At 66.0% G+C, this 54,927-nt stretch carries 56 protein-coding genes (1 of these 56 only partly in view); 38 read left to right on the top strand and 18 right to left on the bottom strand.

The annotated features are described in order from the left end of the window. The 6 genes from paaH to paaZ form a co-directional block, all read left to right on the top strand. Window positions 1-32 carry the 3' portion of a 3-hydroxyacyl-CoA dehydrogenase PaaH gene (paaH, locus tag AC1DOQ_RS15875; protein ID WP_477366010.1) on the top strand. Its footprint begins 1,549 nt before the window's first position, so only the last 32 of its 1,581 coding nucleotides appear in the window; its start codon lies beyond the left edge, outside the window; its stop codon occupies window positions 30-32. After that, on the top strand, window positions 22-477 hold the full coding sequence (paaI, locus tag AC1DOQ_RS15870) for a hydroxyphenylacetyl-CoA thioesterase PaaI (RefSeq protein WP_477366007.1): 456 nt from the start codon (window positions 22-24) through the stop codon (window positions 475-477). Before paaH ends, paaI begins: the two co-directional genes overlap by 11 nt. Before the next feature lie 18 nt (window positions 478-495). Continuing rightward, complete coding sequence (gene paaK, locus AC1DOQ_RS15865) at window positions 496-1,806, top strand: phenylacetate--CoA ligase PaaK (RefSeq protein ID WP_477366004.1); 1,311 nt, start codon at window positions 496-498, stop codon at window positions 1,804-1,806. A 17-nt stretch (window positions 1,807-1,823) separates the two neighbouring features. Then, window positions 1,824-3,029 carry a 3-oxoadipyl-CoA thiolase gene (gene pcaF, locus AC1DOQ_RS15860; protein WP_477366001.1) on the top strand — a complete coding sequence of 402 codons (1,206 nt, stop codon included), beginning with the start codon at window positions 1,824-1,826 and terminating at the stop codon, window positions 3,027-3,029. Between the two features lies 1 nt (window position 3,030). Continuing rightward, entirely contained in the window at window positions 3,031-3,621 is a 591-nt protein-coding gene (gene paaY / locus AC1DOQ_RS15855; RefSeq protein ID WP_477365998.1) for a phenylacetic acid degradation protein PaaY, read from the top strand. Between the two features lie 164 nt (window positions 3,622-3,785). Beyond that, entirely contained in the window at window positions 3,786-5,834 is a 2,049-nt protein-coding gene (paaZ, locus tag AC1DOQ_RS15850; RefSeq protein ID WP_477365995.1) for a phenylacetic acid degradation bifunctional protein PaaZ, read from the top strand. Window positions 5,835-5,938: 104 nt separating this feature from the next. Here paaZ and AC1DOQ_RS15845 read toward each other — a convergent pair whose 3' ends face one another. Continuing rightward, on the bottom strand, window positions 5,939-7,987 hold the full coding sequence (locus tag AC1DOQ_RS15845; protein WP_477365992.1) for a UvrD-helicase domain-containing protein: 2,049 nt from the start codon (window positions 7,985-7,987) through the stop codon (window positions 5,939-5,941). A 68-nt stretch (window positions 7,988-8,055) separates the two neighbouring features. Between AC1DOQ_RS15845 and AC1DOQ_RS15840 the strand changes: the two genes are divergently transcribed. Next, the gene (locus AC1DOQ_RS15840) at window positions 8,056-8,649 is read left to right on the top strand and encodes a cupin domain-containing protein (RefSeq protein ID WP_477365989.1); all 594 of its coding nucleotides are present in this window, start codon (window positions 8,056-8,058) and stop codon (window positions 8,647-8,649) included. On the opposite strand, the gene AC1DOQ_RS15835 is transcribed toward AC1DOQ_RS15840, so the two are convergent. The 3 genes from AC1DOQ_RS15835 to argH form a co-directional block, all read right to left on the bottom strand. After that, complete coding sequence (locus AC1DOQ_RS15835; RefSeq protein WP_477365986.1) at window positions 8,638-9,315, bottom strand: HAD-IA family hydrolase; 678 nt, start codon at window positions 9,313-9,315, stop codon at window positions 8,638-8,640. The two genes, AC1DOQ_RS15840 and AC1DOQ_RS15835, sit on opposite strands and share 12 nt — an antisense overlap. Before the next feature lie 11 nt (window positions 9,316-9,326). Continuing rightward, the gene (locus tag AC1DOQ_RS15830) at window positions 9,327-9,569 is read right to left on the bottom strand and encodes a hypothetical protein (protein WP_477365983.1); all 243 of its coding nucleotides are present in this window, start codon (window positions 9,567-9,569) and stop codon (window positions 9,327-9,329) included. Between the two features lie 70 nt (window positions 9,570-9,639). Beyond that, a complete protein-coding gene (gene argH, locus AC1DOQ_RS15825; protein WP_477365980.1) occupies window positions 9,640-11,037 on the bottom strand; it encodes an argininosuccinate lyase in 1,398 nt (465 codons plus the stop codon). 149 nt (window positions 11,038-11,186) lie between these two features. Between argH and AC1DOQ_RS15820 the strand changes: the two genes are divergently transcribed. The 10 genes from AC1DOQ_RS15820 (at window position 11,187) to AC1DOQ_RS15775 (ending at window position 20,658) form a co-directional block, all read left to right on the top strand. Beyond that, window positions 11,187-11,798, top strand: coding sequence for a hypothetical protein (locus tag AC1DOQ_RS15820; RefSeq protein WP_477365977.1), 612 nt, complete (start codon window positions 11,187-11,189; stop codon window positions 11,796-11,798). A gap of 96 nt (window positions 11,799-11,894) precedes the next feature. Continuing rightward, the gene (locus AC1DOQ_RS15815; protein WP_477365974.1) at window positions 11,895-12,338 is read left to right on the top strand and encodes a GNAT family N-acetyltransferase; all 444 of its coding nucleotides are present in this window, start codon (window positions 11,895-11,897) and stop codon (window positions 12,336-12,338) included. Between the two features lie 75 nt (window positions 12,339-12,413). Continuing rightward, window positions 12,414-13,658 (top strand): cyanophycinase, encoded by a 1,245-nt coding sequence (locus tag AC1DOQ_RS15810; RefSeq protein WP_477365971.1) that lies wholly within the window; start codon window positions 12,414-12,416, stop codon window positions 13,656-13,658. Window positions 13,659-14,045: 387 nt separating this feature from the next. Further along, window positions 14,046-15,470, top strand: a complete 1,425-nt coding sequence (locus AC1DOQ_RS15805; protein WP_477365968.1) for an IgA Peptidase M64 — start codon at window positions 14,046-14,048, stop codon at window positions 15,468-15,470. Between the two features lie 98 nt (window positions 15,471-15,568). Next, window positions 15,569-16,156: a hypothetical protein gene (locus AC1DOQ_RS15800; RefSeq protein ID WP_477365966.1), complete on the top strand. Its 588-nt coding sequence runs from the start codon at window positions 15,569-15,571 to the stop codon at window positions 16,154-16,156. Window positions 16,157-16,309: 153 nt separating this feature from the next. After that, the gene (locus AC1DOQ_RS15795; RefSeq protein ID WP_477365963.1) at window positions 16,310-16,936 is read left to right on the top strand and encodes a hypothetical protein; all 627 of its coding nucleotides are present in this window, start codon (window positions 16,310-16,312) and stop codon (window positions 16,934-16,936) included. 607 nt (window positions 16,937-17,543) lie between these two features. Further along, entirely contained in the window at window positions 17,544-18,482 is a 939-nt protein-coding gene (locus AC1DOQ_RS15790) for a hypothetical protein (protein ID WP_477365960.1), read from the top strand. Window positions 18,483-18,580: 98 nt separating this feature from the next. Then, complete coding sequence (locus AC1DOQ_RS15785; protein WP_477365957.1) at window positions 18,581-19,102, top strand: nuclear transport factor 2 family protein; 522 nt, start codon at window positions 18,581-18,583, stop codon at window positions 19,100-19,102. A gap of 4 nt (window positions 19,103-19,106) precedes the next feature. Beyond that, window positions 19,107-19,886, top strand: a complete 780-nt coding sequence (locus AC1DOQ_RS15780; RefSeq protein ID WP_477365954.1) for a hypothetical protein — start codon at window positions 19,107-19,109, stop codon at window positions 19,884-19,886. 13 nt (window positions 19,887-19,899) lie between these two features. Continuing rightward, on the top strand, window positions 19,900-20,658 hold the full coding sequence (locus tag AC1DOQ_RS15775; protein WP_477365951.1) for a DsbC family protein: 759 nt from the start codon (window positions 19,900-19,902) through the stop codon (window positions 20,656-20,658). A 60-nt stretch (window positions 20,659-20,718) separates the two neighbouring features. Here the strand turns inward: AC1DOQ_RS15775 and parC are convergent, their stop codons facing one another. After that, window positions 20,719-23,061, bottom strand: a complete 2,343-nt coding sequence (parC, locus tag AC1DOQ_RS15770) for a DNA topoisomerase IV subunit A (RefSeq protein ID WP_477365948.1) — start codon at window positions 23,059-23,061, stop codon at window positions 20,719-20,721. A gap of 93 nt (window positions 23,062-23,154) precedes the next feature. Further along, window positions 23,155-25,155 carry a DNA topoisomerase IV subunit B gene (locus AC1DOQ_RS15765; RefSeq protein WP_477365945.1) on the bottom strand — a complete coding sequence of 667 codons (2,001 nt, stop codon included), beginning with the start codon at window positions 25,153-25,155 and terminating at the stop codon, window positions 23,155-23,157. A 240-nt stretch (window positions 25,156-25,395) separates the two neighbouring features. On the opposite strand from AC1DOQ_RS15765, the gene AC1DOQ_RS15760 reads away from it, so the two are divergent. Together AC1DOQ_RS15760 and AC1DOQ_RS15755 are read left to right on the top strand one after the other, a co-directional pair. After that, window positions 25,396-26,349, top strand: coding sequence for a gamma-glutamyl-gamma-aminobutyrate hydrolase family protein (locus tag AC1DOQ_RS15760; RefSeq protein WP_477365942.1), 954 nt, complete (start codon window positions 25,396-25,398; stop codon window positions 26,347-26,349). 89 nt (window positions 26,350-26,438) lie between these two features. Beyond that, a complete protein-coding gene (locus tag AC1DOQ_RS15755) occupies window positions 26,439-26,810 on the top strand; it encodes a hypothetical protein (RefSeq protein WP_477365939.1) in 372 nt (123 codons plus the stop codon). A 12-nt stretch (window positions 26,811-26,822) separates the two neighbouring features. Here AC1DOQ_RS15755 and AC1DOQ_RS15750 read toward each other — a convergent pair whose 3' ends face one another. Then, window positions 26,823-27,500 carry an ArsR/SmtB family transcription factor gene (locus AC1DOQ_RS15750; RefSeq protein ID WP_477365936.1) on the bottom strand — a complete coding sequence of 226 codons (678 nt, stop codon included), beginning with the start codon at window positions 27,498-27,500 and terminating at the stop codon, window positions 26,823-26,825. Window positions 27,501-27,573: 73 nt separating this feature from the next. Here AC1DOQ_RS15750 and AC1DOQ_RS15745 point away from each other — a divergent pair, with 73 nt between their 5' ends. Continuing rightward, on the top strand, window positions 27,574-27,903 hold the full coding sequence (locus tag AC1DOQ_RS15745; protein WP_477365933.1) for an NIPSNAP family protein: 330 nt from the start codon (window positions 27,574-27,576) through the stop codon (window positions 27,901-27,903). Then, complete coding sequence (locus AC1DOQ_RS15740) at window positions 27,900-28,229, top strand: antibiotic biosynthesis monooxygenase family protein (RefSeq protein ID WP_477365930.1); 330 nt, start codon at window positions 27,900-27,902, stop codon at window positions 28,227-28,229. The genes AC1DOQ_RS15745 and AC1DOQ_RS15740 overlap by 4 nt, the downstream gene beginning before the upstream one ends. On the opposite strand, the gene AC1DOQ_RS15735 is transcribed toward AC1DOQ_RS15740, so the two are convergent. Both AC1DOQ_RS15735 and AC1DOQ_RS15730 read right to left on the bottom strand, forming a co-directional pair. Next, a complete protein-coding gene (locus tag AC1DOQ_RS15735; RefSeq protein WP_477365927.1) occupies window positions 28,222-28,614 on the bottom strand; it encodes a VOC family protein in 393 nt (130 codons plus the stop codon). The genes AC1DOQ_RS15740 and AC1DOQ_RS15735 overlap by 8 nt on opposite strands. A gap of 51 nt (window positions 28,615-28,665) precedes the next feature. Continuing rightward, window positions 28,666-29,112 (bottom strand): SRPBCC family protein, encoded by a 447-nt coding sequence (locus AC1DOQ_RS15730; protein ID WP_477365924.1) that lies wholly within the window; start codon window positions 29,110-29,112, stop codon window positions 28,666-28,668. Between the two features lie 89 nt (window positions 29,113-29,201). On the opposite strand from AC1DOQ_RS15730, the gene AC1DOQ_RS15725 reads away from it, so the two are divergent. Both AC1DOQ_RS15725 and AC1DOQ_RS15720 read left to right on the top strand, forming a co-directional pair. Next, window positions 29,202-29,561, top strand: a complete 360-nt coding sequence (locus AC1DOQ_RS15725; RefSeq protein ID WP_477365921.1) for a hypothetical protein — start codon at window positions 29,202-29,204, stop codon at window positions 29,559-29,561. 9 nt (window positions 29,562-29,570) lie between these two features. Then, complete coding sequence (locus AC1DOQ_RS15720) at window positions 29,571-30,164, top strand: lysostaphin resistance A-like protein (RefSeq protein ID WP_477365918.1); 594 nt, start codon at window positions 29,571-29,573, stop codon at window positions 30,162-30,164. Window positions 30,165-30,237: 73 nt separating this feature from the next. On the opposite strand, the gene AC1DOQ_RS15715 is transcribed toward AC1DOQ_RS15720, so the two are convergent. The 3 genes from AC1DOQ_RS15715 to AC1DOQ_RS15705 are packed head-to-tail and all read right to left on the bottom strand — an operon-like array spanning window position 30,238 to window position 32,835. Then, window positions 30,238-31,407, bottom strand: a complete 1,170-nt coding sequence (locus AC1DOQ_RS15715) for a vWA domain-containing protein (protein WP_477365915.1) — start codon at window positions 31,405-31,407, stop codon at window positions 30,238-30,240. Further along, window positions 31,397-31,984: a GNAT family N-acetyltransferase gene (locus AC1DOQ_RS15710; RefSeq protein ID WP_477365912.1), complete on the bottom strand. Its 588-nt coding sequence runs from the start codon at window positions 31,982-31,984 to the stop codon at window positions 31,397-31,399. Before AC1DOQ_RS15710 ends, AC1DOQ_RS15715 begins: the two co-directional genes overlap by 11 nt. Next, entirely contained in the window at window positions 31,981-32,835 is an 855-nt protein-coding gene (locus AC1DOQ_RS15705) for an AAA family ATPase (RefSeq protein ID WP_477365909.1), read from the bottom strand. Before AC1DOQ_RS15705 ends, AC1DOQ_RS15710 begins: the two co-directional genes overlap by 4 nt. Before the next feature lie 176 nt (window positions 32,836-33,011). Between AC1DOQ_RS15705 and AC1DOQ_RS15700 the strand changes: the two genes are divergently transcribed. The 3 genes from AC1DOQ_RS15700 (at window position 33,012) to AC1DOQ_RS15690 (ending at window position 35,334) form a co-directional block, all read left to right on the top strand. Continuing rightward, window positions 33,012-33,362: a c-type cytochrome gene (locus AC1DOQ_RS15700; protein WP_477365906.1), complete on the top strand. Its 351-nt coding sequence runs from the start codon at window positions 33,012-33,014 to the stop codon at window positions 33,360-33,362. A gap of 12 nt (window positions 33,363-33,374) precedes the next feature. Then, entirely contained in the window at window positions 33,375-33,728 is a 354-nt protein-coding gene (locus AC1DOQ_RS15695) for a c-type cytochrome (protein WP_477250827.1), read from the top strand. A 100-nt stretch (window positions 33,729-33,828) separates the two neighbouring features. Further along, the gene (locus AC1DOQ_RS15690) at window positions 33,829-35,334 is read left to right on the top strand and encodes a SulP family inorganic anion transporter (RefSeq protein WP_477365903.1); all 1,506 of its coding nucleotides are present in this window, start codon (window positions 33,829-33,831) and stop codon (window positions 35,332-35,334) included. Here the strand turns inward: AC1DOQ_RS15690 and AC1DOQ_RS15685 are convergent, their stop codons facing one another. The 3 genes from AC1DOQ_RS15685 to AC1DOQ_RS15675 all read right to left on the bottom strand — a co-directional run bounded on the left by AC1DOQ_RS15685 (window position 35,335) and on the right by AC1DOQ_RS15675 (window position 38,242). After that, window positions 35,335-35,760, bottom strand: a complete 426-nt coding sequence (locus tag AC1DOQ_RS15685) for a DUF1841 family protein (protein ID WP_477365900.1) — start codon at window positions 35,758-35,760, stop codon at window positions 35,335-35,337. Between the two features lie 65 nt (window positions 35,761-35,825). Next, on the bottom strand, window positions 35,826-37,388 hold the full coding sequence (locus AC1DOQ_RS15680) for a retroviral-like aspartic protease family protein (protein ID WP_477365897.1): 1,563 nt from the start codon (window positions 37,386-37,388) through the stop codon (window positions 35,826-35,828). Window positions 37,389-37,531: 143 nt separating this feature from the next. Next, window positions 37,532-38,242 (bottom strand): RNA pyrophosphohydrolase, encoded by a 711-nt coding sequence (locus tag AC1DOQ_RS15675; protein ID WP_477365894.1) that lies wholly within the window; start codon window positions 38,240-38,242, stop codon window positions 37,532-37,534. 209 nt (window positions 38,243-38,451) lie between these two features. Here AC1DOQ_RS15675 and AC1DOQ_RS15670 point away from each other — a divergent pair, with 209 nt between their 5' ends. Continuing rightward, window positions 38,452-40,176 carry a proline--tRNA ligase gene (locus tag AC1DOQ_RS15670; protein ID WP_477365891.1) on the top strand — a complete coding sequence of 575 codons (1,725 nt, stop codon included), beginning with the start codon at window positions 38,452-38,454 and terminating at the stop codon, window positions 40,174-40,176. Next, the gene (locus AC1DOQ_RS15665; RefSeq protein ID WP_477365888.1) at window positions 40,176-40,832 is read left to right on the top strand and encodes a lytic transglycosylase domain-containing protein; all 657 of its coding nucleotides are present in this window, start codon (window positions 40,176-40,178) and stop codon (window positions 40,830-40,832) included. The genes AC1DOQ_RS15670 and AC1DOQ_RS15665 overlap by 1 nt, the downstream gene beginning before the upstream one ends. 89 nt (window positions 40,833-40,921) lie before the next feature. On the opposite strand, the gene AC1DOQ_RS15660 is transcribed toward AC1DOQ_RS15665, so the two are convergent. Then, on the bottom strand, window positions 40,922-41,812 hold the full coding sequence (locus AC1DOQ_RS15660) for a LysR substrate-binding domain-containing protein (RefSeq protein WP_477366285.1): 891 nt from the start codon (window positions 41,810-41,812) through the stop codon (window positions 40,922-40,924). Window positions 41,813-41,903: 91 nt separating this feature from the next. Here AC1DOQ_RS15660 and AC1DOQ_RS15655 point away from each other — a divergent pair, with 91 nt between their 5' ends. Genes AC1DOQ_RS15655 through AC1DOQ_RS15645 form a run of 3 tightly spaced genes read left to right on the top strand, consistent with a single transcriptional unit; the run spans window position 41,904 to window position 45,562 of the window. Continuing rightward, window positions 41,904-42,677, top strand: a complete 774-nt coding sequence (locus AC1DOQ_RS15655) for a sulfite exporter TauE/SafE family protein (protein WP_477365885.1) — start codon at window positions 41,904-41,906, stop codon at window positions 42,675-42,677. Between the two features lie 34 nt (window positions 42,678-42,711). Next, window positions 42,712-44,160, top strand: coding sequence for an alkaline phosphatase (locus AC1DOQ_RS15650; RefSeq protein ID WP_477365882.1), 1,449 nt, complete (start codon window positions 42,712-42,714; stop codon window positions 44,158-44,160). A gap of 19 nt (window positions 44,161-44,179) precedes the next feature. Further along, window positions 44,180-45,562, top strand: coding sequence for an alkaline phosphatase (locus AC1DOQ_RS15645; RefSeq protein WP_477365879.1), 1,383 nt, complete (start codon window positions 44,180-44,182; stop codon window positions 45,560-45,562). 198 nt (window positions 45,563-45,760) lie between these two features. On the opposite strand, the gene AC1DOQ_RS15640 is transcribed toward AC1DOQ_RS15645, so the two are convergent. Both AC1DOQ_RS15640 and ffh read right to left on the bottom strand, forming a co-directional pair. Next, window positions 45,761-46,153: an SWIB/MDM2 domain-containing protein gene (locus AC1DOQ_RS15640; RefSeq protein ID WP_477365876.1), complete on the bottom strand. Its 393-nt coding sequence runs from the start codon at window positions 46,151-46,153 to the stop codon at window positions 45,761-45,763. Window positions 46,154-46,396: 243 nt separating this feature from the next. Then, complete coding sequence (gene ffh / locus AC1DOQ_RS15635; RefSeq protein ID WP_441934645.1) at window positions 46,397-47,761, bottom strand: signal recognition particle protein; 1,365 nt, start codon at window positions 47,759-47,761, stop codon at window positions 46,397-46,399. 266 nt (window positions 47,762-48,027) lie between these two features. Between ffh and AC1DOQ_RS15630 the strand changes: the two genes are divergently transcribed. From AC1DOQ_RS15630 to AC1DOQ_RS15600, 7 genes are all read left to right on the top strand, one after another. Beyond that, a complete protein-coding gene (locus AC1DOQ_RS15630) occupies window positions 48,028-49,002 on the top strand; it encodes an ABC transporter substrate-binding protein (RefSeq protein ID WP_477365873.1) in 975 nt (324 codons plus the stop codon). Between the two features lie 105 nt (window positions 49,003-49,107). Beyond that, entirely contained in the window at window positions 49,108-49,944 is an 837-nt protein-coding gene (locus tag AC1DOQ_RS15625; protein WP_477365870.1) for an ABC transporter permease, read from the top strand. A 74-nt stretch (window positions 49,945-50,018) separates the two neighbouring features. Next, window positions 50,019-50,753 carry an ABC transporter ATP-binding protein gene (locus tag AC1DOQ_RS15620; RefSeq protein WP_477366282.1) on the top strand — a complete coding sequence of 245 codons (735 nt, stop codon included), beginning with the start codon at window positions 50,019-50,021 and terminating at the stop codon, window positions 50,751-50,753. A gap of 178 nt (window positions 50,754-50,931) precedes the next feature. Then, window positions 50,932-51,741, top strand: coding sequence for a cytochrome C assembly family protein (locus AC1DOQ_RS15615; RefSeq protein ID WP_477365867.1), 810 nt, complete (start codon window positions 50,932-50,934; stop codon window positions 51,739-51,741). Continuing rightward, the gene (locus AC1DOQ_RS15610; protein WP_477365864.1) at window positions 51,738-52,028 is read left to right on the top strand and encodes a PP0621 family protein; all 291 of its coding nucleotides are present in this window, start codon (window positions 51,738-51,740) and stop codon (window positions 52,026-52,028) included. Before AC1DOQ_RS15615 ends, AC1DOQ_RS15610 begins: the two co-directional genes overlap by 4 nt. A 5-nt stretch (window positions 52,029-52,033) precedes the next feature. Further along, a complete protein-coding gene (locus AC1DOQ_RS15605) occupies window positions 52,034-53,677 on the top strand; it encodes a sensor histidine kinase (protein ID WP_477365861.1) in 1,644 nt (547 codons plus the stop codon). A 3-nt stretch (window positions 53,678-53,680) separates the two neighbouring features. Continuing rightward, window positions 53,681-54,927: sigma-54-dependent transcriptional regulator (locus AC1DOQ_RS15600; RefSeq protein ID WP_477365858.1), on the top strand; the 1,247-nt coding region annotated here is incomplete at its 3' end.

Here is a 54,927-nt window from a genome sequence, read left to right as displayed (position 1 = left end):
ATCCGGAAGGAGCGAGATTCCATGCAGTTTGATACCCGTGAACGTGCGCAGCAGCTGGCCGAACTGGCCGGCAAGACCATGTTCGAACGCGACCCGGCCAGCCAGCGCCTCGGCATGACCCTGGACCAGATCCGCCCGGGCTATGCGCGCATGAGCATGCGCGTACGCGAGGACATGCTGAACGGCCACGGCACCTGCCATGGCGGCTATATCTTCATGCTGGCCGACAGCGCCTTCGCCTTCGCCTGCAACTCGCACAACTTCAACACGGTCGGCGCCGGCTGCAGCATCGATTACCTGTCGCCGGGACGCGAAGGCGACCTGCTGACGGCCGAGGCGGTCGAACAGGCACTGTCCGGCAAGACCGGTGTCTACGACATCGTGGTCACCAACCAGGAGGGGCGCAAGGTCGCGCTCTTCCGCGGCAAATCCCACCGTGTGAACGGCATGGTGGCGGAAACGGGCAATACCCAGTAATCAAGCAAGGAGAGTCAGATGGTGCAGCGTATTCCTCAACCCGGCGATCTCGAACCCATCGAGCGCGCCAGCCGCGACGAGCTGCAGGCTGTGCAGCTCGAGCGCCTGAAACAGACGCTGCGGCACGCCTACGAGAACGTGGCGCACTACCGCCGCGCCTTCGATGAAAAGGGCGTGCACCCGGACGACCTCAAGACGCTCGCCGACCTGGCGAAATTCCCCTTCACCGACAAGAAGACGCTGCGCGACAACTACCCCTTCGGCCTGTTCGCGGTGCCGCGGGAACAGGTGGTGCGCGTGCATGCCTCGTCCGGCACCACCGGCAAACCGACCGTGGTCGGCTACACCAGGCGCGACATCGATACCTGGGCCGACCTGGTGGCGCGCTCGATCCGCGCGGCCGGCGGCCGTCCGGGCGACATGGTCCACGTCGCCTACGGCTACGGCCTGTTCACCGGCGGCCTCGGTGCCCATTACGGTGCCGAGCGCCTTGGCTGCACCGTGGTGCCGATGTCGGGCGGCCAGACCGAGAAACAGGTCCAGCTGATCCAGGACTTCAAGCCCTCCATCATCATGGTCACGCCCTCGTACATGCTGAACATCGTCGAGGAATTCAAGCGTCAGGGCATCGATCCGGCCACGTCCTCGCTGCAGGTCGGCATCTTCGGCGCCGAGCCCTGGACCGACGCCATGCGCCGCGAGATCGAGCAGGGCGCCGGCATCGACGCGGTCGACATCTACGGCCTGTCCGAAGTAATGGGCCCGGGCGTGGCCAGCGAATGCATCGAGAGCAAGGACGGCCCGGTGATCTGGGAGGATCACTTCTACCCCGAGATCATCGACCCGGACACCGGCGAAGTGCTGCCCGACGGCGCCGAGGGCGAGCTGGTGTTCACCTCGCTGTCGAAAGAGGCCCTGCCCATCATCCGCTACCGCACCCGCGACCTTACGCGCCTGCTGGCGCCGACCTCGCGTTCGATGCGCAGGATGGGAAGAATCACGGGCCGCTCGGACGATATGCTGATCATCCGCGGCGTGAACGTCTTCCCCAGCCAGGTCGAGGAGCAGGTCCTGAAGATGCCGGCGCTGGCCCCCCACTACCAGCTGGTGGTGAGCAAGGACGGCCACCTCGACAAGCTGGAAGTGCGCTGCGAGCTGCGCCCGGGTGAGTTCGCGGAAGACCAGGTGCAGGCCCTGGCCCAGGAGCTGAAGCACCGCATCAAGACCTATATCGGCGTGACCACCAGCGTGAACCTGCTTCCCAGCCAGGGCATCGAACGTTCGATGACGGGCAAGGCGCGGCGCGTGGTCGACCAGCGCAACAAATAATCCGAGGAGATTCTTTCATGACTGATGCATTCATCGTCGACGCCATCCGCACCCCCTTCGGCCGCTTCGGCGGCGCGCTGGCAAACGTGCGTGCCGACGACCTGGCCGCGCTGCCGATCGCGGCGCTGATCGACCGCAATCCGACCGTCGACTGGAGCAAGGTCGACGACGTCTATTACGGCTGCGCCAACCAGGCCGGCGAGGACAACCGCAACGTGGCGCGCATGGCGGCCCTGCTGGCCGGCCTGCCGCCCTCGGTTCCGGGAACGACCATCAACCGCCTGTGCGGCTCCAGCCTGGATGCGGTCGGCATGGCCGCACGTGCGATCCGCACCGGCGAAGCGCATTTGATCATCGCCGGCGGCGTCGAGAGCATGACCCGCGCGCCCTTCGTGATGGGCAAGGCGGACAGCGCCTTCTCGCGCACGGCGAAGATCGAGGACACCACCATCGGCTGGCGCTTCGTGAACCCGAAGATGAAGGCGGAATACGGCATCGACTCGATGCCGGAGACGGCCGAGAACGTGGCGCGCGATTTCAATGTCTCGCGTGCCGACCAGGATGCCTTCGCGCTGCGCAGCCAGCAGAAGTGGGCAGCGGCGAACGCCGCCGGCGTGTTCAAGGAAGAGATCGTGCCGGTCACGCTGCATGGGAGGAAAGGCGAATCGCGCGTGTTCGACACCGACGAGCATCCGCGCCCGGACGTCAGCCTGGAAGGCCTGGCCAAGCTGAAGGGCGTGGTGACGCCGGACGGCTCGGTCACCGCGGGGAACGCCTCCGGCGTGAACGACGGCGCCTGCGCGCTGCTGCTGGCGTCGAGCGCCGCCATCGAACTGTACAAGCTGACCCCGCGCGCCCGCGTGCTCGGCATGACCAGCGTCGGCCTGGAGCCGCGCATCATGGGCTTCGGCCCGGCGCCGGCGACCAAAAAGCTGCTGCAAATGACCGGCCTGACCATCGAGCAGATGGACGTGATCGAACTGAACGAAGCCTTCGCCTCGCAAGGCCTGGCGGTGCTGCGCGACCTCGGCCTGCGCGACGACGACCCGCGCGTGAACCCGAACGGCGGCGCGATCGCCCTCGGCCACCCGCTGGGTGCGTCCGGCGCGCGCCTGGTGACGGCCGCCGTGAACCAGTTGCACCGCACCGGCGGCCGCTATGCGCTGTGCACGATGTGCATCGGCGTCGGCCAGGGCATCGCCCTCATCGTCGAGCGGGTCTGAGATGCCCATCTACGAAATCGACAGCATCCGCCCGGTGGTCCACCCGAGCGCCTACGTGCACCCGACCGCCGTGCTGATCGGCGACGTGATCGTCGGCCCGCGCTGCTACGTCGGCCCGCTGGCCTCGCTGCGCGGCGACTTCGGCCGCCTGGTCCTGGAAGAGGGCGCCAATCTGCAGGACACCTGCGTGATGCACGGCTTCCCGGAAGACGACACGGTGGTCGAAGTGGACGGCCACATCGGCCACGGCGCCGTGCTGCACGGCTGCCGCGTGGGCCGCAACGCCATGGTCGGCATGAATGCGGTGGTGATGGACAAGGCCGTGGTCGGCGCGGAATCCATCGTCGGCGCGGCGGCCTTCGTGAAAGCCGGCATGGCGATCCCGCCGCGCAGCCTGGTGCTGGGAGCGCCGGCCAAGGTGATCCGCGAAGTGTCGGATGAGGAGATCGCGTGGAAGAGTTATGGGACGCGGCAGTATCACGACCTGGCGCTGCGGTCGATGAAGTCGCTGCGGGAGGTCGAGGCGCTGACCGAGGTCGAGCCGGGCCGTGGGCGGCTGGTGTTCGATGAGCCGCACAAACCGAAAAAATAGCCGCGTGATTGCACGCAAACTTGGATTCCCGCCTGCGCGGGAATGACGCTCCTGAGGCCAGCTACCTCCCGCCCGTCGTCCCCGCGAAGGCGGGGACCCAAGGAAAAGCATCCGAATTCGAAAACACTGACGTTAGACCAAACCGACTGACGGAGACGAAACAAATGACCCCAACCACCCTGCAAAGCTACATCGCCGGCCGCTGGCAAGGCCAGCAAGCCCACCAGCCCCTGCACAGCGCCCTGGACAACCAGCTGATCTACCACACCCACGCGGAAAAGATCGACTTCGACGAAGCCCTGGGTTACGCCCGCAAGCAGGGCGTACGCGAGCTGATGGCGCTCGATTTCCAGAAGCGCGCCCAGCGCCTGAAGGCTCTGGCGCTCCATCTCATGGAACGGAAAGAAGAGCTGTACGAAATCTCGCACCTGACCGGCGCCACCCGCCCGGACAGCTGGGTCGACGTCGAAGGCGGCATCGGCACCCTGTTCGCCTACGCCAGCATGGGCTCGCGCGAGCTGCCGTCGTCGAACGTGTTGCATGAAGGCCCGGCCATGGCGCTGGGCAAGCGCGGCGGCTTTGCCGGCACCCACATCCTGGTGCCACGCGGCGGCGTGGCGGTGCACATCAACGCCTTCAACTTCCCGATCTGGGGGTTGCTCGAGAAATTCGCGCCCAGCTTCCTGGCTGCCATGCCCTGCATCGCCAAGCCGGCCACCGCCACCAGCTACCTGACCCATGCCGTGGTCAAGATGATGATGGAATCGGGCCTGGTGCCGGAAGGCAGCCTGCAGCTGGTGATCGGCTCCACCGGCGACCTGCTGGACCGCTTGACCGGTTTCGATGCCGTCACCTTCACCGGCTCGGCCGACACTGCCGCCAAGCTGCGCGCCAACACGAACCTGATCCGCGAAGCCGTGCCTTTCACGGCCGAAGCCGACTCGCTGAACGCCGCCATCCTGGCGCCGGACGTCGGTCCGGACGACGAGGAGTTCGACCTCTTCGTCAAGGAAGTCGCGCGCGAGATGACCGGCAAGGCCGGCCAGAAGTGCACGGCGATCCGCCGCATCATCGTGCCGGAACAGCACGTCGATGCGCTGGGCGAGCGCCTGCGCGCACGCCTGTCGAAGATCGTGGTCGGCAATCCGAAAGTCGAGGGCGTGCGCATGGGCGCGCTGGCCTCGATGGACCAGCACCGCGACGTCTCGGAACGCGTAGAGATGCTCGCGCGCGGCAACGAAGTCCTGTTCAGCGCCCGCGACGGCTTCAAGCCGGTGGGTGACAACTGCGCCAGTGGCGCCTTCTTCTCGCCGACCCTGATCCTGTGCCGCAACGGTTTGAGCAACGATGCCGTGCACGACGTCGAAGCCTTCGGCCCGGTCAGCACCATGATGAGCTACCGCGACATCGACGAAGCCCTGCACCTGGCCGCGCGCGGCAAGGGCAGCCTGGTGACGACCCTGGTGACCAAGGACCCGGCGATCGCCGCGCACGCGGTGCCGGTGGCGGCTGCCTCGCACGGCCGCGTACACATCCTCGACCGCGTGTCGGCCGTCGATTCGACCGGTCACGGCTCGCCGTTGCCGCAGCTGAAGCACGGCGGCCCGGGCCGCGCCGGCGGTGGCGAAGAACTGGGCGGCATCCGCGCCGTGAAGCACTTCCTGCAGCGCGCCGCGGTGCAGGGTTCGCCGACCATGCTGACGGCGGTAACCGGCGAATACGTGCGCGGCGCCGAGGTCAAGGAAACCGAGGTGCATCCGTTCCGCCGCTGGTTCGAAGACCTGGAAATCGGCCACTCGCTGCTGACCCACCGCCGCACCGTGAGCGAGGCGGACATCGTCAACTTCGGCGGCGTGTCGGGCGACTACTTCTACATGCACTTCGACGAGATCGCGGCCAAGGACACGCAATTCGGCAAGCGCATCGCCCACGGCTACTTCGTGCTGTCGGCGGCGGCCGGCCTGTTCGTGTCGCCGGCGCCGGGTCCGGTACTGGCCAACTACGGCCTCGACAACCTGCGCTTCGTGGCGCCGGTGGCGATCGGCGACACCATCCGCGCCCGCCTCACCTGCAAGCGCAAGGTCGACCGCAACCGCACCGACGAGCAGGGGCGCGGGCAGGGCGTGGTGGCGTGGGATGTGCAGGTGACCAACCAGCATGATGAGCTGGTGGCGAGTTATGACATTCTGACGCTGGTGCAGAAGCGCGGCTGAAAAATCACCGTCGTCCCCGCGCAGGCGGGGACCCAAGTTCTGCGCGCGCTAACGAAACGCATACAAACTTGGATCCCCGCCTGCGCGGGGACGACGTTTACAGGCTAGCTCAAGTAAGCCAGCCGCCTGCCACCCTCATCCGGCTCGAACAAGACCAGCTCCTTCATCACCCGCGTCAAGCCCACATATAAATGCCGCACCTCATTGGTGGCATCCCTGGTCCGCACGAACTCGTCCTGCGCCAGGAAAGGCATCAGCACATAGGGCCACTCGCGCCCCTTGGCCGCCTGGATGGTGGTCACCCGCACCAGGCTGCGGCGCGTGCCGATGCTGTTCGCATTCTTCGACCTGCGCACCAGCGCGACGTCGTTTTCCATCTGCGAGAGCAGGGCCAGGAATTGCGCCGCCGGCACCTGGCCGTGGGTCGAAGCGAAGCGTAGGAAAGCGTCGATCGAGCGGCGGGCGGAGGCGACGCGGTCGCGGCTGACGAAGGCGCGGCTGGTGGCGTCGTGCAGGTCGACCTGGTCGCGCAGCATGGCCAGCAGCTCGTAGGCACTCGCCGTCCCTGCCATCGACGCCATTTTCTCGATCACCGGCCGGATCAGGTTCTTGGACTGGCGCGCCTGCGGGCTGTCGAATTCGGTCTCGCGCAGCAGCGCGCCGTCGAAGAAGCTCTTCAGCACTTCCGGGGTGCGCCTCACCTCGTCCTGCGCATAGCCCAGCACCGAGCGGCGTTCGGCCCATTCCAGCTTCCAGTGCTTGGGATCGCGCGTCAGGTAGAAGTAGCGCGACAGCGCCAGCACCATCTGCACGCAGGTGTCGGCGTGGGCGCGGCCGTGCAGGGCCGAGTAATCGTTGCTGACGTAGTGCAGGATCCCGCGCAGCAGCAGGATCTCGGGCAGCAGCAGGAAGGTCTCGAAGCCGTCGCACTTGTACGGGATCTTCGCTTCCATCAGCGCGGTCTCGATCTCGATGCTCTGGTCGACGTCGCGCAGCACCACCGCGAAGTCGCGGTTGCTCGGCTTCGGGCGCCCCTTCTGCAGGCTTTCCTTGATGGCCTCGGCCACCAGGCGCGCGCAGTCGCCCGGCTGCGAGGGGTCGTAGCGCATGCGGCGCACGAGGGTGTCGCGGTCCGGGCGGCCTTCGCAGCCGTTGTGGGTCAGGCCGTCGGCAAGCCGCGCCGGATCGTTGCCGAAGCGGTAGGACATCCCCAGCGGGAAGCGCCTGGCGTCCGGACGGTAGGCTTCCATGAAGCGCAGGCCGGAAAACACCGGGTCGGCGCCGCGGTCGCGGTTGATGGTCTGGTCCTTGTCGCCGGCCACCACCAGGCGCGCGCCGCGCCGCAGCCGCGCCAGCAGCTCGAACTCCGCCGCGTTCACGTCATGCCATTCGTCGACCAGGTACAGCGACCAGCGGCGCAGTTCCTGGGCCAGCGCCGGCTGGCGCTGCAGCAGGTAGACCAGGTCGGCGACGGCGTCGTTCGGGCCCTGCCAGCGGAATTCCTCGGGGTAGGGGTGGCGCTGTGCCTCGTACTCGCGGATGATGTCCGCGATCGGGTCCGGCTGGCCGGCCAGCTCGCCGTCGCCGCTTTCGTCGTAGTCGGCATCGTCGCGGTCGTCCATGTCGTCGTCGTGGGACTCGGCGTCTTTCGGCGCGAAGGCGCGGGTCTCCAGCGCGGCCTTCAACTGGGCCAGGCGGCGCGCGATGTCGTCCAGGTGCTGGTTGTTCTCGTCGAGGCCGAAATTGAAGTCGCTGCGGATGCCCTGTTCCTCGTAGCGCTGCCAGACGCGCGCGGCGGCGTCGACCAGTTCGCCGCGGATGCCTTCGACGTCCTGGTGCACCACCGGGCGGCCGATGCGGCCCTTCTCGGCCAGGTCTTCGATCAGCTGGCGCGCGAAGTCCTCGACCGTCATCACGAAGATCGCGCTGTCTTCGCCGACTTCCTCCTTCAGCTTTTCATGGAAGCGCAGGCGCGCGCCGCGCGAGAAGCACAGGGCCAGGATCGCGCGTTCGGACAGGCCGCCGTCGCAGGCATGGCGCGCTTCCATCGCCAGCGTGGTGGTCTTGCCGGCACCGGCGACGGCGTCGATCAGCTTGACTTTGTTGGGGGACTGCAGGATGGCAGCCTGCTGGCTGTTTGCTTGCGTGGACATGCGTGTGGTTCCGGCTTTTTGGCTACTATACACTGTCACCTGTCTCTTACCTTCATCAAGGAGCGTCCATGTCGCGGTTAGATCTGAGCAGTATTCCCGTGATGACCGGCACCGGTTATCCCGATCCCTTCGCCGAGGCCGTCAGCGGGCGCAGCCGGCAGGCGCTGGGAGACGCCGGCGGCATCACCCAGTTCGGCGTCAACCTGGTGGAGCTTCAGCCGGGCGCCGCCTCGTCGCAGCGCCACTGGCATTCGCACGAGGACGAATTCGTGATGGTCGTGTCCGGCGAACTGACCCTCATCACCGACGAGGGCGAGACCCTGATGCGCGCCGGCGACTGCGCGGCCTTCCCGGCCGGCCGGCCGAACGGCCACCACCTGGTCAACCGCGGCTGGGGTACGGCGCTGTTCCTGGCGGTCGGCTCGCGCAACAAGGAAGATCGGGCCACCTATCCGGACATCGACCTGCTGTACGACGGCAGCACCGACAGCTATACCCGCCGCGACGGCACGCCGTATCCGAAACGCGACAAGAACGCGCCGCCGGCCACGGCGCCGCTGCCGATCGAGGCCGAGACGCTGGAACCGCGCGTCTACATCGCCGACCACGGCGAGCAGGACGGCGCCGAGCGCGGCCCGGCCGAGCGCGACTCAGGCGGCTGAGGTCACGCCCAGCCGGCCGTCCGGCGTCTTCACGACACGCAGATCCGCATAATCGCGCACCGCCGCCACCCCGGTGTCGAGCGGATGCGCGTGGGTGACGGTGACGACGATGCTGTCCATGCCGGCCGCTTCGGCCGACGTCAGGCCGGCCAGCGTATCCTCGAACACCAGGCAGTCGGCCGGCGCCACGCCCAGCTTGCGCGCGCCCAGCAGGAAGGGATCGGGCGCCGGCTTGCCGCGCTCGACGTCCTCGGCCGCCACCAGCACGCTTGGCGTCGGCAGGCCGGCGGCAAGGATGCGCGCTTCGGCCAGCAGGCGCGGGGCCGAGGTGACGATCGCCCAGCGTTCGCGCGGCAGGCTGTCGAGGAAGGCGGCGGCGCCCTCGATGGCTTCGATGCCGGCCACGTCCTCGATCTCGGCACGGGTGATGAAGGCGGCCTCAGCCACCGGATCGACGCCCGGCAGTTCGAGGCCGCGGATGGTCTCTTCGGTGCGCTTGCCGTGGATGGTCGGCAGGAAGGCCTCGACGTCCAGGCCGTGGCCCCTGGCCCACTGGCCCCAGACCCGCTCGGCGGCCTTGATCGAGGTGAGGATGGTGCCGTCCATGTCGAACAGGAAGGCGGCGTAACTGCGCTGGGGCAGGTCGGTCTCGGATGCTTGGGTCACTGCTTGCTTTCTTAGTAGAGTCGCCCGGAGTTTACCTTGCGTTCGTAACGGTCGTGCACGTGCTGGCTGATGAAGGCGGACAGGCCGCGGCCGGCGATGGCCAGTTCCTGCATTCTGGCGACGTTGGCGGCACCGGCGCTGTCCTCGGTGTAGAGGTAGCGGTCGCCATTCCTGAATTGCACGATGATCTGGCCGGCGTCGATGTCGTAGGCGACCACGCCCGAGTCGCCGCCCAGGTTTTTGTAGCGGTGCATTGCAGTCTCCACGGATGTCTTTTCGTGGAGGATTTTACGTAGGGTGGGCACACGTGCCCACGCGTTACGTTCAATCAGCCAATTGCCCTCGCACGCGTTCGATGGCCTTGCGGACCTGGTTCGGCGCGGTGCCGCCGACGTGGTCGCGCGCGGCCACCGAACCTTCCAGGGTCAGCACGGCGAACACGTCTTGTTCGATCAGCGGCGAGAACTCCTTCAGGCGTTCCAGCGGCATCTCGGACAGGTCGCAGCCGGCCACGTCGCAGGCGCGCACGGCATGCGCCACGGCTTCGTGGGCGTCGCGGAAGGGCAGGCCCTTCTTGACCAGGTAGTCGGCCAGGTCGGTGGCCGTCGCATAGCCCTGCAGGGCGGCGGCGCGCATGTTCTCGGCCTTGACCGTGATGCCGGAAGCCATGTCGGTGAAGATGCGCAGGGTGTCCAGCACGGTGTCGACGGTGTCGAACAGCGGTTCCTTGTCTTCCTGGTTGTCCTTGTTGTAGGCCAGCGGCTGGCCCTTCATCAGGGTCAGCAGGCCCATCAGGTGGCCGTAGACGCGGCCGGTCTTGCCGCGCGCCAGTTCCGGCACGTCCGGATTCTTCTTCTGCGGCATGATCGACGAACCGGTGCAGAAGCGGTCGGCGATGTCGATGAAGCCGATACGCGGGCTCATCCAGGTGACCAGTTCTTCCGACATGCGCGAGATGTGCATCATCAAGACCGAGGCGGCCGCTGTGAACTCGATCGCGAAATCGCGATCAGACACAGCATCGAGCGAGTTGTGGCTGACGTCCTCGAAGCCGAGGGTCTTGGCCACGCGCAGGCGGTCGATCGGGAAGGTGGTGCCCGCCAGGGCGGCGGCACCCAGCGGCAGGCGGTTCACGCGGCGGCGCGTGTCGGCCATGCGCTCGGCGTCACGGCCGAACATCTCGACATAGGCCAGCAGGTGGTGGCCGAAGGTTACCGGCTGCGCCACCTGCAGGTGGGTGAAGCCCGGCATGATGGTGTCGGCATTGCGTTCGGCCAGGTCGGTCAGGGCGCCGCGCAGGCCTTTCAGCAGGGCGAGGATGTCGTCGATGGCGGCGCGCATGTACAGGCGGATGTCGGTCGCCACCTGGTCGTTGCGCGAACGGCCGGTATGCAGGCGCTTGCCGGCGTCGCCGACCAGTTCGGTCAGGCGCTTCTCGATGTTCAGGTGCACGTCCTCCAGGTCGAGCAGCCACTCGAACTGGCCGGCTTCGATTTCGCTGCGGATCTGGGCCATGCCGCGCTCGATGTCGGCGCGGTCCTGTTCGCTGATGATGCCTTGGGCGGCCAGCATCTCGGCGTGGGCCAGCGAGCCCTGGATGTCAAACAGGGCCAGGCGTTTGTCGAAGAATACGGAGGCCGTATAGCGCTTGACGAGATCGGAGACGGGTTCGGAGAAGCGGGCCGACCAGGCTTCCGCTTTTTTGGACAGTTGTGCGGTCATGATGGAGGAGGGGTGTGGGAGTTCCTTGGATCCCTGATTATAAACTGTGCACCGCTTTGCTTCCCCAAACCTTCCCCCAAAGCTGGGGCGATGACTTTAGGAAAGAAATGCGGGATGATGTGCCTGTTGATAACGATAAGGAGACAGGCATGAAGCGTTGGACACTCGTGGCGGTGGCGATCGCGGTCGCGGTCGGCGGCATTTACAGCGCCAGGGCGCAGACGGCGGCGACCCCGGCGGCGCCGGCTGCCCCTGCTGCCCCTGCTACTGCGGCGGCACCGGCCGCGCCGGCGTCGAATTACCAGGCACGCAGCGCCGACGTCGAAAGCGTGGACGGCATCGTCGCCGCACTGTACGACGTGATTTCCGGCCCGGCCGGCAAGCCGCGCGACTGGGACCGCATGCGTTCGCTGTTCGCGCCGGAAGGCCGCCTGATGGCGGTCGGCGCGCGCCCGGACGGCAGCTTCGTCCTGCGCGGCATGGGTGTCGAAGACTATATCGCGCGCAATACCAAGGCCTTTGCCAGCATGGGCTTTTTCGAGAGGGAAGCGGCGCGCACGACCGAGACCTTCGGCCAGATCGTGCACGTGTTCAGTACCTATGAATCGCGCCACGCGGCCGGCGACGCCAAGCCTTTCCAGCGCGGCATCAACAGCATCCAGCTCTACAACGACGGCAAGCGCTGGTGGGTCGTGAACGTGCTGTGGCGTGCCGAGGACGAACGCCTGCCGCTCCCCGAGCGCTACCTCAGTAGTCACTGAACGATGGGGCAGCGCACGATTGGCTGAATCGACCCTGGCGTCCAGAACGGCGCTAGAATTGGTTTTTTTACCAGAGTCACCGATCGACGCCGTCCCATGATTACTACTACCAACGACTCCAGTTTCCAGGTCAGTACCGATCGCACGCGCCTGGACGTGCCGATGATTTATCGCTACCTCAGCGAAAACTCGACCTGGGCCGTGGGCATCTCGCGCAGCGTGGTCGAGAGCTCGATCGAGAATTCGCTGTGCTTCGGCGGCTACCTCGACGGCCGCCAGATCGCCTTCGCCCGGGTGGTCACCGACTATGCGACCTTCGCCAACCTCTGCGACGTCTTCGTGGTTCCCGAGTACCGCGGGCGCGGCTATGCCAAGCAGCTGCTCCGCATCGTGATGGAGCATCCGAGCCTGCAAGGCCTGCGCCGCTTCACGCTCAACACCACGGATTCGCACAGCCTGTATGAGCGCTTCGGTTTCACTGCGCCGCAACGCCCGGAAACCGTGATGGAGCGTTACTCCCCGAACATTTATCTGACCTGAACGGGCTCAACACGGCGCCGGGCCTCTGCAGTCAGGCTTACGATTGTTCCAACGGTCAAGATTGGAAGGGAGTCCATGTTAAGGCTCGCACTGCGTGTCGTCCTCGTCCTGCTGGCCTTCGCCAGCGCCCAGTTCGCTTCAGCCGCCGATGCCGGCGCCGCATCCCACGCCACGCCCCCGAAGGGGTCGCTGGTCATCATCGGCGGCAACCTGCGTCCGGGTAATGCGCCGGTCTGGGAACGCATATTGCAACTGGCCGGCGGCAAGGATGCGCGCATCGCCGTGTTCGCCTCCGCCTCGGGCTATCCCGAAAAATCCGGCAAGTTCCTGGTCGACCGCCTCAACAGCTATGGCGCCAAGGCCTTTTTCGTGCCGGTGGCCGTCAAGCTGGCCGGCAGCGATTACCATGCCGCTGCCGACGATCCCAAGCTGGCCGAGCTGGTGCGTTCCGCGGGTGGCGCCTTCTTCGCCGGCGGCGACCAGATCCGCATCACCAGCGCCCTGCGTCACGAGGACGGCAGCAATACCCGCGTGCTCGATGCCTTGTGGGACATGTACCGGCGCGGCGGCGTGATCGCCGGCACCAGCGCCGGCGCCGCCATCATGAGCAGCACCATGTTCGGCCGCCCGCGCGCCGTGCTGGCCACGCTCAAGCTGGGCATCGAGGATGGCAAGGAAATCACGGATGGGCTGGGCTTCGTCGGCGACGACGTCTTCATCGACCAGCACCTGCTGGTGCGCGGCCGCTTCGCGCGCATGCTGCCGGCCATGCTGGCCAAGGGCTACAAGCTGGGCCTGGGCATCGACGAGGACACCGCCATGGTGGTGTTGCCGAACCGCGACGTCGAAGTGATCGGCTACAAAGGCGCGCTGGTGCTCGACCTGTCCGCCGCCAATGCGCGCGAAGGCGCTTTCAACGTCAGCAACGTCCGCGTCAGCTACCTCGACAATGGCGACCGCTTCAACATCGTCACCCACGAATTCACGCCCTCCGAAGACAAGGCCGACGGCAAGCTCGATCCCTCGCGGCCGTATTACCGCGAGCCCCTGTTCAACGCCGACATCCTCGGCAACTCCACCGTCGTCGACCTGATGAGCAAGCTGATCGACAGCGACCAGCCGGAAGCCATCGGCATCACGCTCGGCAGTCCAAACGGCGTCCAGCCTGACCTCGGCTTCGAGTTCCGCTTCACCCGCGCCGCCGACAGCGTCGGCTACTCGTCGGCATCGACCGATGCCTACTCGATCTATAACCTGCGGCTCGATATTCGGCCGATCCTGATCCGGCGGCCGCTCTACCAGTACGCGTCGCCGCAATAATTGCATAAAAGAAAATATTGGGATGGATTGCTGCTTTGCCATCTATGCCGGATCGAACACAACGAGAAAAAGCGGCAACAACTCCACCAGGCGCGCGACCAGCTGCTGGCCGGGATGCGCGCGAAGACCGGCATGCCGAACTGATGCAACGTTTCAAGAAGGAATGGGCGGAGATGATGCGCCTGGACCTGGACACGCGCACCACCAGCGGCGCACATGGTGGCGGCCTACGACAATCTCGACAACAACCTGGCATCGCTGAACAAGGTGCTGAAAACCGTGGTGGCCGAACACGACAGCGGCCATGCCGGCGCTGAATGACAGGAGGGCATGCCGCAGCGGATGGACAGGTTTACAATTCGATGATTCTCAGCTGCAAGGAAGACCATGTCCCCCGCTTCGAAACGTTTGCTGTCCGCCCTGTTTGCCCTCGTCTGCAGTAGCGCCGCCAGCGCCGCCACTGCCCAGCAACCCGCCACCGTCCGCCTCGACTACATCCACAGCGGCAACGCCCTGTCCGAGCAATACGCCATCGAGCGCGTGCTGATCGAGCCGCTGCCCTGGCCGGGCGACATGTCCCAGCCCTTCGACAACACCAACCGCGGCAACAACCGCCTCGAAGTGGCGGATGCGAAGACCGGCGACCTGCTGTACTCGCGCGACTTTTCCACCGTGTTCGGCGAATGGAAGACGACCGAGGAGGCGAATAAGCTCAGCCGTGGATTCCATGAATCGGTGCGCTTCCCCCAGCCCGACCGGAAGGTCGCCGTGCGCATCCTGAAGCGCGACGAGCGCAACGAGTTTTCGGTGGCCTGGAGCATCGAGGTCGATACGCAGGCCCAGGACGTGGTGCGCAGCCAGCCGCCGGCGCCGGCGAAACCGATTCCGATCAAGGTCAGCGGGCCGTCGCCGCAGAAGGTCGACCTGCTGATCCTGGGCGACGGCTATACCCGGAAGGACATGAAGAAGTTCGAGGACGATGCGCGGCGCCTGTCCAAACATCTGTTCGAGGTGTCGCCGTTCAAGGAACGCGCCGGCGACTTCAACGTCTGGGCGATGGCGGTGCCGACCCAGGAATCGGGCATCACGCGGCCCTCGACCGGCGTGCACCATGCGTCGGCGCTGGGTACGCGCTATGACATCTTCGGCAGCGAGCGCTATGTGCTGACCCTGGACAATCGTGCGCTGCGCGACATCGCCCAGTACGCGCCCTACGAGTTCATCGAGATCCTGGTCAACAACGACACCTATGGCGGCGGCGGCATCTTCGGCCAGTTCAGCACGGCGGCGGCCAGCAACGACTGGGCCAATTACCTGTTCGTACACGAGTTCGGCCACCATTTCGCCGGCCTGGCCGATGAGTACTACACCTCGCCGGTGGCCTACCAGTCGAGCGGCGCGCGCATGGAGCCGTGGGAGCCGAACGCGACCGCCTTGCGCGATCCGGGCAAGCTGAAGTGGAAGAAGCACGTGCAGGCCGGCACGCCGCTGCCGACCCCGTGGCCGAAGGAAGCGTACGAAGCCTATTCGCGCGAGTACCAGAAACGGCGCGCCGCGCTGCGGGCGGCGAACCGTCCGGAATCCGAGATGAGCGCCCTGTTCAGGGAAGACCTGGTGCACACGAAGGAACTGTTCTCGAAAGCGCAGTACCGCAACGCGATCGGCGCTTTCGAGGGGGCGAACTATGAGGCCAGCGGTTATTACCGTCCGGCCATGCAGTGCATCATGTTCGACCGCAGCGAGCAGTTCTGCCCGGTATGCCAGGACGGAATCAGCGAGATCATCGACCTGTACGCGCGCCCATCCAAATAAGCTTTGGCGTGGCATCGTGCCAAATGGTGCGCTGCCGAACAGATGGCGGGGGCGCCGGCTCCTATGCTCGTTGCTTACCTAAAGCAACGGGACTCATCATGAAAACATTCCTCGCCACCATCATCTGCGGCCTGTTGGCGGCATCCGCCCAGGCCCAGGTTCAATCCCAGACGCAAGCCAAACCCCAGCCGCGCGAGCAGGCCGGCAGCAGCGCCAACACGGCGCCGATCGGCCAGGCAGTGTCGGGCCATAACTCGACCGCCGCCGGCGTCTCCGGCACTGGACTGCACACCGACGGCACCGCGACCACCGGCAGCGCCCACGGCGTGACCGGACAGGAAGCGGCGGGCGTCAACAGCGCCGGCCAAGTCACCAGCAAGAGCACGGCGGTAGTCGGCGTCTCGCCGGAGAAGTCCGACAACGTCAACGCCCAGGCGACCAACACCACCGCACCGAACAACAAGGACCCGAACGCGGCGGCCAGCGGCGGACGCGGCAAGGCCGGCACCAAGGCCGAGATGGAAGTCCGCAAGTCGAACACGACCAAGGTCAAGGAGCCGCCGGGCTCGCGCCTGAAGACCAAGCATTCGGCCGAGGCAGGCCGCGAGAAGCGCGCCGAGGTCAAGGAAAAATCGAACCGCAAGGCAGCCAACCGGGCCGCCGGTGGGGACGCCGAAAACCGCTGATATTTTTTGTCACAACTTTAACAACACTTCCTTGGGCTGTGTGCGCTGTCGTACAGAGTCAATACGGCCCGGGGCCTATTCTGGTGGCTCGAATTAATAAAAAGTCATGACGCAACCGCGTCGTCTCACCATATACGGAATAGGAGAAAGACCATGAATAAACTGCTCGCCACCCTGATCGCCGGCCTGTTCGCCACCTCGGTGTACGCTCAGACCCAGTCGCAGAGCACCAGCTCGACCGGCACCCCGACCAACAGCACCGCCACCAGCACCGCTACCGGCATGACCCCGGCCACCGCCAACGGCGTGACCCCGGCACCGGGCACCACCGTGGTCGGCACCACCTCGCCGGCACATGGCGCCAGCGGCATGGGCCAGACGGCTGCCTCGACCGGCGACGCCAAGGCCGACAAGGACATCGCCAAGGCGAACGAGAAGGAATCGAAGGAAATCGCGAAGCAGGACGAGAAGATCTCGAAGGCTACCCACAACGCCAACGAGAAAAAGGCCAAGGCCCAGCACAAGGCTGAGAAGAAGATCGCCGACGCCAACGAGAAAGTGACGAAGGCCAATCCGGAAGACAAGGCCAAGGCATCGGCCAAGGCCGAGAAGAAAATCGCCGAAGCCCACGCCGACGCCCAGGACACCATGATCAAGGCCGACGAAAAGGCCCAGAAGAAGATCGTGGACGCGAATGCCGACAAGGCCAAGGCACAGAACAAGGCTGCCGAGAAGACTGCCAAGGCCGTGGCGGAAGCGCACAAGGACGCCGCCAAATAATCTTCATCCCGCCAGACCCCGTCCGGACGCCAGTCCGGGCGGCGTGACCCTGCGCCGCCGCATCCGCGACGGCGTTCTTTCCTTCATTAAAATTTCACAATTTCCTACGTGCAAGTCAGGCGCCGCACGCGTGCGCGTGAGCGAAATACGCTATATCAATGAGTTACAGCATTGATTTAAATCAGACTTTATTCAATTGTTGTTTTTTGTAACATTGCAAAACCGTAATGTTGCGCTTCTTGCGAGCTCATCACTTGTCTCGTAGACTGGATTTTTAACATTTCAGTCGCCGGTTCAATAGGAGGAGTCGTATCGTGTTGCGTTCCCCAGCTCGGCCTTACCGCATTTCCCTTCCGCTTTCCCGCGCGCGCGCACAGGTTCCGCTGCCGCCGCGCTAGCACCTCCGTCACACACAAGTTTCGCGCATCCGCCTGAGTTACCCAGGCGGGTTTGCAAGGCATTCGAGCGCCAGGCCGGCGCACGTCCGTAGGCCGGCCTGTCGTTTGGATAAACCGTCACGGCCAGGGCCAACAGCCCTGGCTGGCGGGGTTGGAGACCGTCCCAACCGGGACGCCATTATTTCAATAAAGATCGAAACGGAGAAAAAATGCAATTCAGCCGTCAACTCAGCCTGCTCGCGGCAGGCCTGGCATGTGCTTTCGCTGCGCACGCACAAACCGTCAAGGAAACGCCGAATTCCCAGTTCAAGCCGACCGGCAAGGGCTGGGGGGAGCTGGACAACATCGCGACGCAGCGCTCGAGCGGGCAGGCAGGCGGTGCCTCGCGCAGCGCCAGCATTTCCGATCTGACCCTGCACGGCGGCCCGGTAATGGTGGCGCCGACCAATATGTACTACATCTGGTACGGCTCGCAGTGGGATGCGGCATCGCAGAACGTGCTGACCAACCTCGGCCAGCACATCGGCGGTTCGCCCTACTTCAACATCAACACGACCTACTACAACAGCGCGAACGTGCATGTACAGAACAGCGTGACGCTGGCCGGCAGCACCACCAATACCGGCACCTACGGCACCCAGCTGACCGATGCGAACATTGCCTCGATCGTGTCGGATGCGATCACCTCGGGCAAGCTGCCATCCGATTCGAATGGCGTCTACGTCGTGCTGACCGACCACTCGACCACCGCGACCTCGGGCTTCTGCACCCAGTACTGCGGCTGGCATGACCACACCTCGATTGGCGGCAAGGACATCAAGTATGCCTTCGTCGGCAACGCTGAAACCCAGTGCGCCTCGGCCTGCGGCGCGACCAGCCCGAGCCCGAACAATACCCCGGGCGCGGACGGCGCCGCCAGCGTGCTGGCGCACGAGCTGGAGGAAACGGTCACCGATCCGAACCTGAACGCTTGGTACTCGAGCTACGACGGCAAGGAAAACGGCGACAAGTGCGCATGGAACTTCGGCACCACCTCGCTGGCATCGAACGGCGCCAAGTACAACCAGACGTTCGGCACCATGAAGTACCTGATCCAGCAGAACTGGCTGATCGCCAGCCCCCAGAAGTGTGTTCAGCACTATCCCTAAGCGGGGCGGCGCCGGACCTAGTCTGACGCTATCCTGACCATGCAGCGCCCGCCGCGGCATTGGCGGGCGCCGGCTTTTTCATTTTCCTGTCGAGGCATATGAAACGATTCCTGATTCTCCTGGGCCTGCTGGCCACCGTCGGCGGCGCGTTCGCGGCCGGCCAGGTCGCGCCGAACGGGCGCGGCGGGGCGGTGACGCCGACGCGCAACGTCCTCACTTTCACCAGACTCGAAAACGCCTGGCTCGAGGCGCTGCAGCGTCGCGACGCCGAGGCCCTAGGCCGCCTGCTGGCGGACGATTTCGAAATCCGCAGCGCCGCCGCGCCGGGCGTACCGACCGCGCGCGCCGAAGCCATGCGTGAATCGCTGCGCGCGCCCGTGTCCAGGTCGTCGATCGAGCAGATGGCGGTGCACGAGTATGGCGACGTGATGCTGGTCAGCTTCCTGTGGACGGTCGCGGACGGGACCGCGCCACAGTCCTTTTTTGTGGTTGACACCTGGAAACGCAGCGGCAGCGAATGGAAGGCGGCCGTGCGTTACGCCGCACCGGCCGGCGCCGGCACCGCGCTGGTACCGGGAGCGGTCGCGCCCAGCGAGCAGTCACTGCGCAAGAAGATGTGACGCCGTGGCCTTCCTGCTGGACAGTAAACTCGGATTCGGCACCGCCTGCGTGGGCGGCATCTTCATCGGGGTGGCGGCGGCGTTCTGGCTGCAGGGCGGCGACGCGCCTCCCGCCAGTCCGGCGCCCGCCGCCGCATCGGCCTGGGACGGCGCGATCGGCCCCGGCACCCTTGCCGGGCCGGCGCCCGGCCCCGGCAGCATCTCCGGCATGGCGGCGCCAAACGAGCCGTCGCTGGTGGATGCCGGCGGCCGCCTCATCATCGGCCTGCCGCTGCGGCAGCTGATCGATTCCTACGTCGTGAACAGCAAGGGCGGCGGCGCACGCCAGGCAGGCACCGCCGAACTGCGCGCCTACCTGCGCCAACGCCTGAAGCAGCCGGCGCTGGCGCAGGCGGAGAGCCTGGTCGGCGACTACCTGCGCTACCTGGATGCCGAGCAGGGCTTGCGTGCGCAGCTGCGCATCGCGCCGCCCGGCGAGGGCACCCTGGATGCCGCCCAGGTCGGACAGATGGAAGACTGGCTGCGGCAGCGCGCGCAGCTGCGCGAACGGATGCTGGGCACGGCCGTGGCGCAGGCATGGTTTGCGGCCGAGGATGCCGATTGCAACACCGCCCTGGCGGACTGGCGCAGGATGCATGCGCCGGTCGGGTCGGCCGATGTGGATTCGAACGAACTGCAGGCGCGGCGCCTGCACGGCGCCGTGCTGGAACAGCGCCGCGAAGAGGGCGCACGGCTCTGCGCCGCGCAGCTCGTCGCGGGCACGGGCGGCGGCGCCGGAACATGAAAGACGCAATGGAATGAAGACGATGAAAACGATGACGACGATGGCGGGAATCGCGGCGGCGATGGCGCTCGCCGCAGGCGCGGCCAACGCAGCGGCCCGCGCGCACGCCGAAGCGCCGGACGAGGCGCGCGTCCACAAGCTGGTGGAGCCGCGCATGGGCAGCGGCGTGAAGGTGGATGCGGTGGAGAAGACGCCGTATGGCGGCCTGTATGAGATCCGCACCGGCGGCGACATCTTCTATACCGATGCGAACGCGCGCTACATGTTCGTCGGGAAGGTGGTCGACCTGGGGACGCTGCAGGACCTGACGCGTGCGCGCACCGACGAGCTGGCGGCGATCCGTTTTGCCGACCTGCCGCTGGACATGGCGATCAAGACCGTGAAAGGCAATGGCGAGCGGGTGATGGCGGTGTTCGAGGATCCGAACTGTCCCTACTGCCGCAAGCTGCACGAAACGCTGCGCGGCATCGACAACGTGACCGTCTATACCTTCCTGTTGAATATCCTGTCGGAAGACTCGGCGGCCAAGTCGAAGAATATCTGGTGCGCGGCCGACCGCTCGCAGGCCTGGCAGCAGTGGATGCTGGAAACGAAGGCGCCGCCGGCCGCGCCGGCCGGCTGCATCGCGCCCGGGGAACAGGTGCTGGCGCTGGGCCGCAAGCTGCACGTGCAGGGCACGCCGACGATCTATTTTGCCGATGGATCGCGCAGCGGCAGCGGCTTCGACGCGGCGACATTGGAAGCGCGCCTGCGCAAGGGTAGGAAACCGTAAAGGCGGCCGGATGCCATTCTGTTCGTGACGCCCGCCGGGGTACCGACGGGCGTCACTTTTTTATTGGCCGTCGCCGGTCGTACGCATCGACAGGTCTTTCGCCTTCAGCTTGGCCGACAGCGGCTTGCCCTTGCGTGCGCGCTTGCCGAAGTGCGGCTCCAGGGCGACCCCGAACAGCTCCACGGTGCGCGGCTTGTCGCCGGCCCAGGTGCCGCTGACGTTCACGCCCTTGGGGCTGATCGGCTGGGCCGCCAGCAGGCTTTCCTTCGGTTCCAGCTCCATCAGGGTCACGCCGCGGCCGCCGTTGGTCAGCACCTTCATCTCGTCGATGCCGAACACCAGCACGCGGCCCTTCTCGGACAGGCAGGCCACCGCGCCGGCGGTATCCGGCACCACGCGCGGGGCCAGCGGCACGGCGCCGTCGTCCAGCGTGATGAAGGACTTGCCGCCCTTCAGCCGGGTCGCCATGTCGCCGGCCTTGGCGATGAAGCCGAAGCCCGCGGTGGTCGACAGCAGCAGGCGCGTCTCGGCATTGCCCGCGAAGTAGTAGAGGATGCGTCCGCCGCCCGACAGGTCGACCAGGGTCGTGATCGGCACGCCGTCGCCGCGCGCACCCGGCAGCGCCGCCACCGGCACCGAATAGGCCTTGCCGTTGTCGCCGATGCACAGCAGGTTGTCGACGGTGCGGCATTCGAAGGCGTAGCCGAGCGAGTCGCCGGCCTTGAAGGTGAACTGCGCCGGATCGTGGCCGATGCCGGTGCGCGCGCGCACCCAGCCTTTTTCGGAGACGATCACCGTCACCGGCTCGTCGACGATCTTCTGTTCGGCCACCGCCTTCTGCGCTTCCTCGATCAGGGTGCGGCGGTCGTCGCCGTACTGTTTCGAGTCGGCTTCGATCTCGCGGATGATCAGGCGCTTCATGGAAGACGGATTATTCAGGATGTCTTCCAGCTTTTCCTTCTCGCCACGCAGCTCGGCCAGCTCCTGCTGGATCTTGATCGCTTCCAGGCGCGCCAGCTGGCGCAGGCGGATCTCGAGGATGTCCTCGGCCTGGCGCTCCGACAGGCGGAAGCGCTCGATCAGCGCGGCCTTCGGCTCGTCCGAGTTGCGGATGATGGCGATGACTTCGTCGATGTTCAGCAGGACGGTCTCGCGGCCTTCCAGGATGTGGATGCGGTCGTTGACCTTGCCGAGCTTGAACTCGGTCCGGCGGCGCACCGTCACGAAGCGGTAGTCGATCCACTCCTGCAGGATCTCGGTCAGGCCTTTCTGGCGCGGACGACCGTCGCCGCCGATCATCACCAGGTTGATCGGGGCCGAGGTCTCCAGCGAGGTATGCGCCAGCAGCATCAGCATGAACTCGGCCTGGTCCTGGTTCTTCGACTTCGGCTCGAACACCAGGCGCACCGGGGCCTCGCGGCCCGATTCGTCGCGCACGGCATCCAGCGCGCCGAGGATGGTCTGCTTCAGCGCCAGCTGCTCGGGCAGCAGGGTCTTCTTGCCGACCTTGATCTTCGGGTTCGTCAGTTCTTCGATCTCTTCCAGCACGCGCTGCGAAGACACGCCCGGCGGCAGTTCGGTGACGACCGCCTGCCACTGGCCGCGCGCCAGTTCCTCGATCTTCCAGCGTGCGCGTACCTTCAGCGAGCCGCGGCCGTTGGTGTAGATGTCGGCGATGTTCGAGGCCGGGGTGATGATCTGGGCGCCGCCCGGGTAGTCGGGGCCCTGTACCAGCGTCATCAGCTCGGCATGCGTGATCTTCGGGTTGCGGATCATCGCCACCGCCGCCGCCGCCACTTCGCGCAGGTTGTGCGAAGGGATCTCGGTGGCCATGCCGACCGCGATACCGGAGGCGCCGTTCAGCAGCAGCATCGGCAGGCGGGCCGGCAGGGTGCGCGGCTCTTCGCTGGAGCCGTCGTAGTTCGGCTGGAAGTCGACCGTGCCCATGTCGATCTCGTCGAGCAGCAGGCGCGATACCGGCGTCAGGCGCGCTTCGGTGTAGCGCATTGCCGCCGCGCCGTCGCCGTCGCGCGAGCCGAAGTTGCCCTGGCCGTCGATCAGCGGATAGCGCAGCGAGAAGTCCTGGGCCATGCGCACCAGCGCGTCGTACACGGACTGGTCGCCGTGCGGGTGGAGCTTACCGAGCACGTCGCCGACCACGGTCGCCGATTTGCGCGGCTTCGCCGTCGGGCCCAGACCCAGCTCGTTCATCGAGTAGAGGATGCGGCGCTGGACCGGCTTCTGGCCGTCGGACACGTCCGGCAGCGCGCGGCCCTTGACGACCGAGACCGCGTAGTCCAGGTAGGCGCGCTCGGCGAAAGTGGAAAGGGTGAGCGTTTCGGCGTCGTCGCCGCCGCCACCGTCGGGTGGGTTCACTTGTTCAAAAAGGCTTGCTTGGGTCATTTTGTTTGTTCGTTTCGTTCGGCGTTCATGCGTGGGCGGAGGCCGCCCACCCTACGTAGGGTGGGCACGCCGTGCCCACGCCTTACGTGCGCATCAGATATCCGCCTCGGTTTCATTCCCGTGCTCTTCCAGCCATGCGCGGCGGGCGGCGGCTTCGCCTTTACCCATCAGCATATTGAAGCGCGCCGACGATTCGGCCAGGTTGTAGTCGCCGAAGGCCACCGGCAGCAGGCGGCGGGTATCCGGGTTCATCGTGGTTTCCCACAGCTGTTCGGCGTTCATCTCGCCCAGGCCCTTGAAGCGGGAGATGCTCCACACGCCTTCCTTCAGGCCTTCCTTCTTGAGCTTGTCCTCGATCGCCAGCAGTTCGCCGTCGTCCAGCGCGTACAGCTTCTGGATCGGCTTTTTGCCGCGCGCCGGCACGTCGACACGGTACAGCGGCGGCCGCGCGACACACACGTGGCCGTTCTTGAACAGGGCCGGGAAGTGCTTGAAGAACAAGGTCAGCAGCAGCACCTGGATGTGCGAACCGTCGACGTCCGCATCGGAGAGGATGCAGATCTTCCCGTAGCGCAGGCCGGACAGGTCGGGATTGTCGTCCGCGCTGTGCGGGTCGACGCCGATCGCCACCGCGATGTCGTGGATTTCGTTGTTGGCGAACAGGCGGTCGCGGTCGGTCTCCCAGGTGTTCAGCACCTTGCCGCGCAGCGGCAGGATGGCCTGGAATTCCTTGTCGCGGCCCATCTTGGCCGAGCCGCCCGCCGAGTCGCCCTCGACCAGGAACAGTTCGTTGCGGGTGATGTCGGTCGATTCGCAATCGGTCAGCTTGCCCGGCAGGACCGCCACGCCCGAGGACTTCTTCTTCTCGACCTTCTGCAGCGAACGCAGGCGGGATTGCGCCTGCTTGATGACCAGTTCGGCCAGCTTCTTGCCGTAGTCGACGTGCTGGTTCAGCCACAGTTCGAGCGGCGGGCGGGTGAAGGTCGACACCAGTTTCACGGCGTCGCGCGAGTTCAGGCGCTCCTTGGTCTGGCCCTGGAACTGCGGATCCAGCACCTTCGCCGACAGCACGAACGAGACGCGCGCGAACACGTCTTCCGGCAGCAGCTTGACGCCCTTCGGCAGCAGCGAGTGCATCTCGACGAAGCTCTTCACGGCGCCGAACAGGCCGTCGCGCAGGCCGGATTCGTGGGTGCCGCCGCTGACCGTCGGGATCAGGTTGACATAGGATTCGCGCACCACGGCGCCTTCCTCGGTCCAGGCCACGACCCAGGCCGCGCCTTCGCCTTCCGCGAAACCTTCATCGCCGGCTGCCGCGTATTGCGCGCCTTCGAACAGCGGGATCACGGTCTGGCCCTGGCCCACGGTCTGGGCCAGCGCTTCGGTCAGGTAGCCGCGCAGGCCTTCGTCATAGCGCCAGGTTTGCGTATCGCCGGTCTTTTCGTTGGTGAGGGTGACGGTGACGCCCGGCAGCAGCACGGCCTTCGAACGCAGCAGGCGCTGCAGCTCGGCCATCGGGATGTTCGGAGAGTCGAAGTATTTGCCGTCCGGCCAGGCAGTGACGCGGGTGCCGTTCTTCTTGCCGCCGCGCTCGGGCGGGTTGGAGCTCAGCGGCTCGACCACGTCGCCGTGTTCGAAGGCCAGCTGGTGCACGCCGTTGCCTTGCTCGTCCTTGCGCCAGACGGTGATCTCGAGGCGCTTCGACAGCGCATTGGTCACCGACACGCCGACGCCGTGCAGGCCGCCCGAGAAGGCGTAGGCGCCGCCCGAACCCTTGTCGAACTTGCCGCCCGCGTGCAGGCGCGTAAACACGATCTCGACGGTGGAGACGCCTTCCTCGGGGTGGATGCCGACCGGGATGCCGCGGCCGTCGTCCTCGACCGTGATCGAGCCGTCCGTGTTCACCGTCACGGCGATGTTCTTGCAGTGACCACCGAGCGCCTCGTCCGAGGCGTTGTCGATCACTTCCTGGATGATGTGCAGCGGGTTCTCGGTGCGCGTGTACATGCCCGGACGCTGCTTGACGGGCTCCAGTCCCTTCAGGACCCGGATGGATGATTCGCTGTAGTCGGTTGCAGTTTTCTTGGTGGCCATGCTGGATAGTTGTATGTCGAATGCCTGCGCATTCTATCTTGTCGGGCGGAAATGAGAACGCCAAACGACGCGGCAAAAGGCGCCAGTGTCGGTGCTTACGCGCTTTTTGGGAAGAGTGGCTAATGCAACACTGTATGGAAACACAGTATTTTTGCCTGTCGGGCCGAAGTTTGCAAGTGCTGGATGTGAGATTCTGTAAATGGGAATCGTGCGCGCCCATGGCAGGGCTATAGTAGTTTCATGGTAGAGGACAATGAAAACCGTGAAACTGCGGGGCCGCCGCGCGTGCCTGACCGGCGCGCGTCGGGAAATGCGTCGCGCTACCTGCGGCAGGGCGATACGCCCCTGAACCTGGCCGGCCGCGTGCTGCGCTCGCGCTGGCGTGCCCTCAGCGACCGCTTCAGCCGCGACTTCATGCACCGCACCCTGCGCATCGGCGTATCCGCCCGCATCTTCCATCCGGAACCGGGCGCCGTCGGTCTGCGCAGCAAGAACCTGCAATACCTTGAAGAATCGATCGCGCAATGGGTGATGTCGCGCGACGTGCTGGTCTTCATGGTGCCGACGGTGAACACCGGCGGTTTGCTCCATCCCAGCAACATCACCATGCGCCATTACGCGCGCCACCTGGACGGGCTGGTGCTGCAGGGCGGGGCGGACGTCTCGCCGATGACCTATGCCGAGTCGCCCACCAGGCCCGAATGGAACGGCGACCGCGCGCGCGACGTGTACGAACTGGAACTGCTGCACGAGTTCGTCGACGCCGGCAAGCCGGTGCTGGGCATCTGCCGCGGTTGCCAGCTGATCAACGTCGCCTTCGGCGGCACCCTCTACCAGGACGTCGCCACCAACGTCCCCGACGCCCTGGCGCACGTGCACGAAGACTACGACGCCCACCGCCACGCCATCGTCTTCCCGCACGGCTCTTCGCTCGGCAAGATGTTCCCCGACCAGAAGCGCCCGATCGTGAACTCCATCCACCACCAGGCCGTCAAGGACCTGGGCCGCGACATCCACGTCGAGGCGATGTCGGACCCGGACGGCATCGTCGAAGCGATCCGCTACCAGCGCGCACCCTTCGTGATGGGGCTGCAGTGGCATCCGGAATTCCACCGGGCGAAGGGGACGGAGCTGCTGGATTGCACGCCGGTGCTGGATGAGTTCTTGCGGGCTGCGCGGGAGACGCGGCTTTGACGACACCGGCTGCATGTTCCGCTTGCACGGCCGTCAAACTACCTCCATAATCTAAATGAGAATCATTCTCATAAAGCCAAGGAGGCCCAATGGACGACGATTTCCTGGACGACACCCCCGCATCCGGCACCCCCAGCACCCGCCACGCCCTCTTGATCGCGGCCTTGCTGCACCTGATGTCCCAGTACACGATACGCAGCGCCGCAGCCTGCCGGCCCGGCGACCCGCGCAATCCCGACGACGAAGGCCCCTGCGTCAAGCTGGCCGCCGTGATCGAGCGTCACCTCGACGCCCTGGCGCGCTTGCCGGATGCCGAGCCGGTGCTGCGCGCCACTTGCGAGCAGCTGCGGGTGAAATGGGAAGACCTGGTCGACAGCCGCATGCCGGCGCCAGCCAGGCGGCCGCTGTTGTCGCGCATCCTGCGCCCGGGAATGTTCAAGACGCCGGCGCCGGCTACCTGAACCGGCGAGCGTTCATTCCAGCCAGGCGCGCAAGGCCGCTTCGCCGTCCGGCGTAAAAGCCAGCACGCGCGAGTCCGGCACGCGCCTGGCCCAGCCCAGTTGCTGGAAGCGGTCGAGGAGTTGCGTGCCGAGCTGGCCGGCCAGGTGATGGCGGCGTTCGCTCCAGTCCAGGCAGGTGCGGCAAAAGGGGCGGCGCGATGCCGGCAGTTTGTCGGGATCGATGTCGAGGGCCCCCACCGCGCCGCGGCCCGCATCGGTCAGATTGATGCCATCGGCGCCGAGTGCAAATGCGCCGCGCTGCGCCAGGCGCTCGTACATCAACACGCCCAGTTCGCCGGCCAGGTGGTCATAGCAGACCCTGGCCTTGCGCAGCGCCGGTTCGCGCGGACTGGAACGCACCCGCACGGCACCGGTGCCGAAGGCCACGCCCATCAGCGATTCCAGCAAGTGCGCGACCTCGGCATCGGCGATGCGGAAGTAGCGGTGCCGGCCCTGCGCCTCGACGGACAGCAGGCCGGCATCCTGCAGCTTGGCCAGGTGGGCGCTGATGGTCTGGCGCGTGACGCCGGCGGCGTCCGCCAGTTCGGTTGCGGTCAGCGCCATGCCGCTCATCAGGACCGTGAGCACTTCGGCGCGCGCATGGTCGCCGATCATGGCGGCGATATTCGTGATGTTCGGTCCGTCCCTCATGCTTCGATGCTAACCGAAGCATCCGCACATGGCAAAGGACTACAGTGCTTTCATCCATGACGAGGGAGACCAAATGATTACCTGCTTCATCCGTTACGAAATCGACTCCATCCAGAAAGAGGCTTTCCGTCGCTACGCGGAAAATTGGGGCCGCATCATTCCGCGCCTGGGCGGACGCCTGCTCGGCTACTTCCTGCCGCACGAGGGCACGAACTACGAGGCCTGGGGCCTGGTCGGTTTCGACAGCCTGGCCGCCTACGAAGCCTATCGCGCCCGCCTGCGACAGGATGAGGAAGCATGCGCCAACTTCGCTTTCGCACGCGAAAGCCGGTTCATCCTGCGCGAGGAACGGACCTTCACCGAACTGGTGGAAGGGACTTTCCGGCCGGAGCCGCAGCGATGATCGCCGTGATCTTCGAAGTCGAGCCGGACCCGGCGCACCGCCAGGAATATCTCGATACCGCGGCAGCGCTGCGCGCCGGGCTGGAGGCCATCGACGGCTTCATTTCGGTGGAGCGCTTCGAATCTTTGAGCCGGCCGGGCAGGCTGCTGTCGCTGTCGTTCTGGCGCGACGAAGAGGCGGTGAGGCGCTGGCGCACCCAGGCCGCGCACCGGAAAGCGCAGGCGCGCGGACGGCAGGGCATGTTCCGCGGCTACCGCCTGCGCGTGGCCGAGGTCGTGCGCGACTACGGCTTGCACGACCGCGGGCAAGTACCCTCGCTTACTTAGGACGATAGATGGCGCAGAGCTTGTGGCCGTCGGGATCGCGGACGTAGGCGAGGTACATTTTCCCGATGCTGCCTTCGCGCAGGCCCGGCGGCTCTTCGATCGAGGTACCGCCCAGCGCGACCGCGGTATCGTGGAACTTCTGCACCTGTTCCGGCGAATCGCATTTGAAGCCGATGGTGCCGCCGTTGGCAAAGGTGGCGTCCTCGCCGTTGATGGGCTCCGTGATGCAAAATGTGCTGCCATTGTGGCGGTAGAAGAGCCGCGTGTGGCCGCTGGTGTTGGTATCGCGGAACGGCTCGCCGGCCCCGAGCGTGCCGAGCACGGCATCGTAGAAGCGTTTCGAGCGTTCCAGGTCGTTCGAGCCGACCATCACGTGATTCAGCATGGGTGTCTCCTTTGATGAGGGAAGGCCCGTATCATAGCGCGGCCCGCCGGTTCAATCCCTGATCTCGGCCTCGACCAGCTTCGCCAGCAATTCCAGCGACTCCTGCCAGCCCAGGTAGCAGGCCTCCGCCGGAATCACGGCCGGAATCCCTTCCTGCCGGATCCTGAGCTCGACGCCGCAGAACACTTCGCGCAGCTGCACCGTGGTCTGCATCCGGCCGGGCAGGTTCGGGTCGTCGAATTCGGCCGAGTAGCGCAGGCGCTGGCCCGGCTCGAGTTCCAGGTATTCGCCGCCGAAGGAATGGCTGTGGCCGGTGGTGAAATTGGTGAAGGACATGCGGTAGCGGCCGCCGACCCGGCTGTCCATCTCGTGGACGGTGCCGACGAAGCCATGCGGCGGCAGCCATTTGGCGAAGGCGGCGGCGGTGGTGAAGGCGCGGTAGACGCGGTCGGCGCTGGATTTCAGGACACGGTGCAGCTCGACGGTGTTGGTGGACATGATCGCTTCCTTATCGTTGGTGGCAGAGGACATCCCTCTGATGGTACGACGAACGGGGCCTGGCGGATTCGACATGCTAGAGTAAGTCCATGCCCAGTTCCCGACAATATCCCGTGACGCCGGATGGCCGCTATTTCGTCGTCGATGGCCGGCTTTGGCGCATGAGCAATCCCGCGCTCGCGCCGGAAGCCAGGCAGGCATGGGTCGACAGGCTGATGAAGGCGCGCCGCCAGGTCGGCGTCGCAAAAAAGGCCGGCGATACGGAAGCGGAGCGCAACGCGCGCGCCGCGGTCGACGAGGCCAAGCGCGCGCTCGGCGAACGCGGACCCGTGTGGTGGACGGACGGCGCCCCGGACTTGAATCGCAGGAGGGTGGCGAACACGCCGTATGCGGCGTGGTATGCGGCCCTGGCGATCGGCCCTGAAGGGCGGCCCGCTGCCCTGCGCTAGAATGGCGGGATGACCCAAGCTCCACAGACTGCGCCGCGCGCCCCGATCCGCCTCGCTTCCCAATTGCTGACCTGCCTGGTTTTCTGCCTGGTCGCCGCTCCCATCATCTGGTTCGGCCAGCCGCATCCGCTGGAACTGTTCAGCCGTCCGCTTGGGCCGCTGACCCAGCTGCTGGTCGGCCAGGTGCTGGCGCTGTTCGCCGCCGGTGTGTCCTGGCTGCTGTTCCGCGTGACCGCCAACTCGGCCTCCAGCGCCCGCACCATCGAGAGCTATGCGAAGCTCGACCTGAGCGGCCTGAATCCGCTGTGGATCAGCATCGCCGCCGCCATCGGCGAAGAGATGCTGTTCCGCGCGGCCCTGCAGCCGCTGCTGGGCGTATGGATCGTCTCGCTGCTGTTCCTGGTCACGCACGTGCCGGTGTACCGCTTCCGCAAGCTGGATGGCGCCACCCTGGCGCAGGCGGCCAGCGTGTTCGTCGGCAGCGTGGTGCTGGGCTTCGTGTTCCAGCGCGTCGGCCTGCTGGCCTCGATGCTGGTGCATGCGTGGATCGATGTCGTGGGCTTGATGATCGTGCGGAACTCGCTTCAAACGCGCAATGGTTGATATTCGCGTGGGCTCGGGGAGCCCACCCTACGGGCATTGATAACGTAGGGTGGGCACACCGTGCCCACGAACCTTATTTGCTCAGCAGGCGCATCGCCCGCTCCAGCCCATCTATCGTCACCGGAAACATCCGGTTATTCATGATCTGCCTGATGACGGCAATCGACTGCCGGTACTGCCACAGGCTTTCCGGCTCCGGATTCAGCCAGGCGAATTTCGGGAAGGCGTTGCAGAAGCGCGCCAGCCATTCGGCGCCCGCTTCCTCGTTGTTGTATTCGACCGAGCCGCCCGGGGCCAGCACCTCGTAGGGGCTCATGGTGGCGTCGCCGACGAAGATCACGCGGGTATCGGGCGGGTATTTGCGCAGCACTTCCCAGGTCGGGAAGCGTTCCGAGCTGCGGCGCCGGTTGTTCTTCCACAGGTAGTCGTAGACGCAGTTGTGGAAGTAGAAGAACTCCATGTTCTTGAATTCGGTCTTCGCCGCCGAGAACAGTTCCTCGGTGCGCTCGATGTGGTCGTCCATGGTACCGCCGACGTCCAGCAGCATCAGCACCTTGATGCGGTTCTTGCGCTCGGGCTGCATCTTGATGTCGAGCCAGCCGGCGTTGTTGGCGGTCGAGCGGATCGTGTCGTCCAGCGCCAGTTCTTCGGCGGCACCTAGGCGGGCGAAGCGTCGCAGGCGGCGCAGTGCCACCTTGATGTTGCGGACGCCCAGCTCGCGCTCGCCGTCGTAGTCCTTGTACTCGCGCTGTTCCCACACTTTCACGGCGGTGCGGTTCCTGCTTTTGCCGCCGATGCGGATCCCTTCCGGATTGGTGCCGCCATTGCCGAAGGGGGAGGTGCCGCCGGTGCCTATCCACTTGTTCCCGCCCTCGTGGCGTTCCTTCTGTTCTTTCAGCAGCTCGGCCAGGCGCGACATCAGCTTGTCGTAGCCGAGCTTCTGCAGCTCGGCCTTCTGCTCCGGCGTCAGCTCGCGCTCCAGGCGTTTGATCAGCCAGTCAAGCGGGATGTCGGCTTTCGTGTCGAACACCGTCTCGATGCCCTTGAAGTAGGCGCCGAAGGCCTTGTCGAACTTGTCGAAATGGGCTTCATCCTTCACCAGCACCAGGCGCGACAGGTAATAGAACTCGTCGAGCGAGGGCGCGATCACCTGCTTTTCCAGCGCTTCGAGCAGCGTCAGGAATTCCTTGATCGTGACCGGCACCCTGGCGTCACGCAGGGTGAAGAAGAAATCAATCAGCATGCCTGCTCAACCGGTAGTGCAGCTGCGACTTGATCTCGGGCCACTCGCCGCGCAGGATGCTGTACATGACGGTGTCGCGCACGGTGCCGTCGCGCCGTAGGCCGTGGTGGCGCAGCACGCCATCCTTCTTCGCACCGAGGCGCTCGATCGCCGCCTGCGAGGCGTGGTTGAAGTTATCGGTGCGCAGGCCGACGACGAAGCAGCCGAGCGTGTCGAAGGCGTGCGAGAGCAGCAGCAGTTTGCAGCTGGTGTTGACGTGGCTGCGCTGGCGGCTTTTCGCATACCAGGTGTAGCCGATCTCGACGCGATCGATGGCCGGGACGATGTCGTGGTAGCTGGTCGAGCCGATCACGGCACCGGTCGGCACGTCGATCACGGCGAAGGCGCGCCGGTTGTCCATCTCCAGCGCGGTGCGGATGTAGTGCTCCGTCTCGTCCGGCGCCGGCACCGAGGTGATGCGCAGGTTCCACAACTCTCCGTCCGCGGCGGCGGCGCGCAGGCCGTCGGCGTGGTGCAGGGCCAGCGGTTCCAGCCGCACGCCGTTGAATTCGAGGGTGGCAGGATCGACGCGGATCATCGGTTGTGCCTCGCCATCGCCACCAGGCGCTCGAACAGGTGGACGTCCTGCTCGTTCTTCAGGAGCGCGCCGTGCAGCGGCGGCACGATGGTCCGGGAGTCCCCGCTGCGCAGGGCCTCGACCGGGATGTCCTCGGCCAGCAGCAGCTTGAGCCAGTCGAGGAATTCGGAGGTCGACGGCTTCTTCTTCAGGCCCGCCACCTCGCGCAGCTGGTAGAAGTTCTCCAGCGCGGCGGCCAGCAGTTCCTGCTTCAGCTTCGGGTAGTGGACCTTGACGATCTCCGCCATCGTCTCGCGGTCCGGGAATTTGATGTAGTGGAAGAAGCAGCGGCGCAGGAAGGCGTCCGGCAGTTCCTTCTCGTTGTTCGAGGTGATGATCACCAGCGGGCGGTGCTTCGCCACCACCATCTCGCGCGTCTCGTAGACGTAGAACTCCATGCGGTCCAGCTCGCGCAGCAGGTCGTTCGGGAATTCGATGTCGGCCTTGTCGATCTCGTCGATCAGCAGCACCACCGGCTCGGGCGCCGTGAAGGCCTGCCACAGCACGCCCTTGACGATGTAGTTGTGGATGTCGCGCACGCGCTCGTCGCCCAGTTGCGAATCGCGCAGGCGCGAGACGGCGTCGTATTCGTACAGGCCCTGCTGCGCCTTGGTGGTCGATTTGATGTGCCACTGCAGCAGCGGCATGTCGAGCGCCGCCGCCACTTCTTCGGCCAGCATGGTCTTGCCGGTGCCGGGCTCGCCCTTGATCAGCAGCGGGCGGGCCAGGGTGAGGGCGGCGTTCACGGCCAGTTTCAGGTCATCGGTGGCAACGTAGTTGTCGCTGCCTTCGAAACGTTGGGATGCGTGCATGGGACGTTCACGGTGATGGGGAAGTGACATCGAGTATATGACAGTTGCATCGTCACCGCTGAATTGTTGCTTTGTAGACTGAGCCATGTTCTTCATATAGAATCGGCTATTCGTAGTACATTTGCTAAGTTTTTGAGCAGTTGCGGTATACAATTCAACCAAACGATTGTGCAATCATGAGAAAACCATTAGCTGTACTGTTGCTTGCCGCCGCCGGAGCCATGTTGGCCAGTGCAGCCGGCGCGGCAGAGATCGTCGCCAACCCGAAAGCCGCACCGAACAAGATCGAGCAATGTATCGGCTGCCATGGGATCCCCGAGTACAAGACCGCCTTCCCCGAGGTCTACCAGGTGCCGATGATCGGCGGCCAGTCCGCCAAATACATCGAAGCCGCGCTGCAAGCCTACAAGAAGGGCGACCGCAAGCATCCGCAAATGACGCCGACCGCCAAGGTGCTGTCGGACCAGGACATCGCCGACATCGCCGCCTACTACGCGCAGCAGTCGGCGGCCACGCCCACCAAATGAGCCGGGGACGCCATGAATAAACTGATCCTAGCCCTGTCCTGCACCGCGGCACTGATGGTGTCCGCGTCCGCCTTCGCCAGCGGCGACACCGCGCGCGGCGCCGAACTGGCCAAGAAATACAACTGCGCCTCCTGCCACGGCGCCGACTACAAGAGCCCGATCGATCCGAGCTATCCGAAGCTGGCCGGCCAGCACGCCGACTATCTGGTGCATGCGCTGACCGCCTACCAGCGCGGCGACAAGGTCATGAACGGCCGTAACAATCCGATCATGGCCGGCATGGCCCAGCCGCTGTCGGACCGCGACAAGGCCGACATCGCCGCCTACCTGCAAAGCCTGCCGGGTCCGCTGGTCGTTCGCAAGTAAGCTCGCAAGCAAGCTCGCAAACAAGCGCTTCCAAGTAAAATAGCGGCCTCTGTGGTCCGCCGGCCTGCGCCGGCGGACCTTGTTTTTTGGAGCTGCCGCTTTGTCCAACGTATCGCCTTCCCACATCAAGACCAACCTGCTGAGCGGCCTGACGGTCGCCCTGGCCCTGGTCCCCGAAGCCATCGCCTTTGCGCTGGTGGCCCACGTCTCGCCGCTGACCGGCCTGTACGCCGCCGTGCTGGTGTCCTTCATTACATCGAGCTTCGGCGGCCGTCCCGGCATGATCTCCGGCGCCGCCGGCGCGCTGGCGGTGGTCATGGTCGCGCTGGTCGTCCAGCACGGCGTGCAATACCTGTTCGCCGCCATCGTCCTGATGGGCGTGCTGCAGATCCTGTTCGCGCTGGCCCGGCTCGGCAAATTCATCCGCATGGTGCCGCATCCGGTCATGCTGGGTTTCGTGAACGGCCTGGCGATCGTGATCTTCGTGGCCCAGTTCGAGCATTTCAAGGTTGGCGGCGGCTGGATGAGCGGACCGCAGCTGTGGACCATGCTCGGCCTCGTCGCGCTGACGATGGCGATCATCTACGTCACGCCGAAGATCACGAAGGCGGTGCCGGCCACCCTGGCCGGCATCCTGGCGGTGGCGCTGCTGGCCCACTTTGCCGGCATCCAGACCAAGACCGTCGGCGAACTCGGTTCGATCGCCGGCGGCCTGCCCAGCTTCCACGTGCCCGACGTGCCGTTCAGCCTGGAGACCTTGAAGATCGTCTTCCCTTACTCGCTGGTGCTGGCCGGCGTCGGCCTGATCGAGACCCTGCTGACCCTGACCCTGATCGACGAGATCACCGATACCCGCGGCCAGCCGAACCGCGAGAGCATGGCCCAGGGCGCGGCGAATATCGTCACCGCGCTGTTCGGCGGCATGGGCGGCTGCGCCATGATCGGCCAGAGCATGATCAACATCGGCAACGGCGCCCGCAGCCGGCTGTCGGGCATCGCGGCCTCGCTGTTCCTGCTGTCGTTCATCTTGTCTGGATCGGGCATCATCGAGCAGATTCCGCTGGCGGCGCTGGTGGGCGTGATGTTCGTGGTGTGCGAGAAGACCTTCGAGTGGGGCACCTTCCGCCTGTTCGGCAAAGTGCCGCGCGCCGATACGCTGGTGGTGGTGCTGGTGGCCGGCGTGACCCTGGCCTTCAACCTGGCGATGGCCGTGGTGGTCGGCGTGATCGTGTCGGCGCTGGTGTTCGCCTGGCAGCATGCGAAGCAGATCCGCGTGTCGACCGGCGTCGATGCGCAGGGCTGGAAAGTCTACGAACTGGAAGGCACGCTGTTCTTCGCATCGAGCGCCGGCTTCCAGGAGCTGTTCGCGCCGAAGGATGATCCGCAGGACGTGGTGGTCGAATTCCGCCGCGCGCGCGTGGCCGACCATTCGGCGATCCAGGCGATCGACGCGCTGGCCGAGCGCTATCGGAGCGCCGGCAAGCGCCTGCACCTGCGGCATTTGAGTCCCGACTGCCGCTCGCTGCTGGAGCGCGCCAGGGACATGATCGAAGTCAGCCTGCCGGAAGACCCGCGCTACCGCGTGGCCGACGACAAGCTGGATTGATTAACGGACCCTGCGGCGCACGCAGTCGATATAGGCTTCCGCATCCGGCGGCAGCCCGCTGCGCTGCGAGGTCCACATCATCTCGCCCAGACACTCCATGATTTCGTGGTGCGCGTCGTGCTCGCCAATGCGGGCGGCCAGGGCATCGTGGGCGGCCTTGATGCCGCGCGGCTGGTCGATCGAGACCTGTTCGGCGATCGACAGGTGCATCGACAGGTGCAGGAAGGGATTCGGCTGGCCGCCTTCGACCGAGTAGTCGCGCGCCACGGCTTCGTCGGCATCCATCAGCGCGTCGTGGTATTCGGGGTGCTGGTCGATCCAGTCGGCCGCGATCGCATCCATCGGGGTCAGGATTTCGCCGGCGCGGCGCTTGCGCCAGGCTTCGCAGAAGAAGCGGCGCACATCGTTGGAGGAGGGGGTGAACATGGTGGGGTCGCAGAAAGGAAAGCAGGCGCCATTGTAGCGCGCCTGCTTTTTCCGCGTTGACCGGCTCAGGGAGCGGCGCTTGGCGCCGGCGCCGCTGCAGCCGGCGCCGCCGGTTTCGCCGGGCGGCACTCGGCATGCAGTTTCGCCAGCAGCGCCTCGGCCTGCGGCTTTTCCTCGCGCGCGGCATGCCATTCGGCCATGTAGGAGGTCGCCATGCAGGTGCGCGCGTGCGCGGCCTGCTTGTCCTTGGCGGCGATGTCGAGCAGGCCGGCCTCGTCGAGTTTACCCAGGTAGAAGTCGGCGATCGGCGCCGGCCAGTCGTCGTTGCGCTGCTTTTTCACGCTGGCGGCCAGTTCGGTCTTCGCCAGCTCGGCCTGGCCCTTGCGCACGCGGGCGTTGTACAGCCACAGCGGGCCGAGGCGCTCGGCCGGCAGCTGGTCGAGGGCCGCGCGCAGCTTCGGGATCGCCTCGTCGACTTTCCCGTGCAGCATCTGCTGGCGTCCGAGATTGAGGTTGGCGTTCGGCTGGCCGGCCGCGGCGGCCTTTTCCAGCCAGGCCTGGGCCTGTTTCGGGTCGCGCGGGGCGCCGCGGCCGGTGTTGAGCATATAAGCCAGCGCGTACTGGGCGTCGGCATTGCCGCCGTCGGCCTCCTGCAGCATCCACGGCTCGAGGCCGGTGCGGCGCGAGAACACGTCGCCGCCGAGGTAGGCGATGTAGAGCTTGCGCTGGCTCATCGCGAACAGCACGCGGTGGGCACGCAGGAAATCCTGGCCCAGCAGGAGTTCGGCCTCGAGCTGGCTCTGGACGTCGACGATGCTGAGTTCCGCGCCGCCGATGGTCTCGCCGCCGATCTGCACCGACTTGATCGGCGCGGTCCAGTGCGAGGCGCGGTCCGAGCCGACGCCGCCGGTGTCGCCCAGCCGCGTCACGTCCGCGCCCTTGACGTCGATCCCGAGCTTCTTGGCGCCCCTCAGGGTCAGGAAGCTGTTGGCCGCGCCGGTATCGATCATGGCATCCATCTCCTTGCCGTTGACGAGCACCGTGAAGTGCGGATTCGGGCTGTCGCTGCGGCTGAACTCGAAGGGCAGGACGACTGTTTCCTCTTTCCAGTAGTTGAGCGGGGTGTCGCGGCTGCAGTTCTGCGGGCGGAAGAACTTCATGTGCTTGGCGCGCAGGTCGAATTCCATGTCGGCCTGCAGCAGGAAGGGCGCGCCGACCAGGGCGTCGAAGGCCGGCGTGAAGCTGGTTTCGCCGATCACGTACAGGTCCAGGCGCTTCCTGACACTCTTCACCGGGCCGATCGCGAATTCGCCGATGCGCGCCGCGTACAGCCGCGAGCTGCCGCCGATGCCTTCGACGTAGCGTCCCGTCATGTGCATGACCAGGTCGCGCTTGGCGACGGCGTTCATGGTCAGCTGGGTGTCGAAGGCGCCGGTGTCGACCAGCATGACCGCGGGCGCGCCGTCGATCACGCCGTCGACCGCCGGCACCAGGCCCTGGCCGACATACTTGAGCGGCATGTCGGCGACCTCGACATAGGTGCAGCGTGGCGCCTCGTCGGCGTGGGCAAGCGGGTTCAGGAGTAGTACGCAGGCCAGCGGCAGCAGGGCACGTTTCGGCGGCATCATCGTTGTCTTTCTGTGCAGGAGTAATGCTGTTGATTCTACTGCGCAGGCTTGTAAACATTGCAAGCAAAAAAATGCAAAAAGGCAAGTGCGCCGATGGAACGACACACTTGCCTTCTGAGTTGTTGCTTTTGCGCTACTTTTGATTACTCTTTGTCGCGCGCAAGCACCAATTGAGCACTTCCCGACGCCTCGGCGATCGCCTTGCTGGCAGCAACCACCGCCTTGTTGCTGGCGTTGGCGGACTGCCTGTTGCCCGGCTGGCCGCCGCCGGCATTTCCTGCGTTGCCGCCGCTGCCGCCATTGCCGCGGTCCTGGCCGCGCCGCTCGTGCGGCTGGCGCAGGTAGCGCGAGCCGTGGCGGCGTTCGCCCTGGCCGCTGGACGGCCAGGTGAGGAAGCGCGACAGTTCCTGCAGCGCGCGCTGGTAGACATCGCGCTTGAACTCGATGACCACGTCCAGCGGCACCCAGTAGTCGTGCCAGCGCCAGGCATCGAACTCGGGATGGTCGGTCAGGCGCAAGTTGACGTCATTGTCGCGGGCGACCATGCGCAACAGGAACCAGATCTGCTTCTGGCCACGATAGTGACCACGCACTTCGCGCTTGATGAAGTGATCCGGCACCTCATAGCGCAGCCAGTCGCGGGTGCGACCCACGATCTTGACGTGCTCCTGGCGCAGGCCGATCTCTTCCTCGAGCTCGCGGTACATCGCCTGTTCCGGCGTCTCGCCGTATTTGATACCCCCTTGCGGAAACTGCCACGAGTGCTCGCGCACCCGTTTGCCCCACCACACCTCGTTGTTGGCGTTCAGCAGGATGATGCCGACGTTGGGTCGAAACCCTTCACGATCGAGCATGATTCACCTCGAAACTTTCTGCCAGCTTCTGCTCTTGTCTCTTGTATTTTTACTTACAGCTCAGGTGCCTCTGCCGTTAACTCGCGTCGGAACAACGGCATGCACCACTTCTTTCAGAGCCATTTGTATAAAGATTGGATGCATCGGCCAGCTAATCCTTTAAAATTAGGTCGATTATAACCCTCTCTTTTTAAAAAGAATTCATCGATATGCGTGCCTCTCGATTTTTTATTTCAACGCTCAAAGAAGCGCCTTCCGACGCCGAGATCGTCAGCCACAAGCTGATGATGCGGGCCGGGATGATCAAGCGCCTCGGCTCCGGCATCTACACCTACATGCCGCTGGGCCTGCGTGTGATCCGCAAGGTCGAGGCCATCATCCGTGAAGAAATGAACAAGGCCGGCGGCATCGAGCTGCTGATGCCGCTGGTACAGCCGGCCGAACTGTGGCAAGAGACGGGCCGCTGGGACAAGATGGGGCCTGAACTGCTGCGCCTCAAGGACCGCCATGGCCGCGACTTCGCCCTGCAGCCGACCTCGGAAGAAGTCGTGACCGACGTGGTGCGCACCGAGATCAAGAGCTATCGCCAGCTGCCGGTGAACTTCTATCACGTCCAGACCAAGTTCCGCGACGAGCGCCGTCCGCGCTTCGGCCTGATGCGCGGCCGCGAATTCACCATGAAGGATGCCTATTCCTTCGACCGCGACGTCGAGGGCATGCAGGTCTCGTACCAGACCATGTTCGACGCCTACGTGAAGATCTTCACCCGCTTCGGCCTGAAGTTCCGCGCGGTGGCAGCCGACAACGGCGCCATCGGCGGCACCGGCTCGCACGAATTCCACGTGATCGCCAGCACCGGCGAGGACGCGCTGGTCTACTGCCCGACCTCCGATTACGCCGCGAACATGGAAGCGGCCGAGGCACTGCCGCTGATCGCTGCGCGCGCCGCCGCGACCCAGCCGCTGACCAAGGTCTCCACGCCCGGCACCACCAAGTGCGAAGGCGTGGCCAAGCTGCTCGGCATTCCGCTGGAGCAGAACGTCAAGTCGATCGCGCTGACGGTGGAGAAGGAAGATGGGACGAGGGAAAACTGGCTGCTGCTGCTGCGCGCCGACCATGAGCTGAACGAAGTCAAGGTGTCGAAAGTCCCGGGCTTGAAGGACTTCCGTTTCGCCAGCGAAGCCGAAATCCAGGAAGCCTACGGCACCGTGCCGGGCTACCTCGGGCCGATCAATACCAGGCAGCCGGTCAAGGTCGTGGCCGACCGCACCGTCGCCAACATGGCCGATTTCGTCTGCGGCGCCAACGAAGCCGATTACCACCTGACTGGCGCCAACTGGGGCCGCGACGTGGCCGAGCCGATCGTCGCCGACCTGCGCAACGTGGTCGAAGGCGATGCTTCGCCGGACGGCAAGGGCGTGCTGGCGATCGAGCGCGGCATCGAAGTGGGCCACGTGTTCCAGCTCGGTACCGCCTACTCCGCCGCGATGAACTGCGTGTACCTGGACGAGAAGGGCCAGCCGGTACCGATGCAGATGGGCTGCTACGGCATCGGCGTGACCCGCATCCTGGGTGCGGCGATCGAGCAGAACTTCGACGACAAGGGCATCGTCTGGCCGGACGCGATCGCACCCTTCGAGCTGGTGCTGTGCCCGATGGGCTACGACCGCAGCGAACTGGTGAAGGCGGAGACCGACCGCCTGTACGCCGAGCTGCAGGCGGCCGGCATCGACGTCATCGTCGACGACCGCGGCCTGCGTCCGGGCGCCATGTTCGCCGACTGGGAACTGGTGGGCGTGCCGCACCGCGTGGTGATCGGCGAGCGCGGCCTCAAGGAAGGCAACCTGGAATACCAGGGCCGCCGCGATGCCGAGGCGAGCTCCGTTCCCGCCGCCGACATGGTCGCCTTCGTCAAAGGCAAACTGGCCAAGTGATGCCGGCCCGTTTTGCAAGCCGGGCTGCGGCCTGGCTCGGTTCCGCGCTGGTTGCCGCTGCACTGATGAGCAGCGGCGCGGCTTACGCCGGCAACCAGAAGGAAGAAGCGCTGGCCGATTCGGTCCGGCTGGCGCTCGAACGGGCGATCCGCGACGGGCGCCCGCCCAAGCCGGTGTTCCGCGACGCCGCCGCCGAGGGGCGCTACCGGCAGTGGTTCGATGCGATGTCGGCGCGCCTGAAGCGCCGCCTGCCGGACGACCAGGTCCGCACCGAGTTCCTCGAGTCGGCCTGGTATGAAGCGACCCGCGCCGGCCTCGATCCGGGGCTGGTGCTGGGCCTGATCCAGGTGGAGTCGGCCTACCGCAAGTACGCGGTGTCGATCGTCGGCGCACGCGGCTACATGCAGGTGATGCCGTTCTGGACCAAGGTGATCGGCGACTCCAACCGCCGCGCCCTGTTCGACATGCAGACCAATCTGCGCTACGGCTGCTCGATCCTGCGCATGTACATCGACATGGAAGGGGGCAACCTCTATCTGGCGCTGGGCCGCTACAACGGCAGCCGCGGCCGGCCGGAGTATCCGAATGCGGTGCTGGCGGCGTGGAAGAATTGGGAGTTCAAGCCGGCGGCCGCGACGGCGATCGCGTTGAACTGATTCGCGTGTGATTGCGTGGGCACGGTGTGCCCACCCTACGATCCACGATTACGCACGCACCGGTAGGGTGGGCTACCCGAGCCCACGGGTTACGCCCGCAATGCATCCACGAGTTGCTGCGCATGCCGCGGCAAAGCATCGAAACTGCGCACGCAGATCGCCAGCTGCCGCAGCGCCCACGCATCCGCCAGCTCCAGCACCACGATCGTCATCGTCTGCGCGCAGCGCCGCGCCGCCGGCTCGGGCACGATGCCGATCCCGACCCCGGCCTCCACCATCCTGCAGACCGCCTCGAGGCCGCGCAGGCGCACCCGCGTATGCAGCGTGCGCCCGAGGCGCCGCGCCTGCAGCTCCAGGTAGTTGGACAGGGCGCTGTCGCCGGCCAGGCCGACCTGGTCGAAGTCGGCCAGGCGGGCGAAGGCCACCGGCCGGCCGTCCGGCGACAGCAGCTCCGCCAGCGCCGGCGTGGCCACCGCCACCAGGCGGTCGGTGCGGAAGGGGAAGCTCTCCAGTTGCGAGAGGTCGACCGCGTCCGACAGGATGCCGAGGTCGGCGGCGCCTTCGCGCACCGCCTTCGCCACCTCGTGGCTGGCGCGCTCTTCGAGTTCGACGTCGACGTGGGCGTGGCGCGCCAGAAAGCCGGCCAGGGCGTCCGGCAGGTATTCGGTCAGCGAGGCCGTATTGCACAGCAGCCGCACCGTGCCCTTCAAGCCCTCGGCATGGTCGCCCAGCTCGGCGCGCATGCGTTCCAGCTGCTGGAACACCAGGCGCGCATGCCGCACCAGGGCCTCGCCGGCCGGCGTCGGGCTCACCCCGCGCCGTCCGCGCAGCAGCAGCGGCACCCCCAGCGTCTCTTCCATGCCGTGGATGCGCTCGCTGCAGGAAGCCAGCGACAGGTGGGCGCGCGCGGCGCCGCCGGTGATGCTGCCGGCTTCCACCACGTGCAGGAACAGCTGCATGTCGACCAGGTCGAATCTCATCATATACTTCGTTTAGCCTTCGGGATTTCCGAAGGCTGATTGCGGTAATCCCTCATTCTGCAAGCGCCCGGGATGCGGCAGAATTCCAGGCATGGACGCTCTGCTTTCCATCTTACACGCACATGAAGCGCTCGATTTGACCTTGATTTCCCTGGTGTTCGTGCTTGCCGGCCTGGTCCAGGGCGTGGCCGGGACCGGTCTGCCGACGGTCGCGGCCGGCCTGCTGGGGATGACGATGGCGCCGTGCGAAGCGGCCGCTTTACTGGTCGTGCCTTCGCTGGTGACGAATGCCTGGCAACTGGCGGCCGGTCCCGCGGCGGGGCCGCTCGCGCGCCGCCTGTGGCCGATGCTGGCCGGGATCGCCGCCGGCACCCTGGCCGGCGGCATGCTGCTGCCGGCCAGCGCTTCCGAGGATGCGGTGGCGGCCCTGGGCGGCGCCCTGATGATGGTGGCGGCCGCCGGCCTCGCTTCCTTCACGCTGCATGTGCCGCCCAGCGGCGAGCGCGCGGCCGCGCCCGTGGTCGGCCTCGTCACCGGCGCGGTCACGGCCGTCACCGGCGTGTTCGTGATCCCGGCCGTGCCTTACCTGCGGGGTCTGCGCCTCGAACGGGACATGCTGGTACAGGCGCTCGGCCTGGCCTTCACCACCTCGACCGTTGCGTTGGCGATCTCCCTGCTGCTGGCCGGGCAGTTCGAACTGCGGACGGCCGGCCTGTCCCTCTACGCGCTGCTGCCGGCGCTGGGCGGCATCGCGATCGGCCGGTGGCTCCGCGGGCGCATTCGTCCCGGCCCCTTCCGCCGTTGCTTCTTCATCGGCCTGCTCGGGCTCGGCCTGTATTTGATGCTGCGTCCCTTCCTCGGATAGACTGCTTGCTTTCCTCATCAGGGAGCAAGCCGACATGCGATTCACCCCCTTCGCCGCCGCCATGCTGATGGCTTGCGGCGCCGCCGCGCTGACGGGCTGCGCCAGCGCGCCGCCCGCGACCAGCGCCGCCACCGTGCAGGCCCGTGACATCGACCGCGCCCGCAACGTGATCTTCTTCCTCGGCGACGGCATGGGCATCAACACCCTGACCGCCGCCCGCATCTACGCGGTGGGGGAGAGCGGCGAGCTGACCATCGACACGCTGCCCGAATCGGCCTTCGTGAAGACCTATTCGAACGACGCGCAGGTGACCGACAGCGCGGCCTCGATGTCGGCCTATATGACCGGGGTGAAGCAGAACAATGGCGTGATCTCGATGTCCGGCGATACCCTCGCGCTGGCACCGGCGGCGGACGGCAGCAGCCGCTGTACCAACGGCCAGGCGGTGCCGACCCTGCTGGAACTGGCCAAGGCGCGCGGCCTGGCCACCGGCATCGTCACCATGACCAGCGTCACCGACGCCACCCCGGCCGCCACCTATGCCCACGCCTGCCACCGCAAGTTGCAGAACCAGATCGCGGCGATGATGGTGCCGGGCGGCGCCGGCTATAACACGGCGCTGGGCGGCGGCATCGACCTGGTCGTCGGCGGCGGCGCCCAGTACTTCAAGCCGGCGGCCGGCGGCGGCAAGCGCCTCGACGGCCGCGACCTGCTGGCCGAGCTGCAGGCGCACGGCTACCGCACCGCCTTCGACGCCGCGAGCTTCAAAGCGCTGGCGCCCTCGGCCCTGCCGGCCATCGCCCTGTTCGCCCAGGACGACCTGGCCTACGACGCCGAGCGCGATCCGGCGCGCCAACCCAGCCTGGCCGAGATGACGCGCAAGGCGGTCTCGCTGCTGGGCCAGCGCAGTGCCCAGGGCGGCAGCCAAGGCTTCTTCCTGATGGTGGAGGGCGGCCTGATCGACCACGCCCTGCACGCCACCCGCGCCAAGCGCGCGCTGCAGGAAACCGCGGCCTTCGACGCCGCGCTGAAAGCCGCGATCGACGAAATGCAAAAAGTCGATCCGGGCCTGAAGCACACCCTGATCGTGGCCACCGCCGACCATGACCACACCCTGCTGATCAACGGTTATTCGCCGCGCAGCGGCAAGACCACGCCGGACAATCCGGGCGTGCTGGGCCTGGTGCGCAGCCTCCCGGACGGCAAGGTCAAGCTGGACAAGGACGGCGCCCCCTACGCCATCCTCGGCTTCGGCACCGGCGAGCACCGGGTGCAGGGCAGCCGCGCCTCGCAGGCCGGCCTGACCGATGCCATCGTCAGCGCCGACGACTACCACCAGGAAGCCGCGGTGCGCATGAAGTCCGAGACCCATGGCGGCGCCGACGTCTACCTGGGTGCGGCCGGCGCGGGCGCCGAGGTCTTCCGCGGCACGATCGACAACACCCGCGTGTTCACCCTGATCAAAGAGGCGGCCGGCTGGTAAGGCGCGCAAGGAGATTCACATGAAAGCAATCCGCACCTGCGCGCTGCTGCTGGCAGCCGCATTCCAGACCCAGGCCTTCGCGCAGAATCTGGCCACACCGCAGGCGAAGAACATCATCTTCTTCCTCGGCGACGGCATGGGCCCGACCACGATCACGGCCGCGCGCATCTATAAATACAAGGAAGAGGGCCTGCTGAACTTCGAGCGCCTGGACCGCACCGCGCGCATCAAGACCTATTCGGCGGACGCGATGGTGACCGACAGCGCACCGTCGATGGGCGCCTACATGACCGGCGTGAAGATCAATAACGACGTGATCTCGCGGAAGGATTCGAGGCCCCAGTCGCCGGGCAAGGACGCCAACGGCAACCCGACCGTGGACCGCTGCGGCGAGAACAACGGCAGCGCGCCGATGACCATCCTCGAACTGGCCAAGGCCGCCGGCCGCTCGGTGGGCGCGATCACCACCACCGAACTGACCCACGCGACTCCGGCCTCGACCTTCTCCCACGTCTGCAACCGCAACACGGTGTACACGATCGCACAGCAGATCGTGCCCGGCGGCGCCGGCTACAACGAGAGATTGAAGGATGGCGTCGACGTCCTGATGGGCGGCGGCCGACCCTTCTTCACGCCCTACGATGCCAAGGCCAACCCGAAGGGCCGCGCGGACGGACGCAACCTGCTGGCCGAGCTGGAGTCCCGCGGCTACTTCGTGGCCGCCACCCGCGGCGACATGATGTCGGCCCTGCCGAACCGGAAGTTCGTCGGTATCTACGCCGACAGCCACCTCGACTACGCCACCGTGCGCAAGCCCACCCAGCCGACCCTGGCCGAGATGACGGGCAAATCGATCGAGCTGCTGTCGAAGAATCCGAAGGGCTTCTTCCTGATGGTCGAAGGCGGCAAGATCGACCACGCGCTGCACGACTCGAACGCGAAAAACGCGCTGGAGGAGGTGGTCGACTTCGACAACGCGATCCAGGCCGCGCTTGACCGCATGCGCAGCATCGACCCCGGCCTCGAACACACCCTGATCGTGGTGACGGCCGACCATGACCACACGATGGTGATGAACGGCTATCCGAAGCGCGGCAACCCGATTCTCGGCATCGTGCGCGACGTTGCGAGCGGCCAGCCGGCGCTGGATGCGGACGGCAAGACCTACACGACCCTGGTCTACGGCGGCGGCCCGAACCGCCAGGAGGTGCGCAGCGGCGTCGACGACGCCCGCGCCCAGGCCCTGGACTACCGCCAGGAAGCCGGCGTGCGCCTGCCCGGCGAGGGGCATGGCGGCGGGGATGTGAAGCTGTACGCGGTGGGGGCGGGGTCGGCGCCGTTCAAGGGGACGATCGAGAATACGCGGGTGTTCGACTTGATGAAGGYGGCCGGCGGCTTATGAACGTCGTTCCCGCGAAAGCGGGAACCCATGCTGAACTCCGGCAATCGTTTCGTCGATTAATCGTTCGTCTCATTCCGAGACTCGGTATGGGTTCCCGCCTGCGCGGGAACGACGTACTAACTATATAAACAAAAAGCCCCGGCAAAACCAGGGCTTTTCATCTTGGTATCCGGCCAGCGGGGCGGCCTGTCGTCGTTTTTATTTGAGGTGATCGGAGATCAGCTTGGTCATCTCGAACATCGATACCTGGGCCTTGCCACCGAAGACGGCTTTCAGCTTGTCGTCGGCGTTGATCATGCGGCGGTTTGCGGCGTCCTGCAGGTTCTGGGCCTTGATGTAGTCCCAGACTTTCTTGGTGACTTCGGTACGCGGCAGCGGCTTGGCGCCGACCACTGCGGCCAGGGTCGCCGACGGGGTCATCTCTTTCATGAAGGCGGCGTTGGGCTTGCGTGCTGCTGCCGGCTTCGCTGCGGCTTTCGGTGCTGCTGCTTTGGCAGGAGCTGCCTTCTTTGCTGCAGGCTTCGCCGCTGCAGCCGGTTTTGCAACGGCCTTCTTGGCGGGCGCTGCGGTGGTTTTTTTGGCTGTTGCCATCTTCGAGCCTCCTAAACGGAACACGTGGAAAATTGCGCAATAAATCGCACCGGCTTATATTGGTAGGGTTTTAGTGTTCGTGCAAGTCTTTTTCGAAATTTTTTCACTCTTATAAGCCCCAAAATGGCAGATCGTGCCAGCCGCGCCGCTCCAGAGTGAAAAACGGGGTCCGCAAGAGGCAAAAAAGCCGTGCGCAGCGGCTGCCACGCACGGCTTTCGACGGGTCCCGAAAGGGACGGGCGGTCAGCGCATCCCGGGCATCATGCCCTTCATCCCGCGCATCATCTTCATCAGGCCACCGCCTTTGAGCTTCTTCATCATCGTGTTCATCTGATCGTACTGCGTCAGCATGCGGTTCACTTCCTGCACCTGAACGCCGGCGCCGGCGGCGATGCGGCGCTTGCGGTTGGCCTTGATCAGTTCCGGCTTGGCGCGTTCCTGCGGGGTCATCGAGTCGATGATGCCGCACATGCGGCGCACCTGCTTCTCGGCCTGGTCCATGTTGGCGCCGCTTGCTGCCTGCTGGAACTGGGCCGGGAGCTTGTCCAGCAGTCCGGCCATGCCGCCCATCTTCTTCATCTGGGTCAGCTGGGCCTTGAAGTCGTTCATGTCGAACTTGCCGCCCGACTTGATCTTGTTGGCCATGTCGGCCGCGGCCTGCATGTCCACGCCCTTGCGCGCTTCCTCGACCAGGGCCAGGATGTCGCCCATGCCCAGCACGCGGTTGGCCATACGGGCCGGATCGAAGGCTTCCAGGCCGTCCAGCTTTTCGGACACGCCGGCGAACTTGATCGGCTTGCCGGTCACGTGGCGCACCGACAGCGCGGCGCCGCCGCGCGAGTCGCCATCGAGCTTGGTCAGGATCACGCCGGTCAGCGGCAGCGCCTCGTTGAAGGCCTTGGCGGTGTTGATCGCATCCTGGCCGACCATGGCGTCGACCACGAACAGGGTCTCGATCGGCTTGACGGCGGCGTGCACCGCGGCGATCTCCTGCATCATCGCCTCGTCGATCGCCAGGCGGCCGGCGGTGTCGATGATCAGGACGTCGTGGTAGTGCTTCTTGGCCCAGTCCAGCGCGGCCAGGGCGATGTCGACCGGCTTGTCGTTGGCGGTGGACGGGAAGAAGTCGGCGCCGACCTGCTTGGTGACGGACTCCAGCTGCGCGATCGCGGCGGGGCGGTACACGTCGGCGGAGACGGTCAGCACCTTCTTCTTCTGCTCTTTCAGGTACTTGGCCAGCTTGCCGGTGGTGGTGGTCTTACCCACACCCTGCAGGCCGGCCATCAGGATGATCGCCGGCGGCTGCTGGGCGAACGAGAGCTGGGACGCCTCGGGGCCGAGGTCGGCGCCCATCAGGGCCGCCAGCTCCTTCTGCACCACGCCGACCAGGGCCTGGCCGGGGGAGAGCGAGCCGATGACCTCTTCGCCCAGCGCTTTTTCCTTCACTTTGGCGATGAATTCGCGGACTGCCGGCAGCGCCACGTCCGCCTCGAGCAGGGCCAGGCGCACTTCGCGCAGCATCTCGGCGGTGTTCGATTCGGTCAGGCGCGCCTCGCCGCGCATCGTCTTGACGACCTTGGCAAGGCGTTGGGTCAGGTTATCCAGCATGGTTGTGTTCTACCTATCTACCTAGATTGTGTTTGGGCGCAAACCGCCATTCTACCGCATGTATGGCCATGTTTTTGATGGTCAAGACCTTGCCCTGGCGATCCGCAAGCGGAAAAGTCAAAGAGCCACGTTGATACTTGGTAGGCTGGTTTGTGAATTGCTGGGTAAGCAGCTGTACCGTTTGACAATGTATTGCTCTACGTTATAGCCTCGTTGACATTGCAAGTTCGCAGTTCATTGACGCAGACCATAACGGAGAGACAGCAATGACAGTAAAAGCGTTCGGCAAGACCCTTCTCATCGCCTCCCTGCTGGCTGCCGGCGGCGCCCAGGCCCAGGAAGTCGTCCGGCTCGGCAACCTCAAGTTCGCCCACTATGGCGCGGTGTCATATATAAAGGAGATCGCACCGAAGTGCGGCATCAAGGTCGAAGAGCGCGTGTTCGCCAAGGGCCTGGACGTGATGCAGGCCATCATCGCAGGCGAGATCGACGTCGGCACCACGGCCTCGGAAGCGGCGATCTCCGGCCGCGCCGGCAATGCGCCCATCTATGTGGTGGCCGGCTTCGCCAAGGGCGGCGCGCGCCTGGTGGCGGGGCAGGGCAGCAATATCAAGAGCGTCAAGGACCTGAAGGGCAAGAAGGTGGGCGTGACCCGCGGCGGCATCCAGGAAGTGCTCCTGATGGCCGAGCTGCAGAAGGTGGGCCTCAGCGCCGACGCCGCGCCGGGCAAGGACGTGCAGCTGGTGTTCCTGGCCTACGCCGACCTGAACCAGGCGTTGCTGGGCAAGAACATCGACGCCATGATGCAGTCCGAGCCGCAATCCTCGCAGGCCATCAACAAGGGCTTCGGCACCGAGATCATCAAGCCTTACGACACCCCGATCGGCGAACCGGTGCGTACCATGGTGATGACCGAGAAGTTCTACACCACCAAGCGTCCGCTGGCCGAGAAGTTCATGCGCTGCTTCGTGCAGGCCACCAGCACCTTCATCAAGGATCCGGCGCTGGCCGAAAAGTACGTGCGCGACGTCGTGTTCAAGGGCCAGATCACCAGCGACGACTTCCGCGACGCGATGGACAACGCTTCCTACACCTACGACATCACGCCGGAACACATCCAGACCACGACCGACATCATGTACAAGACCGGTGTCGGCCGCATGGCCAAACCGCCCGCAGCCAGGGAGTGGGTCAAGACCGACCTGCTGGACGAGGCCAAGAAGAGCCTGGGCGTCAAATAATCACCATACGAACGTAACACGTGGGCTCGGGGAGCCCACCCTGCGGGATGCAAGATGACAGGGTAGGGTGGGCACCCGTGCCCACGCGCGAGCGGGGAGGGCGGGATGGTAAAGAGACGCTGGCAGGACATCGCGGTCGGCCTGGTGGTGCCGGTCATGGCGATCGGGATCTGGCAGTGGGTGGCGGGCATGGGATGGGTCAACGCGAACATCCTGCCGTCGCCGCTGGCGGTGTGGCACAAGTGGGTGGCTTATCTGATGCCGCTGCAGGATTTCAAGACCTGGCACGAGAACAACCCTGACGGCGGCTGGTGGTCGTGGGCGCTGTCGGGAGAGTTGATCATCGATTCGCTCGGCAGCCTGTACCGGGTGGTGGTCGGCTTCGCGGTCGGCGCCGGCCTGGCCCTGCCGCTCGGCCTGGCGATGGGTGCCAGCCGCATCGTGTACGCCTGGATGAATCCGCTGGTGCAGCTGCTGCGCCCGATTCCGCCGATCGCCTACATCCCGTTGTCGATCCTGTGGTTCGGGCTGGGCAATCCGCCGGCCGTCTTCCTGATCGCGATCGGCGCCTTCTTCCCGGTGCTGATGAATACCATCGCCGGCGTGCGCCAGGTCGACGGCATCTACCTGCGCGCCGCCCGCAACCTGGGCGCCGGCGGCGCCACCATGTTCCTGCGCGTGATCCTGCCGGCCGCCGTGCCCTATATCCTGACCGGCATGCGGATCGGCGTCGGCACCGCCTTCATCGTGGTGATCGTGTCCGAGATGATTGCGGTGAACAACGGCCTGGGCTTCCGCATCCTCGAGGCGCGCGAGTACTTCTGGTCGGACAAGATCATCGCCGGCATGATCACCATCGGCCTCCTCGGCCTGGCGATCGACTGGGCCATGAACCGCCTGAACAACCACCTGCTGCGCTGGCACCGCGGCCTGGAGCACTGAATGGGGAGCACCGAGTGAGCGCGCATATCGTCATTGACCGGGTCAGCAAGGTGTTCGAGACCGACGGCCGGCGCATGGTCGCGCTCGAGAACATCGGCCTCGAGATCCCGCGCGGCCAGTTCGTCTGCCTGCTCGGGCCGTCCGGCTGCGGCAAGTCGACCCTGCTGAACGCGATCGCCGGTTTCGCCCCGCCGACCGAAGGCCGGATCCTGGCCGACGGCGCCCCGGTGGCCGGACCGGGACCGGAGCGCGGCATGGTGTTCCAGGAATACGCGCTGTTCCCGTGGATGACGGTCGAGCAGAACGTCGGCTTCGGCCTCGAGATCAAGGGCATGGCCAGGCCCGCCGTTGCGGCGCGCGTGGCCGAGCTCCTGAAACTGCTGTCGCTGGAAGACTTCGGCAGGCGCTATCCGAAGGACCTGTCGGGCGGCATGCGCCAGCGGGTCGCGATCGCGCGCGTGCTGGCGCTGGATTCGCCGATCATGCTGATGGACGAACCCTTCGGCGCCCTCGACGCGCTAACCCGCCGCAACCTGCAGGACGAGCTGCTGCGCATCTGGGCCGAGCTGAAGAAGACCGTCATCTTCGTCACCCACAGCATCGAGGAAGCGATCTACCTGGCCGACCGCATCGTCGTGATGACCTACCGGCCGGGCACGGTCAAGCGCGACATGGCGGTCGACCTGCCGCGCATGCGCGACCCGGCCGCGCCCGAGTTCAATGCGCTCAAGCGCGAGCTGGGGCAGTTGGTCATGGAAGAGCAGCAGCGCCATCATGAGGCGGAGATGAAATCGGCAGCTGTCGACTAAGTATTTACTAGTAAACGTCGTTCCCGCGCAGGCGGGAACCCAAGTTTGTTCGCGGACCGCCAGCTGAACTTGGACCCCCGCCTTCGCGGGGGCGACGGTGATGACTTCGCGGGGGCGACGGTAGCAACTTCGCGGGAGACGACGGTGGTAACGATCCGGATAGTGTAAACTCGCCCCTATGCAAACCACCTTATTCATCGCCGCGGCCATCCTGTACGCGGTGTGTGCCCTGCTGCCGGCGCGGCGGGGTCTCGTCGTCTCCGGCGTGACCGCGCTGGCGTGGGCGCTGCATGGCGCCGCGCTGTGGCCGGACATGCTGGCCCACGGCGCGCTGCGCGTCGGCTTCGCCTTCATGCTGTCGGCCGCCTTGTGGATTTCGGTGGCGGCCTGGTGGATCGAGAACCGCAATTTTGCGCTCGACGGCATGCGCCGCATGGTGATGCCATGCGCGGCGGTCGCCGCCCTGTTGCCGCCGCTGTTCCCCGGCAGCCTGATCTCCTTCAGCGAGCAGGCCCAGACGCCGGCCTTCGGCTGGCACGTCGTGGTCGCCATCATGGCCTACAGCACGCTCACCATCGCCGCCTTCCACGCCGTGCTGATGGCGCTGCAGGAGACCCGCCTGCACACCCGCAACGCAAAGAAGGGCTGGCTGGGCGCCGCCGTCGACCAGCTGCCGGCCCTGCTGACCATGGAAAAGCTGCTGTTCCGGATGATCGGCATCGGCTTCGTGCTGCTCAGCCTGACCGTCCTGTCGGGCATCGTGTTCTCCGAACAGCTGTTCGGGCGCGCGCTGCGCTGGGACCACAAGAATGTATTCGCGCTGCTGTCGTGGCTGCTGTTCGCTGCGCTGCTGGCCGGACGCCGCTGGCGCGGCTGGCGCGGCAAGACCGCGTTGCGATTCACGCTGGCGGGATTCGCTACCCTGGCGCTGGCCTATGTCGGCAGCCGTTTTGTCCTTGAAGTCGTTCTGCACCGGGGGTTCGTATGACGCGACTCTTATTCTGGATTGCGCTCATCATCCTGGTGGTGATGGCGGTCCGCAGCAAGCTGCGGGCGGCGGTGGCCGCGCGCAGCTATCAACCGCAGCCGGGGCAGGGGCCCGACATGTCCGCCGCCGGCGCGCAGGCCCGGCCGCAAGTCGAGGACTCCGAGCGCATGGCTTCCTGCGCCCAGTGCGGCATCTATTTCCCGGCCTCGGAATCGGTGCGTGAGGGCGGACGCGACTACTGCAGCCAGGCCCACGCGCGCCAGGCGGCCGCCTCCCGCATCGATTGAGGCGCATGGCGCCCTGGCAGCCCCTGTCCGCCGCATCGCGGGAGACCTTCTGGCGCTCGCTGCAGACGCTCAACGCGACGCGCATCGTGATCGCGCTGGTGCTGCTGGTCTACCTGGCGGTCGACGCGCGCCATGGCCAGGGCTTCAGCCGGCTGGGCGGCGCCGTCTACGCCCAGACCTGCGTCGCCTACGTGATGGCGGCCCTACTGTTCGCCGGCATCACCCAGCGCTGGCGCCGCCGTTTCCTGTGGCAGCTGTGCTGCCAGATCCTGGTCGACATCACCGTCATCTCGCTGCTCTACCTGGCCGCCGGTGGCGCCCGCAGCGGACTCGGACTGCTCTACCTGTTCCCGCTGGCCGGCGCCGCGATCCTGGCGCCGCTGATCCTGGCGCTGTTCTCGGCGTCGCTGGCGACCCTGTTCGTGCTGGCCGAAAGCACTTACCAGATCTTCATCAGCGACCAGGATCCACCGCTGTTCCAGGCCGGGATGACGGGCGCCGTCTTCTTTGCCGTGGTGCTGGTGGTGAGCCGGCTGGCGGCGCGCCTGATCGGGCAGGAAGAGCTGGCGGCCAGGCGCGGCGCCGACCTGCGGGTCCAGCAGGCGGTCTACCGCATCGTGGTCGACGATGCCGGCGACGGCATCCTGGTGGTGGGAAGCGACGGCTTCGTCTTTTCCGGCAACCCGGCGGCGTGCCGCATGCTCGGGCTGGACAGCGACAGCGACTTCCGCCTGGCCGACATCGCCGCGCTGGAACCGGTGGCGCAGGGTTTCCAGGCCTGGCTCGGGGCCGAGCCGGCCGAAACCTACGTTACCGTCAAGCGCTGGCAGGACGCGACCGGACCGGTGCGCGGCCGCCTCGACCAGCCGGTGCACCTGAAACTGCGGTTCGCGCGGGTCGATACCCCGGACGGCGAGGCCGAGCGCAGCGTGATCTTCATGCAGGACGTGAGCGCCATCGAAAACCAGGCCCAGCAGCTCAAGCTGGCCTCGATGGGCCGCCTGACCGCCAGCATCGCGCACGAGGTGAGGAATCCGCTGTCGGCGATCGGCCACGCGACCTCGCTGCTGGCCGAGGACCTGAGCGGACCGGCCGAGACCCGGCTGCTGCGCATCGTCGGCGACAACGTGGCGCGCGTGAACCGCATGGTCGAGGACATCCTGAAACTGTCGCGCAAGGTGCAGCCGGGTGCCGAGCCGGTGCCGCTCGGTGCCTTCCTGGCCGAGCTGAAGGCGGAGTTCACGGAAACCCATGGCCTGGCCGAGAATATGATCTACATCGGCGACGCCGGCCCGCGGACGGTCCGCTTCGACGGCCTGCACCTGCGGGAAGTGCTGGTCAATCTGCTGGGCAATGCCGTACGCTATGCGAGCGGCAAGCCGGGCAGCATCCGGGTGTTCCCGGTGCTGGATGCGACCGGCCGCGTCGAGCTGCACGTGCAGGACGACGGTCCCGGCATCACGCCCGAGGTGAGGGCCCACCTGTTCGAGCCCTTCTATACCACCTCGAGCAAGGGTACCGGCCTGGGGCTCTACCTGGCGCGCGAGCTGTGCCTGAACAACGGCGCCATGCTCGACTACGAATACCGGGTGGACGGCCCCGCCGGCTTCGATGCGCCGGGACGCTTCGTGATCACCTTTACTATATAGAGTATGAGTTCTCCCCGCATCCTTGTAATCGACGACGAAGCCGACCTGCGCGAACTGCTCGAGATCACCCTGGTCAAGATGGGACTGGACGTCGACAGCGCGTCCACCGTGCGCGAGGCGCGCGCGCTGCTCGGCCAGATCGAGTACGCGCTGGTGCTGACCGACATGCGCCTGCCCGACGGCACCGGCCTGGAACTGGTGCGCGAAGTCGCCGGCGCGGGGCGCGGCACGCCGATCGCCGTGATCACCGCCTACGGCAGCGCCGAGAACGCGGTGGTGGCGCTGAAGGCTGGCGCCTTCGACTACGTCTCCAAGCCGGTGGTGCTGGACGACCTGCGCACCATGGTGCGTTCGGCGCTGCGCCTGTCCGAAGCGCCGGCCGGGCAGCCGTCGGCCCAGGGAGAAGGGGAGGACGGGAAGGATTCGCGCCTGCTCGGCCGTTCGCAAGCGATGCAGGCGCTGCGCGCCCAGATCGGACGGCTGGCGCGCTCGCAGGCGCCGATCGCCATCAACGGCGAATCCGGCAGCGGCAAGGAACTGGCGGCGCGCGAGATCCACGCCCGGAGCGCCCGCGCCGGCAAGCCCTTCGTCGCCGTCAACTGCGGTGCGATTCCCGAGGCGCTGATGGAGGCCGAGTTCTTTGGCTACCGCAAAGGCGCCTTCACCGGCGCCACCGACGAGCGCGACGGTTTCTTCCAGGCCGCCAACGGCGGCACCCTGATGCTGGACGAGGTGGCCGACCTGCCGCTGGCGATGCAGGTCAAGCTGCTGCGCGCGATCCAGGAACGGCGCGTGCGCAAGATCGGCGCCACCGCCGAGGAAGCGGTGGACGTGCGCATCATCAGCGCCACCCACAAGGATCTGGGAAAGCTGGTCGAGACCGGCCAGTTCCGCCAGGACCTGTTCTACCGCCTGAACGTGATCGAGCTGACCCTGCCGCCGCTGCGCGAACGCCTCGACGACCTGCCGCTGCTGACCGGGGCCATCCTCGCGCGCCTGGCGGGGCCGGGCAATGCGCGCCTCGGCGCCGGCGTGCTGGAAGCGCTGCAGGGCTATGCCTTTCCCGGCAATGTGCGCGAACTGGAGAATGTGCTGGAACGCGCGCTGGCGTTTGCCAACGACGGCGTGATCGAGGTCGGCGACCTGCTGTTGAAGGGCGCACGCCTGCTCGATGCGGGCAGCGCCGCCGTGGTCCGCGGGGCCATGCCGGTGGAACCGCCGGCTGCGCAGCCGGCGGCGCAGGCCGCCGC

The organism is Massilia sp. 01N417 (assembly GCF_056399645.1).
This window is presented reverse-complemented; position numbering and strand designations above follow the sequence as displayed.

Excerpts from the sequence above, each read along its gene's own strand:
- paaI (WP_477366007.1), top strand. The coding sequence starts at position 22 with ATGCAGTTTGATACCCGTGAACGTGCGCAGCAGCTGGCCGAACTGGCC.
- paaK (WP_477366004.1), top strand. The coding sequence starts at position 496 with ATGGTGCAGCGTATTCCTCAACCCGGCGATCTCGAACCCATCGAGCGC.
- pcaF (WP_477366001.1), top strand. The coding sequence starts at position 1,824 with ATGACTGATGCATTCATCGTCGACGCCATCCGCACCCCCTTCGGCCGC.
- paaY (WP_477365998.1), top strand. The coding sequence starts at position 3,031 with ATGCCCATCTACGAAATCGACAGCATCCGCCCGGTGGTCCACCCGAGC.
- paaZ (WP_477365995.1), top strand. The coding sequence starts at position 3,786 with ATGACCCCAACCACCCTGCAAAGCTACATCGCCGGCCGCTGGCAAGGC.
- AC1DOQ_RS15845 (WP_477365992.1), bottom strand. The coding sequence starts at position 7,987 with ATGTCCACGCAAGCAAACAGCCAGCAGGCTGCCATCCTGCAGTCCCCC.
- AC1DOQ_RS15840 (WP_477365989.1), top strand. The coding sequence starts at position 8,056 with ATGTCGCGGTTAGATCTGAGCAGTATTCCCGTGATGACCGGCACCGGT.
- AC1DOQ_RS15830 (WP_477365983.1), bottom strand. The coding sequence starts at position 9,569 with ATGCACCGCTACAAAAACCTGGGCGGCGACTCGGGCGTGGTCGCCTAC.
- argH (WP_477365980.1), bottom strand. The coding sequence starts at position 11,037 with ATGACCGCACAACTGTCCAAAAAAGCGGAAGCCTGGTCGGCCCGCTTC.
- AC1DOQ_RS15820 (WP_477365977.1), top strand. The coding sequence starts at position 11,187 with ATGAAGCGTTGGACACTCGTGGCGGTGGCGATCGCGGTCGCGGTCGGC.
- AC1DOQ_RS15815 (WP_477365974.1), top strand. The coding sequence starts at position 11,895 with ATGATTACTACTACCAACGACTCCAGTTTCCAGGTCAGTACCGATCGC.
- AC1DOQ_RS15810 (WP_477365971.1), top strand. The coding sequence starts at position 12,414 with ATGTTAAGGCTCGCACTGCGTGTCGTCCTCGTCCTGCTGGCCTTCGCC.
- AC1DOQ_RS15805 (WP_477365968.1), top strand. The coding sequence starts at position 14,046 with ATGTCCCCCGCTTCGAAACGTTTGCTGTCCGCCCTGTTTGCCCTCGTC.
- AC1DOQ_RS15800 (WP_477365966.1), top strand. The coding sequence starts at position 15,569 with ATGAAAACATTCCTCGCCACCATCATCTGCGGCCTGTTGGCGGCATCC.
- AC1DOQ_RS15795 (WP_477365963.1), top strand. The coding sequence starts at position 16,310 with ATGAATAAACTGCTCGCCACCCTGATCGCCGGCCTGTTCGCCACCTCG.
- AC1DOQ_RS15790 (WP_477365960.1), top strand. The coding sequence starts at position 17,544 with ATGCAATTCAGCCGTCAACTCAGCCTGCTCGCGGCAGGCCTGGCATGT.
- AC1DOQ_RS15785 (WP_477365957.1), top strand. The coding sequence starts at position 18,581 with ATGAAACGATTCCTGATTCTCCTGGGCCTGCTGGCCACCGTCGGCGGC.
- AC1DOQ_RS15775 (WP_477365951.1), top strand. The coding sequence starts at position 19,900 with ATGAAGACGATGAAAACGATGACGACGATGGCGGGAATCGCGGCGGCG.
- parC (WP_477365948.1), bottom strand. The coding sequence starts at position 23,061 with ATGACCCAAGCAAGCCTTTTTGAACAAGTGAACCCACCCGACGGTGGC.
- AC1DOQ_RS15765 (WP_477365945.1), bottom strand. The coding sequence starts at position 25,155 with ATGGCCACCAAGAAAACTGCAACCGACTACAGCGAATCATCCATCCGG.
- AC1DOQ_RS15760 (WP_477365942.1), top strand. The coding sequence starts at position 25,396 with ATGGTAGAGGACAATGAAAACCGTGAAACTGCGGGGCCGCCGCGCGTG.
- AC1DOQ_RS15755 (WP_477365939.1), top strand. The coding sequence starts at position 26,439 with ATGGACGACGATTTCCTGGACGACACCCCCGCATCCGGCACCCCCAGC.
- AC1DOQ_RS15750 (WP_477365936.1), bottom strand. The coding sequence starts at position 27,500 with ATGAGGGACGGACCGAACATCACGAATATCGCCGCCATGATCGGCGAC.
- AC1DOQ_RS15745 (WP_477365933.1), top strand. The coding sequence starts at position 27,574 with ATGATTACCTGCTTCATCCGTTACGAAATCGACTCCATCCAGAAAGAG.
- AC1DOQ_RS15740 (WP_477365930.1), top strand. The coding sequence starts at position 27,900 with ATGATCGCCGTGATCTTCGAAGTCGAGCCGGACCCGGCGCACCGCCAG.
- AC1DOQ_RS15735 (WP_477365927.1), bottom strand. The coding sequence starts at position 28,614 with ATGCTGAATCACGTGATGGTCGGCTCGAACGACCTGGAACGCTCGAAA.
- AC1DOQ_RS15730 (WP_477365924.1), bottom strand. The coding sequence starts at position 29,112 with ATGTCCACCAACACCGTCGAGCTGCACCGTGTCCTGAAATCCAGCGCC.
- AC1DOQ_RS15725 (WP_477365921.1), top strand. The coding sequence starts at position 29,202 with ATGCCCAGTTCCCGACAATATCCCGTGACGCCGGATGGCCGCTATTTC.
- AC1DOQ_RS15720 (WP_477365918.1), top strand. The coding sequence starts at position 29,571 with ATGACCCAAGCTCCACAGACTGCGCCGCGCGCCCCGATCCGCCTCGCT.
- AC1DOQ_RS15715 (WP_477365915.1), bottom strand. The coding sequence starts at position 31,407 with ATGCTGATTGATTTCTTCTTCACCCTGCGTGACGCCAGGGTGCCGGTC.
- AC1DOQ_RS15710 (WP_477365912.1), bottom strand. The coding sequence starts at position 31,984 with ATGATCCGCGTCGATCCTGCCACCCTCGAATTCAACGGCGTGCGGCTG.
- AC1DOQ_RS15705 (WP_477365909.1), bottom strand. The coding sequence starts at position 32,835 with ATGCACGCATCCCAACGTTTCGAAGGCAGCGACAACTACGTTGCCACC.
- AC1DOQ_RS15700 (WP_477365906.1), top strand. The coding sequence starts at position 33,012 with ATGAGAAAACCATTAGCTGTACTGTTGCTTGCCGCCGCCGGAGCCATG.
- AC1DOQ_RS15695 (WP_477250827.1), top strand. The coding sequence starts at position 33,375 with ATGAATAAACTGATCCTAGCCCTGTCCTGCACCGCGGCACTGATGGTG.
- AC1DOQ_RS15685 (WP_477365900.1), bottom strand. The coding sequence starts at position 35,760 with ATGTTCACCCCCTCCTCCAACGATGTGCGCCGCTTCTTCTGCGAAGCC.
- AC1DOQ_RS15680 (WP_477365897.1), bottom strand. The coding sequence starts at position 37,388 with ATGATGCCGCCGAAACGTGCCCTGCTGCCGCTGGCCTGCGTACTACTC.
- AC1DOQ_RS15675 (WP_477365894.1), bottom strand. The coding sequence starts at position 38,242 with ATGCTCGATCGTGAAGGGTTTCGACCCAACGTCGGCATCATCCTGCTG.
- AC1DOQ_RS15670 (WP_477365891.1), top strand. The coding sequence starts at position 38,452 with ATGCGTGCCTCTCGATTTTTTATTTCAACGCTCAAAGAAGCGCCTTCC.
- AC1DOQ_RS15665 (WP_477365888.1), top strand. The coding sequence starts at position 40,176 with ATGCCGGCCCGTTTTGCAAGCCGGGCTGCGGCCTGGCTCGGTTCCGCG.
- AC1DOQ_RS15660 (WP_477366285.1), bottom strand. The coding sequence starts at position 41,812 with ATGAGATTCGACCTGGTCGACATGCAGCTGTTCCTGCACGTGGTGGAA.
- AC1DOQ_RS15655 (WP_477365885.1), top strand. The coding sequence starts at position 41,904 with ATGGACGCTCTGCTTTCCATCTTACACGCACATGAAGCGCTCGATTTG.
- AC1DOQ_RS15650 (WP_477365882.1), top strand. The coding sequence starts at position 42,712 with ATGCGATTCACCCCCTTCGCCGCCGCCATGCTGATGGCTTGCGGCGCC.
- AC1DOQ_RS15640 (WP_477365876.1), bottom strand. The coding sequence starts at position 46,153 with ATGGCAACAGCCAAAAAAACCACCGCAGCGCCCGCCAAGAAGGCCGTT.
- ffh (WP_441934645.1), bottom strand. The coding sequence starts at position 47,761 with ATGCTGGATAACCTGACCCAACGCCTTGCCAAGGTCGTCAAGACGATG.
- AC1DOQ_RS15630 (WP_477365873.1), top strand. The coding sequence starts at position 48,028 with ATGACAGTAAAAGCGTTCGGCAAGACCCTTCTCATCGCCTCCCTGCTG.
- AC1DOQ_RS15625 (WP_477365870.1), top strand. The coding sequence starts at position 49,108 with ATGGTAAAGAGACGCTGGCAGGACATCGCGGTCGGCCTGGTGGTGCCG.
- AC1DOQ_RS15620 (WP_477366282.1), top strand. The coding sequence starts at position 50,019 with ATGGTCGCGCTCGAGAACATCGGCCTCGAGATCCCGCGCGGCCAGTTC.
- AC1DOQ_RS15615 (WP_477365867.1), top strand. The coding sequence starts at position 50,932 with ATGCAAACCACCTTATTCATCGCCGCGGCCATCCTGTACGCGGTGTGT.
- AC1DOQ_RS15610 (WP_477365864.1), top strand. The coding sequence starts at position 51,738 with ATGACGCGACTCTTATTCTGGATTGCGCTCATCATCCTGGTGGTGATG.
- AC1DOQ_RS15605 (WP_477365861.1), top strand. The coding sequence starts at position 52,034 with ATGGCGCCCTGGCAGCCCCTGTCCGCCGCATCGCGGGAGACCTTCTGG.